Consider the following 55,177-nt stretch of genomic DNA (forward strand, 5'->3'; position numbering starts at 1 on the left):
GGCGCTGCGCCTGCGCGCCCCACAGCCGCCGTGCCTCGCGCATGGCGAACGACACCAGCGCGTTGAAAGGCAGCCCCGCCAGCATGCTGCTGAGCGCGAAGCCGGCCACCGTCGGCCAGACCACCGCGATGGCCACGCCGATCGCCTGCATGGCATAGGTAAAGGCCAGCAGCCGGCGATTGTCGCGCTCCGTGCTGACGCGCGAGGCCACGAAGGCGCCGATGATCACGCCCACGCCGAAGATGGGCCAGAACAGGTCGGCCCATAGCGAGCCCGGCATGGCCTGGCGCGCGATCACAGGCAGGAAGGTGGCGGTAATGATGTAGCCGAATCCGGCCAGGCCATAGGCCAGCGTGAGCAGCCAGGTCTCGCGGTTCAGCCGCGGCGCCGGTGGCGCCAGCGCGGCCGGTCCGCCGGCGTGCGCGCCGCGCGGCGCCGGCGTGAAGATGTGCCAGGTCGCACCAACCAGCAGCACCGCGAGCACGCTGAAGGCCAGCCAGCCCCAGCTGGCTCGCCAGCCGGCACTCACCATGGCGAAGGCCGAGACACCAGTAAAGACAATACCGATCCCCGGCCCGCAAAAGATCACGCCGCCCAGCGGTGCCCTGCCCAGTTCGGCCAGCCGGTGCATGCACCAGGCCGAGCCGTAGACCATGACCAGCGCGCTGGCCACGCCGGCCGCGGCGCGCCACAGCCCCCAGGCCGCCATGCCGCCGGGGGCGGCCATGCCGAGCGTCAGCAGCACAGTGGCAACCAGCCCGCAGCGGACCATGCGCGCCGGATCGGGACGGATGAACAGGCAGGCCGCGGCGCCGGCGAAGTATCCCAGGTAGTTCAGCGTGGCGAGCCAGCCGCCCTCTCCCAGCGTGACGCTGCCGTCGTGCAGCATCATGGGCAGTAGCGGCGTAAAGGCGAAGCGGCCGATGCCCATTGCCACGCCCAGCGCCGCCAGGCCCGCCAGCGCCACGGCCCAGACTCCGGGCTGCGTACTAACCGGCGCAATGGCGCTGACAAGCTGACGGTCGGCGCTGCTCATCTACGCGCGCGCCCGGTGGCGGGCGATGGAGAGTGTCGAGTTCATGGCAGCATGCTACGCTCGGATCGGCAAACCAAAAAATGAATAATTGAGAACACAATCATCTTCATTCAAGATGATTCCGCTGCGTATGCGGCAACCAGCCGCTACCACCCGTCACCACCCGCTTCCGCCTACCTGTCAATGGAGATCGCAATGGACCTGGCCTCCCTGGAGATCTTCCGCGCCGTGGTCGAGGAAGGCGGCGTCACGCGCGCCGCCGCCCGCCTGCACCGCGTGCAATCCAACGTCACCACCCGCATCCGGCAACTGGAAAGCTCGCTCGGCGTCGAGCTGTTCCTGCGCGACGGCAAGCGCATGGTGCTGACGCCCGCCGGAAAAACCTTGTTCGACTACGCCCGGCGCGTGCTGGACCTGGCCGAAGAAGCGCGCCAGGCTGTACTGCCAGCCAAGCCGCAAGGCCGCCTGCGCATCGCCTCGATGGAAAGCACGGCGGCCAGCCGCCTGCCCGCCGTGCTGGCTGCCTATCACCAGGCCTGGCCGGATGTGCAGCTCGAACTGGTGACCTGCACCACGCGCCAGGCCATGCAGGCGCTGGCGCGCTTCGAGGTGGACTGCGCCTTTGTGGCCGAGCCCCTGGATGACCCCGCGCTGGCGTGGCTGCCCGCGTACCAGGAGGAACTGGTCCTGGTCGCGCGCGAGCGCCACGCGCCCATCCACAGCGCCGCCGACCTGGAAACCCGCACCATGCTGGCCTTCGAATCCGGCTGCAACTACCGCGCGCGGCTGGAAGCCTGGTTTGGCGCCAGCGACAGCCTGCCGCGCCGGGTGCTGGAGCTCGGCTCCTACCACGCCATCATTGCCTGCGCCGCCGCTGGCATTGGCGTGGCCATTGTGCCGCGCTCGGTACTTGGCCTGTACCGCGACCTGCCCAAGATCAGCATCCACGGCCTCGGCCCGGCCGGCCAGGTCTGCACACTGCTGGCCTGGCATCCGGCCATGGCCAGCACCGCGCTGGGTGCGCTGGCCGACACGTTCCGCGCGTCGCAGCCTGGCCTCGCCGCGGCGGCCTGAGTCCATTCGCCACGCAACGCGGCTGGCGCACACCGGCAAGATGTGCCCGGTCGCCTACACTGGAAGTGGCGCCGCGTTTGCACCCCTCGTGCCGGCGTCACTGCCATGAAGCATGCCCAGATGCTCTTTCGATGGCTTGCCGCCGGCCTCTTGCTAGCCGTTGCCGCGGCCGTGGCCACGCCCGCCACGCCAGCCAACGCGCAGGCAAGCGCCCCTGAGCCGGCGTCCACGACCGCCCCCACGGCAGCCAGCATCGCCAATGCCACGGCGCCCGTCGTCGTGATCGCCCTGAAAGGCGCGGTCGGCCCGGCCAGCGCCAGCTTCATCCTGCGCGGCATGACGCGCGCGCGCGAGGCCGGCGCCCAGTTGATCGTGCTGGAGATGGACACGCCGGGCGGGCTGGACCTGTCGATGCGCGAGATCATCCAGGCCATCCTGGCCTCGCCGATACCGGTGGCAAGCTATGTCTATCCAGGCGGCGCGCGCGCGGCCAGCGCCGGCACCTACATCCTCTATGCCAGCCATATCGCGGCGATGGCGCCGGGCACCAATCTTGGCGCCGCCAGCCCGGTGCAGATCGGCATCGGCGGGCCGCAAAAGCCGGAAACCACACCGGCCTCGGCGCCCGCGAGCGCGCCGCCGCAAGACGTCATGGAGCGCAAGCAGATGCATGACGCCTCGGCCTATATCCGCGGCCTGGCGCAACTGCGCGGGCGCAATGCCGAGTGGGGCGAGCGCGCGGTCCGCGAGGCGGTCAGCCTGTCTGCGAATGAAGCCGTGACGCAGCATGTTGCCGATCTGATCGCACCCGACCTGCCCGCCCTGCTGCGCGCCGTGGATGGGCGCCGCATCCAGGCGGCCGGTGCGGAGCGCGTGCTGCGCACCGCGCAGGCGCCGGTGCAGGTGCTGGAACCGGACTGGCGCGACAACTTCCTGGGGGTCATCACGGATCCCAGCGTGGCGCTGATCCTGATGATGGCCGGCATCTACGGCCTGATCTTCGAGTTTTCCACCCCGGGCATGGTGGTGCCCGGCGTAGGCGGCGCGATCTGCCTGCTGCTGGCGCTGTTCGCGCTGCATATGCTGCCGGTCAGTTACGCGGGGCTGGGGCTGATTGCACTGGGCATCGGCTGCATGGTGGCCGAGTTGTACCTGCCGACCTTTGGAGCACTGGGCGTGGGCGGCATCATCGCCTTCATCTTCGGTGCGGTGATGCTGATCGACACCGACGTGCCCGGCTTCGGCATTCCGCTGTGGCTGATCGGCAGCCTGGCCCTGGCCAGCGCGCTGTTCCTGTTCGCGGTCTGGACGCTGCTCTGGCGCGCGCGCCGCATGCCTTCGATCAACGGCGGCGATGCCTTGATCGGTACGCCCGGCGTGGTGCTGGAAGACCTCTGGGACGATGGCTGGGCCGAAGTGCGCGGCGAACGCTGGCAGGTGCACAGCGCCATGCCGCTGGCGCGCGGCCAGCACGTGCTGGTCATCGGGCGCCACGGGCTGCTGCTCGAGGTACGGGCCACGGACGCGGCCCCGATTCAATCATCCACCCAAGGAGCTTGATCATGGCATTCGGATTCAGCGCAGGCGGTCTGGTCTTCCTGATAGCCCTGCTGATCGTTTCGTCCATCCGCGTGCTGCGCGAGTACGAGCGCGGCGTGGTGTTCATGCTGGGGCGCTTCTGGAAAGTCAAGGGGCCTGGGCTGGTGATCCTGATCCCGGCGGTGCAGCAGATGGTGCGTGTGGACTTGCGCACGGTGGTGATGGACGTGCCGCCGCAGGACGTGATCTCGCGCGACAACGTGTCGGTCAAGGTGAACGCGGTGGTGTACTTCCGCGTGATCGACCCGGAGCGGGCCATCATCCAGGTAGCGAATTTCCTCGAAGCCACCAGCCAGCTGGCGCAGACGACACTGCGCTCGGTGCTGGGCAAGCACGAACTCGACGAGATGCTGGCGGAGCGCGAGCAGCTCAATATCGATATCCAGAAAGCGCTGGATGCCCAGACCGATAGCTGGGGTATCAAGGTGTCCAACGTGGAGATCAAGCACGTCGACCTCAATGAATCCATGATCCGCGCCATCGCGCGCCAGGCCGAGGCCGAGCGCGAACGGCGCGCCAAGGTGATTCATGCGGAGGGGGAATTGCAGGCTTCGGTGAAGCTGCTCGAGGCGGCGCAGATGCTGGCGAAGGAGCCGCAGGCAATGCAGTTGCGCTACCTGCAGACGCTGACGCAGATCGCGGGGGACAAGAGTTCGACGATCGTGTTTCCGCTGCCGATCGACATCCTGACGCTCGTGGGGAAGCTGAGCCGCGAGTCGACGTAAAAAAAGGCGCCGGGGGCGCCTTTTCGATGCTGCGGGGATTCAGACTCCTGCCGGTTTGCTCCCTCTCCCCCTGAGGGGAGAGGGAGAGACAGCCGTCGTCATGGCAGATGGTTTTGGCCCAGCCAGTCGGCTTCGTTTCAAGCCTCGGCGTTGCCTCAGACCTTGGCCGCCACCCACTCGCCGACGCCAGCCAGCGCCTTGGGCAGATTGGCCGGCTCCGTGCCGCCGGCCTGCGCCATGTCCGGACGGCCGCCGCCCTTGCCGCCGACCTGCTGCGCGACAAAGTTGACCAGCTCGCCGGCCTTGACCCTGCCAGTGGCATCGGCGGTAACACCGGCGATCAGGCTGACCTTGCCGTCGGCCACGGCGCCCAGCACGATGGCCGCGGTGCCCAGCTTGTCCTTGAGCTTGTCCATGGTCTCGCGCAGCGTCTTGACGTCGGCGCCGTCAAGCTGGGCTGCCAGCACCTTGATGCCCTTGACGTCGATGGCCTGCGCCGCCAGCTCGTCGCCCTGCGAGGCGGCCAGCTTGCTCTTGAGGCGTTCCAGCTCCTTCTCCAGCGCGCGCACCTGTTCCTGCACCTGGCCGATACGCGGCACCAGCTCGGACGGTTGCGCCTTGAGCGCGGCGGCGGCTTCGTTCAGCTTGGCGTCCAGCGCCTGCAGGTAGTGCAGCGCGTTATCGCCGGTGATGGCTTCGACGCGGCGGATACCCGCTGCCACGCCGCCTTCCATCACGATCTTGAACACGCCGATATCGCCGGTGCGGGTCACGTGGGTGCCGCCGCAAAGTTCCTTGGAGCTGCCGATCGACAGCACCCGCACGTCGTCGGCGTACTTCTCGCCGAACAGCGCCATGGCGCCGCTCTTGACGGCGTCGTCGAAGGGCATGACTTCGGCGCCGGTGGCCGCGTTCTGCAGGATCTCGGCGTTGACGATTTCCTCCACGCGGCGGATCTGCTCGTCGGTCATCGCGGCATTGTGCGAGAAGTCGAAGCGGGTCTTGTCGGCATCGACCAGCGAGCCCTTCTGCTGCACGTGGCTGCCCAGCACTTCACGCAAGGCCTTGTGCATCAGGTGGGTGGCCGAGTGGTTGCGCACGGTGCGCGCGCGGCGCTGCGCATCGACCTGCGCGGTGACGCTGTCGCCCACCTTGAGCGCGCCGCCCGCCAGGATGCCCTGGTGGCCGAACACGTCGGCCTGCACCTTGGTGGTGTCGGCCACGGTGAAGACGGCATCGCCGTTCTTCAGTTCGCCCTGGTCGCCGGCCTGGCCGCCGGACTCGGCGTAGAACGGCGTGTTGTCGAGCACCACCACGCCGGTCTGGCCGGGCTGCATGGTGTCCACGGCGGCGCCATCCACATACAGCGCGGTGATCTTCGCGCCGTCCACGCCCAGCTTCTCGTAGCCGTGGAAGGTGGTCTTGTCGCCCTTGTACTCCAGGCCGGCCGCCATCTTGAACTTGCCGGCCGCACGGGCCTGCTCGCGCTGGCGGTTCATGGCCGCGTCGAAGGCGGCTTCGTCCACCGTCAGTTCCTGCTCGCGGCACACGTCCTGCGTCAGGTCCAGCGGGAAGCCAAAGGTATCGTGCAGCTTGAAGGCGAGTTCGCCGTCGAGCACCTTGCCACCCTTGAGCTTGATATCGGCCAGTGCGGCATCGAGGATGGACATGCCGTTCTCGATGGTCTCGAAGAAGCGCTCTTCCTCGGCCTTGAGCACTTCCACCACACGCGATTCGGCCTCGGCCAGCTCCGGATAGGCTTCGCCCATCTGCGCCACCAGGTCGGCTACCAGCTTGTGGAAGAACGGCGTCTTCTGGCCCAGCTTGTAGCCGTGGCGGATGGCGCGGCGGATGATACGGCGCAGCACGTAGCCGCGGCCTTCATTGCCGGGGATCACGCCGTCGACGATCAGGAAGGCGCAGGCACGGATGTGGTCGGCGATGACTTTGAGCGAGTTCTGGTTGAGGTTGTCGGTATGGGTCTCGCGCGCGGCACCCTTGATCAGCGCCTGGAACAGGTCGATCTCATAGTTGCTGTGCACGTGCTGCAGCACCGCGGCGATACGCTCCAGGCCCATGCCGGTGTCGACGCAGGGCTTGGGCAGGCGCGGCATATTGCCTTGCTCGTCCCGGTTGAACTGCATGAACACCAGGTTCCAGATCTCGATGTAGCGGTCGCCGTCTTCCTCCGGCGATCCCGGCGGGCCGCCCCACACTTCCGGGCCGTGGTCGTAGAAGATTTCCGAGCAGGGGCCGCAGGGGCCGGTGTCCGCCATCTGCCAGAAGTTGTCCGAGGCATAGCGCGCGCCCTTGTTGTCGCCGATGCGCACGATGCGCTCCGCCGGCACGCCGACTTCCTTGGCCCAGATGTCGTAGGCTTCGTCGTCTTCCGCGTACACCGTGACCCACAGCTTCTCGGCCGGCAGCTGGTAGACCTTGGTCAGCAGCTCCCATGCGTACTGGATGGCCTCGCGCTTGAAATAATCGCCAAACGAGAAGTTGCCGAGCATTTCAAAGAAGGTGTGGTGACGCGCGGTGTAACCCACGTTCTCCAGGTCGTTGTGCTTGCCGCCGGCGCGCACCGAACGCTGCGACGAGGTCGCGCGGGTGTAGGGGCGCTTGTCGGTGCCCAGGAACACGTCCTTGAACTGCACCATGCCGGAATTGGTGAACAGCAACGTCGGATCGTTCCCCGGCACCAGGCTGGACGAGCGGACCACGGTATGGCCCTTCGATTCGAAGTACTGCAGGAACTTGCTGCGGATGTCGGAGACTTTCATGTTCTGGGCAGGGCGTCCGGCGGCGTGGCAGGGCGCTGTCGGTCAAGATGGAGGATTTGCAAACCATTGATTATACGGGGAAGCCCCGCCGCGCGGCAGCCCGCCGGGGATTCGTCGCGCGCGGCCCGCGGCGCCCCGCCCCGGCACACTCCCCGCATGGCGCGATGTGCTCCCGGCGGCGTGCCGGTGGTAAAGTGCTGGCTGTCCCTGCCGGACGCCCCCGGGCCGGTTTCACGCCTGCCCCGACTGCCCCGCAAGCCGCCGCCCAGACAGACGGCGGGGCCGCCCGGCCTTCCCTTTGCCACTCTTGCCGGATCCGCATCACACCCCATGGGAGCTTTAAGCCACCTCCGCGTCCTCGACCTGACCCGTGTTCTCGCCGGGCCCTGGTGCGCCCAGAACCTAGCCGACTTCGGCGCCGACGTGATCAAGATCGAGCGCCCCGGCGCCGGCGACGACACCCGCACCTGGGGCCCGCCCTGGCTGCAGGACGGCGCGGGCCGCGATACCGCGGAGGCCGCCTACTACCTGGCGGCCAACCGCAACAAGCGCTCGGTCACCTGCGACATCAGCACGCCCGAAGGCCAGGAACTGGTGCGCGCGCTGGCCGCCCAGAGCGATGTGGTGCTGGAGAACTACAAGGTCGGCCAACTGAAGAAGTACGGCCTGGACTACGACTCGCTCAAGGCGATCAAGCCGGACCTGATCTATTGCTCGGTGACGGGCTTCGGCCAGACCGGTCCCTACGCGGCCCGCCCCGGTTACGACTTCATCATCCAGGGCATGGGCGGCTTCATGAGCCTGACCGGCGAGCGCGACGACCTGCCCGGCGGCGGCCCGCAGAAGGCCGGCGTGGCCATCTCCGACCTGATGACCGGCCAGTACGCCACCATCGCCGTGCTGGCCGCGCTGGCCCACCGCGAGCGTACGGGCGAAGGCCAGTACATCGACATGGCCCTGCTCGACGTGCAGGTGGCCATGCTGGCCAACATGAATACCAATTACCTGGCCAGCGGCGTGGCGCCCAGGCGCTGGGGCAACGCGCACCCCAACATCGTCCCCTACCAGACCTTCCAGGCCGCCGATGGCTGGATCATCGTCGCGGTGGGCAATGACGGGCAGTTCCGCAAGTTCGTCGCCGCCGGCGGGCGCCCCGAGCTGGCCGACGATCCGCGCTTCGCCACCAACCCGCAGCGCGTGGCGCACCGCGACGTGCTGGTGCCGATCATCGCCGAGATGGTCAGACCGCGCACCCGCGCCCAGTGGATCCTCGACCTGGAAGCCGCCGGCGTCCCCTGCGGCCCGATCAATACCCTGGACGACGTGTTCGACGATGCCCAGGTCAAGGCGCGCGGCCTGCGCGTGGACCTGCCGCACCCCAGCGCCGGCGAAGTCAAGCTGGTGGGCAGCCCGATCAAGATGAGCGCGACGCCACCCGAAGCCGTGCGCCACCCGCCGCTGCTGGGCGAACACACGGATGCCGTGCTCGGCGACATGCTGGGCTATACGCCGGAGCAGATTGCCGCACTGCGCGCCAAGGGCGTGCTGTAAGTCAGGCATGGCCGCCTGCGCCGCTCCGGCGGCGCGGGCGGAAAGTTGCAGTAGCCGTAGCGAAACAAGCAGAGAACCTTACCCTGTGCGCGCCGGCGTCCGGCGCGTGCCCCACCAAGAGAGGAGTTTGGATGCTGACCGACGCCCTGCTGGCCTTCCTGCACTTTACTTTCATCTTCCTGCTGATCGCCCTGATGACCGCCGAGGCCGTCGTGCTGCGGCCCGGCATGACCCCGGCCACGCTCAGGCGGCTCTCGGTCTACGACCTGATCTACTTCCTGTCCGCCATGGCGGTGCTGGCGACCGGCCTGCTGCGGCTGTTCTACGGCGCCAAGGGCGCGCAGTTCTACCTGCACAACCCGTGGTTCCACGCCAAGATCACTGTGTTCGTAGTGATTGCGCTGTGCTCGCTGCCGCCCACCTTCGCCATCCAGCGCTGGCGCCGTCAGGCGCGCAGCCTGCCGGACTTCGTGCCGATGCCGGCCGAGCTGAAATCCGCCCGGCGCTGGGTCATGATCGAGGCCCACCTGCTGATCCTGCTGCCGCTATGCGCGGTGATGATGGCGCGCGGCATCGGCATGAAGTAGGCTCCGCCAGCTTGTAAACGAGATTCCCAGCCGCCAGGCCCAGGCCGCCTCGCGCGCCCAGATTCCCAATCCCTACCGACGCATCCCCATGTTCAAGCAAAAACTTGCCGCGGCGCTGTTCGCCGCAGCCCTGCCCGCCATTGGCATCCTTGGCGCCATCGGCGCGGCGCCAGCCGCCGCCGCGGCCGCCTACCCGGTCAAGCCCCTCAAGTTCGTGGTGCCCTACCCGGCCGGCGGCCCGCTCGACACCGTGGCGCGCGCCATCGGCGACAAACTCAAGGACAGCCTTGGCCAGCCCGTCGTGGTGGAAAACCGCCCCGGCGCCGGCGGCAATATCGGTGCCGACTACGTGGCCAAGCAGCCCGCCGACGGCTACACGATCGTGATGGGCGCGGTAGCCACCCACGCCATCAACCCGACGTTGTTCGCCAGGATGCCTTACGACCCGGTTAAGGACTTCAGCCCGATCACGCTGGTGGCCGACGTGCCCAACGTGCTGGTCATGCATCCCGGCAAGGCCGCCGAGCTGCATATCGGCAATGTGCGCGAGCTGGTGGAGTACGCGCGCAAGAACCCCGGCAAACTGGACTATGCCTCGGGCGGCAACGGCAGCGCCGGCCACCTGTCCGGCGAGTTGTTCAAGAGCCTGGCCAGGGTGAGCATGGTTCACATTCCCTATAACGGCGCGTCGCCCGCGCAGTTGTCGGTGCTGTCCGGGCAGACCGACATGATCTTCGACAACCTCGCCTCGGCCTCGGCCAATATCAAGGCCGGCAAGCTCAAGGCGTTTGCCGTCACCACCGCCACGCGTGCCGCCGCCTTCCCCGAGTTGCCGACCATTGCGGAGGCTGGCAAAGGCTTGGGGCTGGAGGGCTTTGACATCTCCACGTGGTTCGGCGTGTTCGCGCCGGCCAATACGCCGAAGGAGATCGTCGACCGTCTCAACCACGAGATCGTGGCCATCCTCAAGACCGACGACATGAAGGCCAGGCTGGCCCGGATTGGCGCCCAGCCGGCGCCGACCACGCCGGAGCAGTTCGGGGCGCTGGTGCAGCGTGAGTTGAAGAAGTATGGGCAGATCGTCAAGGTGTCTGGTGCCAAGGTGGACTGATCCGCCAGGCAAAACGCCGCCCCTTGAATGAAAAACGGCCCGCGCGGGCCGTTTTTCATTCCTGTTCGGGGCGTCCCCGCCAGCCGTCAGGACACCTCCGGACTGGTCGCGCCGGACTCCGCGCGCGGCAGCAGCAAGCCCACCTGGATGATGCGTGGCCCGTCCATGCGCGTCACGGTCAGCTTCAATCCAGCGATCTCCACCGCGTCGCCCTCCACCGGCGGCGACGTAAATGCCTTCTGCATGGCAGCTTCCAGCGTCCGGGCGGCTTCGTCGGCGCTCAGCTCCCGCGTACCGTAAAGCCCCGCCACATCCCGCAGCATGGCCTCCCCGGACAAGAGGAAATCATGGCTTGCCTTGCCCCAGGCCGGCGCCGGCCCGGGGCGGTGGAACAGCAGCGCCAGCATCGGCACGCTGGTGGCAGGCGCCAGGATGGCAACCACGTCGCCGGCCGCCAGCATGGTCTGCTCGGGTGCTACCAGGGCCTTGTCGCGCACCACCGTCAGCAAGCGGCAGCGCGGCGGCAACTCAAGCTGGTCGCCGCGCAGGTTCTCGGTGGGGGAATCCGCCCCGACCCTGAACTGCATCACCTCCAGCGCCGGCCCATGGGTGCCGTGCAGGCGCGCGCGGGCCAGCGGCTCGGGATAGGCGGGCCGCAACACACGCGCCAGCCGTGCCGCCAGCGGCACGGTGGTGCCCTGCAGCAGCAGGCTGGCCAGCACCACCGCAAACGCAATGCGAAACAGCAGCCCGGAGTCCGGCATGCCCTGCAGCATCGGGAACAGCGCCAGCACGATGGGCACGGCCCCGCGCAAGCCCATCCACGCCACGAAGCCTTTCTCGCGCGCGCTGAAACGGAACGGCAGCAGCGCCAGCCAGACTGCCGCCGGGCGCGCCACCAGCATGAGGAAGGCCGCCACCGCCACCGCCGGCAGCGCCACTTCCCAGATCCGGTGGGGCGCCACCAGCAGGCCAAGCAGCAGGAACATCGCGGACTGCGACAGCCAGGCCATGCCATCCATCGCCCGCATGGTGTCGGCGCTGACCGCACGGTCGCGGTTGCCCACCAGGATGCCGGTCAGGTAGACCGCCAGGAAGCCGCTGCCGCCCGCGGTCTGCACGATCGCGAACACCATGGCACCGCCAGAGCACAGCAGGATGGCCTGCAAGCCTTCGGCCACGCGCATGCGCTCCATCACATTGGCCAGGCAGTAGCCCAACCCGAGCCCGAGCAAGCCGCCCACCCCAAACTGCACCAGCAGGCGCCACACCAGCGCGCCGGGGCTCAGGCCGGCGGGCGCGGCGATCCAGTCGATCAGCGTCAGGGTCAGGAAGATGGCCATCGGGTCGTTGATGCCGGACTCGATCTCCAGCACGCTGGCGACCCGCTCCTTGAGCCGGATGCCGCTGGTATTGAGCAGCGAGAACACCGCCGCGGCATCGGTCGAGCCCACGATGGCGCCCAGCAGCAGGCCGAGCTTCCAGTCGATCTCCAGCACCCAGGCGGCGAACAGGCCCACCAGCCCGGTCGTGACCAGGACCCCGACGGTGGCCAGCGACAGGGACGGCCGCAACGCAACCCGGAAAGTCGCCAGCCGGGTACGCAGGCCGCCATCGAGCAGGATCACCGCCAACGCCAGGTTGCCGACCAGGAAGCTCAGCCAGGTGTTGGCAAAGCGGATGCCGCCGGGGCCATCCACGCCAGCCAGCATGCCGACCGACAAGAAGACAAGCAGGAAAGGCACGCCCAGGCGCGCCGAGAAGGCGCCCACCACAATGCCCAGGGACATCACGATGGCGCCGATCAGGATGACATGGTCAATGCTTTCCAAGACGGCTTTCCCTTTCAGTACCAATGCCGCGCCGCATCGGCCGCGGGCTGCGTACGCGGCGGCAACGGCAGCGCAGCCGACGATGATAACGCAGCGCCATGTCAGCACTGCCGCGCCCCCGTTGCGAGGCGCAATCCGGCGCCGGCGCCATGCCGTCCGGCCCGCCTTCATATGTCGCCTAGGGAGATACCCGGAGATTGACCATTTTTGCAGACATCTGAAAGGTAGCTGAAAGGTCCCCCCCTTAATTTCCACCCTGCCAGCGGCAGGACGAATGCAAGCGTCATTTTTGCGCACTGCAACATCGACGGCCGCACGGATTTCAAGCAGTTTTTTCGAGGAGAATCATTTTGCGCATTCGTAGCCAAAAGGACTTTGCCTCCGGCCTGATGTTCATCCTGGTCGGATTCGGCTTTTCCTGGGTCGCACGTGGTTATTCCATGGGCACCGCCGCCAAGATGGGCCCGGGATATTTCCCGTTCTGGCTCGGCATCGTGCTCGCCCTGCTGGGCGCGCTGGTGCTGTGGGGTTCCCTGTCCGCCAAGAAGGAAGAAGATCAGCTGGCGCGCTGGGACATCAAGACGCTGTTGTGGATCCTGGGTTCGGTGGTGCTGTTCGGCCTCATGCTCAAGCCGCTGGGCATGGTGTTGTCCGTGCTGGTCCTGGTACTGGTGTCCTCGATGGCCAGCCATGAATTCAGCTGGAAAGGCGCTGTCGCAAACGCGGTCATCCTGGTGCTGATCAGCATGGGTGCGTTCGTGTATGGCATCAATCTGCAGATGCCGGTGTGGCCTGCATTCTTGGCAGGTTAAGGAGACGGCCATATGGAACTACTAGCCAACCTGGGCCTCGGCTTCTCGACCGCCCTGACGCTGCAAAACCTGGCATACGCCTTCCTGGGCTGCGTGCTGGGTACCCTGATCGGCGTGCTGCCGGGCCTGGGGCCTCTGGCCACCATCGCCATGCTGCTGCCGGTGACCTACACGCTGCCGCCGGTGGCCGCGCTCATCATGCTGGCCGGTATTTACTACGGCGCCCAGTACGGTGGCTCCACCACCGCCATTCTGGTCAACCTGCCGGGTGAATCGTCGTCGGTGGTGACTACCATCGATGGCTACCAGATGGCCAGGCGAGGACGAGCGGGGGTGGCGTTAGCCACCGCCGGCCTGGGCTCGTTCTTCGCCGGCTGCGTGGCTACCCTGATCCTGGCGGCATTTGCTGCGCCGCTGTCGGAACTGGCGTTCAAGTTCGGTCCCGCCGAATACTTCTCGCTGATGGTGCTGGGCCTGATCGGCGCCGTGGTGCTGGCTTCCGGTTCGCTGGTCAAGGCCATTGCGATGATCGTGCTGGGCCTGCTGCTGGGCCTGGTCGGTACCGACGTGAACTCGGGCGCGGCGCGCTTCTCCTTCGACGTGCCTGAACTCACCGACGGCCTGAACTTCGTCTCGGTGGCGATGGGTGTGTTCGGTTTCGCGGAAATCATCGCGAACCTGGAACAGAAGGATGCCCGCGAGACCTTCACCGACCACATCACCAACCTGTTCCCGACCAAGGAAGACTTCAAGCGCATGATCCCCGCGGTGCTGCGTGGCACGGTGCTGGGTTCGGCGCTGGGCATCCTGCCGGGTGGCGGTGCTGCGCTGGCTTCGTTTGCGGCCTACTCGCTGGAAAAGAAGACCTCGAAGTACGCGCATGAGTTCGGCAAGGGTGCCATCGAAGGCGTGGCAGGCCCGGAATCGGCCAACAACGCCGCTGCGCAAACCTCCTTCATCCCGCTGCTGACGCTGGGCATTCCGCCCAACGCGGTGATGGCGCTGATGGTGGGTGCGATGACCATCCACAACATCCAGCCGGGCCCGCAGGTCATGACCAGCAACCCCGCGCTGTTCTGGGGCCTGATCGCCTCGATGTGGATCGGCAACTTCATGCTGATCATCCTGAACCTGCCGCTGATCGGGATCTGGGTCAAGCTGCTCAAGGTGCCTTACCGCTACCTGTACCCGGCCATCCTGACCTTCTGCTGCATCGGCGTGTATTCGGTCCAGAACACCACCTTCGACGTGTTCCAGACCGCGGCCTTCGGCGTGATCGGCTACCTGTTCATCAAGCTGAAATGCGAGCCGGCTCCGCTGCTGCTGGGCTTCGTGCTGGGACCGATGATGGAAGAGAACTTCCGCCGCTCCCTGCTGCTGTCGCGTGGCGAGTTCACGGTGTTCGTGACCCGTCCGCTGTCGCTCGGCCTGCTGATCGCCGCCGCCGTGCTGGTGCTGATCGTGGCGCTGCCGTCGATCAAGAACAAGCGCGAAGAAGCGTTCCAGGAAGAATAATCCAGCAAGTCCCGCGGCCAGCCAACGTGCCGGCCGCGAGCGACCGTGCCAGCAAGACCCTCAAGGTGCCGCCAGGCACCTTTTTTTATGCCTGCTTCGCTTCCATGGCCACGAGAAGTGCGCTGCTTCGCCTCACGGCTGCGCCGCCACGCCATCGCCGCCCGGGGCATCGAACAATCCCGCGCAAGCCTCCCGCACCGCCGCCGCGACATGCCGGCGCGCATGGTCGCGCCGCTCCAGCATGCCGATGGTACGCATCACCGGGGCGCCGCCCACTTCCAGGGGCAGGATGCGCAAGGCCTCGTCCTCCCGCCAGCGCGCGCGCTGCAAGAGCGGCACCACGGTCACGCCCACCTGCTGGCGCACCAGTTCGACCAGCGCCTCGATCGAGTTCAGTTCCAGGAACTCGTTGACGCGCAGGTGCGCGCGCCGCAGCGCCCGCTCCACCAGCAAGCCGGTGCGCTGGCCGCGGTCGAATCGCAGGAAGGGGTTGGCCGCCAGCGCCTCGCGCGCGTTCGCCCCCGGGCTGTCACGCCCTGCAATCGCCACCAGCGGCTCCTGGTAGAGCGGCGTCCACGCCAGGGTGCCGGCCAGCCGGCCAGTCCCCTCCACCAGCATTGCCGCGTCAAGCTCGCCCGCTTCCACCTGGGCCGCCAGTTCGATCGACTTGGCGCCAACCAGGCGCACGTCCAGCGCCGGATGTTCGCGCTTCATGCGCGCCACCACATGCGACAGCCCGCCCATCACCGAGACCACCGCCCCCACCGCCACCGCGCCGGCCATCGCGTCCGGCGCTTCAGGCGGCAAGCGCATCTCGTCATAGAGCGCGAGCATGCGCCGCGCCTGCGGCAACAGCTCGCGGCCGCCGGCATTGAGCGCCACCACCCTGCCACCCCGGTCGAACAGCTCGCGGCGCAGCTCAATCTCCAGCGCGCGCATCTGCAAGCTGACCGCGGCCTGCGTCAGCGCCACCCGCTCGGAGGCAGCGGCAAAGGAACCGTGGTCGGCCACGGCAACGAAAGTGCGCAGGAAACGGATGGTGCTCATGGGAAGGGCTCGCGAAATGAGGCAGACCGGCCATGCCGATACTTAAGAAAACATTGAGACACAAGAAAGAAATATTAGCTTTCATTATGATGCCCTGCACGGAATAATGATGCGCAGCACCATCAACGCGGGCCTGGCGCCACCAGCCTCGGCCTGCGCGCGGTGCGTTGCCCGAAGGCCGGCACCGGCCCGCACTGCCTTGCTTCCAGATCCGGAGATCACCATGAAACACTGGCTGCGCCTGTTTGGCACGAGCCTCGCCACCGGCCTCGCGCTGAGCGCCGTCCCGGCACTCGCCGACACCTATCCGAACAAGCCGATCCGCCTGATCGTGCCGTTCCCGGCCAGCGGCGCCACCGATCTGCTGGCCCGCGCCATCGCGCAGAAAGTGGGCACCAACATGGGCCAGCAGATCGTGGTCGACAACCGTCCCGGCGCGGGTGGCGCGATCGGCTCGGACATGGCCGCCAAGGCCCCGGCCGACGGCTACACGCTGCTGATCGCCACCACCAGCACGCACTCGATCGGGCCGTACATCAACCCCCGCCTGCCGTACAACACCGAGACCGACTTCACGCCGATCAGCCAGGTGGCCATCGCCACCAACGTGCTGGTGGTGCCGAACAGCCTGCCGGTAAAGAACGTCAAGGAACTGATCGACTACGCCAAGAAGCATCCAGGTGAACTGAACTACGCGTCCAGCGGCAACGGCACCGTGGTGCACCTGACCGCCGAGGCCTTCAAGGCGCAGGCCGGCGTATTCATCACGCACATCCCGTATCGCGGTACCGCGCTGGCCGTGCCCGACCTGATCTCCAACAAGGTGCAGATCCTGTTCGACAGCATCGTCTCCGGCCTGCCGCATGTGAAGGACGGCAAGCTCAAGGCACTGGCCGTGACCAGCCTGAAGCGCTCGCCGCTGGCACCCGAGATCCCCACCGTCAGCGAGTCCGGCCTGCCGGGCTTCGAGTCCGATACCTGGTTCGGCATCTACGGCCCCAAGCAAATGCCGGCCGAACTGGTGAACCGCCTCAATGCGGAATTCAACAAGGCGATCCAGTCGCCGGACGTGAAGGAACGCCTCGGCAAGCTGGGCGCCGAACCCGTCGGCGGCACGCCGGCGCAGTTCGCCGCCATGGTGAAGAAGGACAGCGCGCGCTGGGGTAAGCTGATCAAGGACCGCAAGATCACCGTGGAATAACGGCGCCGGAGTCACAGCGACTTCCGCCGTACGCCCCGTCCCCGCCGATGCGGGAGGCGGGCGCCAATACAAGCGCGAATCCTGGCGAGCCGACAGGCACGGCCCCCCCGCCAGGACAGCGAACCGAACCGAGGCAAGCATGCAGAACTTCAACTGGACCAATCCCTACCCTTCCGTGCGCATTCCGCTGTTCGCGCGCAACGTGGTATCCACCTCCCACCCGCTGGCAGCGCAGGCCGGCCTGCGCATGCTGCTCAAGGGCGGCAACGCGGTGGACGCGGCCATCGCGGCAGCGGCGGCGATCACCATTGTCGAACCGGTCTCGTGCGGCCTGGGCAGCGACGCCTTCGCCATCCTGTGGGACGGCAAGGAAATGCATGGCCTGAACGCCTCGGGCGTAGCCCCGGCGGCGTGGAGCCCCGAGTATTTCAAGAACAAGTACGGCACGGACGCCAATGGCATCGCCAACCGCCCCGTGCGCGGCTGGGACGCCGTCACCGTGCCCGGCGTGATCGCCGGCTGGGCCGCGCTGCATGAGCGCTTCGGCAAGCTGCCCTTCGCCGAACTGATGGAACCCGCCATCGAGATCGCCGAGCGCGGCTACGCCGTGCCACCGGTGGTGGCGCACAAGTGGGCCGCCGCCGTGCCCGAACTGAAGGACCAGCCCGGCTATGCCGAGGCCTTCATGCCGAATGGCCGCGCCCCCAAGGTGGGCGAGAAATTCACGCTCAAGGCCGCCGCCGAGACACTGCGCAAGATTGGCGACACCAATGGCCGCGATTACTACGAAGGCGAGATCGCCGCGAAGATCGCTGCCTTCAGCAAGGAATGCGGCGGCGCCATGACGGCCGACGACCTGCGCAACTACAAGCCGGAATGGGTCAAGCCGATCAGCAAGTCCTACCGCGGCTATGAACTGCACGAGATTCCGCCGAATGGACAGGGCATTGCCGCGCTGGTGGCGCTCGGCATCCTCAACCAGTTCGACATGGCCTCGCTGCCGGTGGATTCGGTCGAGTCCCAGCATCTGCAGATCGAGGCGATGAAGCTGGCCTTTGCCGACCTCTACCGCTATGTGGCCGACCCGGCCAGCATGGAAGTCACGCCCGAGGCAATGCTCGACGACGACTACCTGAAGTCGCGCGCCAGGCTGATCGACATGGATCGCGCCACGCATTTCGATTTCGGCATGCCCAAGGTCGGCGGCACCATCTACCTGACCGCAGCCGACGAGAACGGCATGATGATCTCGTTCATCCAGTCGAACTACATGGGCTTCGGCTCAGGCGTGGTCGTGCCCGGCACCGGCATCAGCCTGCAGAACCGCGGCGTGGGCTTCTCGATGGACCCGAAGTCCGCCAACGTGGTGGCTGGCGGCAAGCGCCCCTTCCACACCATCATCCCTGCCTTCCTCACCAGGGACGGCCAGCCGGTGATGAGCTTCGGCGTGATGGGCGGCGACATGCAGCCGCAGGGCCACCTGCAGACCGTGGTGCGGATGGTGGACTACAACCAGCAGCCGCAGGCCGCCTGCTGCGCGCCGCGCTGGAAGGTCAACCGGGATTTCACGCTGGACATCGAATCCACCATGGATCCGGCCGTGGTGGCGGGCCTCAAGGCACGCGGCCACCAGCTCAAGTCGGTCGACGATCCCTACATGGATTTCGGCTCGGGACAGTTCATCTGGCGCCTGTCGGAAGACGCCGAGCATGGCTACGTGGCCGCCAGCGACAGCCGGCGCGATGGACAGGCAGTAGGTTTCTGACTTCCCGATAGCAGTACTGGGAGAGCGCCCGCGGCAACGTGGGCGCTTTTTTTTTGGCGGTTGGCGTCCCGGGGCACGCCATCGGCCTCAAGGCATCCGGCGCAGGCGAATCACACCGCTCTCGTAGAGGACAACGCCCGTGACCTGCCCCGCCGCATCGCGCTCGAACTGGAGTTGGGCAAGTCCGTTCTCGTAGACGAAGCGGTCGGCCTGCGCTGCCACCGGGAACACCGGCCTGCGCAGCCAGTTTCCGGATCGCACACCGAGCTGCCCGTTTTCGGCCCGGATATCAAAGATCAGGTCCGTGCGAATCAGCCGCTGGCTACGATAGCGGCCGACGTATTCCTGTTGCCTGTCGAGCGGCACGACGGCAATCGCCGGCGCGGCCGCTTTCGTGCGCAGCGCGGAATAGCCGGCGCCGCCTAGCGAATAGTCCAACCCAACGATCTCGCCGGCTTCGCGCCGGAACACATACTGCACGCCGACCTCGGTGTCGACAAAGGTGTCGTGCCCGGCCGGCGATAGCGGGCGGAACCCCCCGCCCGTGGCGCGCCGGTACAGCGTGCCATCCTGCGGCACCATAGTGACGTAATTGCTCTTGTCGACCTGGTAGATCCCGCCGTACTCCGCCAGCACGCCAGGCGCGAGCGCGGGCGCCGCCGGCATGGTGGGGTAGCGGCTGGCGGTGATGCCCAGCAGGACCTTGTATGAAGGCGCATGGGTATTGCTCACCAGCACGGCGGCCGCTTCCTGCGTGTCCGGCGCGAAGGCCAGCAAGGCGCGATAGCCCCCTGTCAGTCCGTCGTGGTAATACGTGCGATGGCCGGCCGGCCCGCGGATCAGCACAGCGTAGCCGATCTCCTCGCCACGGTAGCGGGCCAGCGGCGTGAGCGCCCGTTCCGCCGCCGGACCGAGCGGCCCGGCGCTGCCTGCCATCATGGCGCGCGCGAAGATGAGCAGGTCCGGGGCCGTCGAGCGCAGCGCGCCGGCGCCCGACAATGCATCGAAGTCCCATGGCGCCCGGGTCTCTTCGTGGCTATAGGCGGGCGCGAGCGCCTTGGCCTGCGGCCCCGGGAACTGGAACGTGCTGCGCATGCCCAGCGGTCCGGTGATGTTCTCGCGCACAAGCACATCCCAAGGCTTGCCGTACCGGTCGGCAAGCAGTTGCCCGAGCAAGCCCATCCCCAGATTGCTGTACGCCGCGCCGCAGGGCGGCGCGTGTTCCAGCGTCAGCCCGGAAAGACCGGCAAGCAGCTTCCGGCGGTCATGCCGGGAGAACGGGTTTTCGGTCCCGTAGCCGGGAAAATCCTGCGGCTCGCGGGGCAGACAGGCGCTGTGCGTCACGAGCTGGCGCAGCGTGATGGCGGCGGTCTCCGGCTTCAGCGCAGCGTGGCCCTGCAGAAGTTTGCCGAGGTTGTCGTCCAGCGACAGGTCGCCGCGCTCGACCGCCTGTGCGAGCAGCAGGCCCGTGAACAACTTGCTGATGGAGCCGATCTCGAATAACGGCTGTGCTTCCGGATCGCCGCCCTCCACGATCTCACTGGCCGCGCCCACGCGACGACGTTGTACGGCGTAGCGATCCTGTTTGTCCCGCCAGATGCCCACCGCCACGGTACCGGGTTCATCCTCGAGCACGGTCGTTGCGATTTCGGCGGGAGACGATGCGAAGGAGAGAGGGGCCGCGACCGCCGATGAGAGACAGGCAAGCCCGGCCGCCGCCGCGATCCATACGCTCAACGTCGTGGCCAAGCCACCAAACAAGTCCGTCTTGCTCGCCATGGGCATCCTCCGGTGGCCTTCATGCTGGATTGGCCGGACCGAGACAAGCCACCGGCGCCGCTACTATACCGTCAGCCAGTATTCGCATTTAGCAGCGAATACCCCTAGGTTCTTCCGGATTCGCCGGAAATCCGGTCATGCCGGAACCGGCCGCACGGACGCCGGCCTCGCATGGATCGGGCCCTGCCGGTCCCGCACCCAGGCCAACTGTCAGCAACTGGCCTGCCAGCCATCCCTTCGACTGTGCATGGCGTACGCCGGGTGGCGATTTACACTGGCCCCTTCCACTTCCAGCCCGAACAGCCATGACCGCCTACGCTTACCGCCTGCTCAACGTCTTCGCCGAATCCACTTTCGGCGGCAATCCCCTGTGCGTATTCGAGGATGCGCGCGGGCTCGACGACGCCACCATGCAAGCCCTGGCGCTGCAGTTCAACTTGTCCGAGACCACCTTCATCCTGCCCTCCGGGCAAGCCAGCGCCCAGGTCCGGATTTTCACGCCGGGCTATGAGATGCGCTTTGCCGGCCATCCCACGCTGGGCACGGCACATGTGGTGCGCGACCTGGCCGCTACCGGCGACGCGCTCACGCTCGAATTCAAGGCGGGCGTGGTTCCGGTGACCGCGCAGGGCGATGTGTGGACCTTCACTGCGCCGCATGCGGGCCAGCCGAAGACGGCACCGGCCGGCCTGCCGGATGCGGAAATGGCCTCCCTGCTCGGCCTTGCCGAGTCCGACCTGCTGGCTTCGCCGATGTGGGTCGACACCGGCGCCGACCAGTTGCTGGTACCTGTGAAGCATGTCGACGCCGTGCGCCGCGCGCAGCCCGACAGCGCGCGGCTGGCGTCCTGGCCGCAGAGCAGCCTGGGCCGCAAGACCGCCTACGTCTTTGCCTTCGATCCGACGCGGCCGGAACAGGTGGTGGCGCGCTATTTCTTCACCAAGCAGGGCGGTGGCGTGGCCGAGGACCCGGGTACCGGATCGGCCTGCGCCAACCTGGGCGGCTGGCTGATCGCCAGCGGCCACGCGCTACCGGCCGGATACCAGATCGCGCAGGGCGAGGCGGTCGACCGGCCGTGCACGCTGCGGCTGGAAGTGACCGCCGGGCAGGCCATCCGCGTGGGCGGACGCGTGATCGAACTGGGCCGCGGCACCATCAACCTGTAACACGCAGCCCAATCGTGCATGGTGGCGCGGGGCGGGCAAGCGCGACAAACCACGCGCAGCTGCGTTACAGTGAGATCCGCCCCGCCCATCAGCCCTGACGCGCAACCCGCACGCGCCCACCGACATGACCACGCCGCACGCCCTGACCACGCTGGCCGAACTGGAAGCCCACTACGCCCAGGCCAGCGAGGCCTCGCTCGCCAAGGAAGTCGATTACCTGCATCCGCACTACCGCGCCTTTGTCGAGGCCGCCCCGCTCTGCCTGCTCTCCACGGTGGGCGGGGAGTATGCCGAGTGCTCGCCGCGCGGCGACGCGCCCGGCTTTGTCCAGGTGCTCGACGAGCGCACCTTGCTGCTGCCGGACCGGCGCGGCAACAACCGCCTCGACAGCCTGCGCAACATCATCGCGGACCCGCGCGTGGGCCTGCTGTTCCTGATTCCCGGCGTGGACGAGACCATCCGGGTGGCCGGCACCGCCCATGTCTCGGTCGACCCGGCGCTGATCGCGCGCTGCATGGTGGATGGCAAGGCGCCGGCTACCGTGCTGGTGATCTCGATCCAGTCGGTGTTCTTCCAGTGCGCCCGCGCGCTGGTGCGATCCAGGTTGTGGGACCCGCAGACACAGGTGGCGCGCAGCAGCCTGCCGAGCAACGGCACCATCCTGGCCGCCGTGAGCCGGAATCCCTTCGACGGCGTCGCGTACGACGCGTCGCAGCCCGCCCGGATGAAGCAAACCCTGTATTGAGTCGAGCCCATGTACACGCCAGCCCACTTTGCCAGCACCGAAAGCGACGCCATCGACGAAGTCATGCGCCGCTACCCTTTCGCCACCCTGATCGGCAATGACGCCGACGGGCTGCCGTTCGCCACCCATCTGCCGGTGGTGGCGGAACGCAGCGGCGACGCCTGGCGGATCGAAGGCCATATGGCGCGCGCCAACCCGCACTGGCGCTGGCTGGAGCAGACGCCGCGCGCGCTCCTGGTGTTCCAGGGCCCGCACGGCTATGTCTCGCCGGCGCTGTACGAGCAGAAGCTGTCGGTGCCGACCTGGAACTACGTCGCCGTGCATGTGTACGCGGAAATCGCCACGCTTCACGACGCCGATGCCAAGGATGCGCTGCTCAAGCGCCTGATCGCGCAGAACGAGCCCGGCTACGCCGCGCAATGGCGGGAGCTGCCGGAGGATTTCCAGCAGAAGATGCTGGGTGCGATTGTCGGCCTGCGCATCGTGCCGACGCGAGTCGAAGCCAAGTTCAAGCTCAGCCAGAACCGCCCCGCGGCCGACCGCGCCCGCATTCTCGCCGCCCAGCAGGAAGGCAGCCCGATCGAGCGCGACATGGCAGCGTGGATGGCGCGCATGACGGGCGCCTGAAACGCTAAAGCCGGCTGCAACGCAACAGCTGCCCCCCCCGCCCGCGCGCCGCTCAGGCGCGCGGCAGCCACTCCGGCGCATGCGTGCCCAGCGGCACCGAAGGCAGCGCCCAGTACGCGGGGGTCTCCGACAGGCGGCCCGCATGCGACACCACGCTCAGTTCGCCGAAGCCCGACGGCAATGTCGCCATCAGGTCGGCCACATCCTCAAGCCGCTGGTCCGGCACCTGCAATCCCCCTTCCACCCGCCCCAGGCCACGCAGCCACTGGCCAACCTGCGCCAGCGATACCCGCACATGCCAGCTGCCGCCCTCGACGGCGCGCCGGTGCAGCGCAGCCATGGCGCCGAGCGCCATCAGGTAGCCGGCGGCATGATCCAGCACCTGGGCCGGCAGCGGACGCGGTTCGTCGCTGCCGGCTGCCTGCGCTTCCGCATGGTTGAAGCCGGTGGCGGTCTGCACCAGGGAATCGAAGCCGCGCTTGCCGGCCCACGGCCCGACGTGCCCGTAGGCACTCAACGTCACATAGACAATGCCCGGCCGCGCCCGGGCCGCCGCCTCCGGCCCCACGCCCAGTTCGGCGAGGCCATGCGGCCGGTAGCCCTGGACCAGCACATCGGTGCCGTGCAACAGTTTGTGCAAGGCACGCTTATCGTCGGCATCGCGCAGGTCTAGCTGGCAGGCACGCTTGCCGCGCCCGGTGTCGATCACCAACGGTTCGATGGCAGGCAGGTGGGCGGAGGTGACCAGCAGTACGTCCGCGCCATGCGCGGCCAGGGTACGCCCGGCCACCGGGCCGGCGATGATGCGCGTGAAATCGAGCGCGCGGACACCCGACAGCGGGCGCGCGCCGGCAGCGGGCAGCGTCGGCAGCGGCTCCGGGAGCGCCTCGCCGATCCGCTCCAGGGTAAACGGCGGCAGGCCGCGCAGCGCCTGCCCCTGCGGATGCTGGTCCCACTCCTCGAAGCTGCGCATGGCGGCCACCACCAGGCCGGCTTCGGAGGCGGCAGCCTCGAAGGCCTCGGCCTCCCACCGTTGCAGGGCGGCTTCCACGGCGGCCCGCTCATGGGCGCAGCCCAAGATGCGCAGCACGCCGTCGCGGTGATGCGGGAAGTTGGTGTGCAGGCGCACCCAGCGCCCGTCGCCGCAACGGTAGGCGCCGGCGATCTTGTTCCACATCTCCGCCGCCGGGCCGCCCTCCACGCGCAGGTAGCGCTCGCTGCGGAATTCGGCCAGGGCGTGACGCATGTCGATGGCAACATCCTGCCAGCGTCCGCTGCGCTGTTGCCACAGCGTGGCGGCGGCGAGCGCCGCGGCGCCCAGGCTGGCCTGAGCGGCGGTGCCCACGGCAAAGGACGACGGCAGCACCGGGTCGGTGCCGGTGAGTTGCAGCCGGCCCAGCGCTGCGGCGGGCATCCCGGCGGCCTGCCAGAGTCCGGCCACGGCTTCGGCCGGGGTCGGGCGGGAGGCAGGGGCAAGGGTTGGAGTCGGGGTTGAAGTCGGCATGGCGGCGATGCTCCAGGGGACGGATGCGCTCCCTCCATCCTAGGCCGCGGCGGCTGTTTTTGCGCTGCCGCGCGGAGATTGCACGACTCTGGCCGCCGGCACGGTAAAATCACCCGATCCGGCATTCCGCCATGCAATCGAGCAGCGCGGCGGGCTGCGCGCCAGACGCCGGCCGCCGCCCCGCCCCTGACTTAACCGCCCACCGGCGCCACCATGAGCAACGACCCCAAAGCCAACGACAACACGCCCGCCGCATCCAATTTCCTGCGCAGCATCATCGACCAGGACCTCACCGCCGGCACCTACGCCGGCCGCCAGGATGCCCAGGGCGAGCCGTTGCCCCCCGTCATCACCCGCTTCCCGCCGGAGCCCAACGGCTACCTGCACATCGGCCACGCCAAGAGCATCTGCGTGAACTTCGGCATGGCGCGCGACTACGGTGGCCGCTGCCACTTGCGCTTCGACGACACCAACCCGGTCAAGGAAGATACCGAATACGTCGACTCCATCATCGACGCGGTGCACTGGCTCGGCTTCAGCTGGGACAGCACCGCCAAGGACGGCAGCCAGCAGCCCCACCTGTATTACGCCAGCGACTACTTCGACCAGCTCTACGCCTTCGCCGAAAAGCTGATCGAGCGCGGCGTGGCCTACGTGGACAGCCAGAGCGCCGAGCAGATCGCCGCCAACCGCGGCGACTTCTCCCGCCCGGGCACGCCCTCGCCGTTCCGCGACCGCAGCGTCGAGGAAAACCTGCGGCTGTTCCGCGACATGCGCGACGACAAGTACGCCGACGGCGAGCACGTGCTGCGCGCCAAGATCGACATGAACGCGCCCAATATCGTGATGCGCGACCCGGTGATCTACCGGATCCGCCACGCGCATCACCACCGCACGGGCGACAAGTGGTGCATCTACCCGATGTACGACTTCACGCACTGCATCTCGGACGCGCTGGAGAACATCACGCACTCGCTGTGCACGCTGGAGTTCGAGAACAACCGCCCGCTGTATGACTGGGTGCTGGCCCAGCTGCGCGAATGCGGCGTGTTCAGCGATCCGCTGCCGCACCAGTATGAATTCGCCCGCCTGAACCTGACCTACGCCATCACCAGCAAGCGCAAGCTGCTGCAACTGGTCGTTGAAAACCGCGTGGACGGCTGGGACGATCCGCGCATGCCCACCATCGTGGGCGTGCGCCGGCGCGGCTTTACGCCGGAATCGATCCAGTTGTTCTGCGATCGCATCGGCGTGGCCAAGTCCGATAGCTGGATCGACATGAGCACGCTGGAAGGCGCCGTGCGCGACGACCTCGATGCGCGCGCGGCGCGTGGCGCGGCGGTGCTGGACCCGCTCAAGCTGATCATCGACAACTACCCCGAAGGCCAGAGCGAAGACTGCTCGGCGCCCGTGCATCCCAAGAAGCCGGAGCTGGGCCTGCGCGTGTTCCCGCTGTCGCGCGAACTGTGGATCGAGCGCGACGATTTCAGCGAAGCGCCGCCCAAGGGCTACTTCCGCCTGTTCGCGCCCAAGGACGGCACCCCCGGCAGCAAGGTGCGCCTGCGCTACGGCTATGTGATCGAATGCACGGGCGTGGACCGCGACGCCGACGGCAAGGTGATCGCCGTGCACGCCAACTACCTGCCCGAGACCAAGAGCGGCACGCCGGGCGCGGACAGCGTCAAGGTCAAGGGCAATATCCACTGGGTCAGCGTGGCGCATGCCTATGAAACCGAGGTGCGGCTGTACGACCGTCTCTTCAACGACCCCAACCCGGATGCCGGCGGCAAGAACTTCCTCGACGCGCTGAACCCGGACTCCAAGAAGATCGTCACCGCCTACCTGGAACCCGGCCTGCAGCAAGCCGCCGCGGAAGACCGCTTCCAGTTCGAGCGCCAGGGCTACTTCGTGGCCGACCGGGTCGATTCGACGCCGGGCAAGCCGGTCTTCAACCGCATCGTCGGCCTGCGCGACAGCTGGGGGAAGTAAGCCCATGCAAACCGTAACCTTCCCGCTCGAGGGCGAGCATATCGCCCTGAACGACCTGCTCAAGGTGGCCGGCGTGTGCGACAGCGGCGGCGCCGGCAAGGCGCTGGTGGCGGCCGGCGAAGTGTCGGTCGACGGCGCGGTGGAATCGCGCAAGACCGCCAAGATCCGCGCCGGCCAGGTGGTCAGCGTGGCCGGCGTGAAGATCCGGGTAGTGGCGGCCTGACCGCCCCGGCCGCCGGTATGCCCGGCGGCCGGCCAGCCGGCCATCGGGCGCGTGCTTCCAAGCAAAGGAAATGACAATGCCGATCGCATTCTGGTGTGTGCTGGTGGCAGGCATCCTGCCCGTGGTGACGGTTGGCATCGCCAAGGCGAGCGGAAACGCCTTCGACAACCACGATCCGCGCGGCTGGCTGGAAAAACAGGCCGGACGCGCCCGGCGCGCCGACATGGCGCACCGCAACCATTTCGAGGCCTTCCCCTTATTCGCCGCGGCGGTGCTGTGCGCCACCCACCTGCAGGCGCCTGCCGCGCGCATCGACGAGCTGGCGCTGGTCTTTGTCGCCGCGCGCATCCTGTACACGGTGTGCTACCTGGCTGATCGCGCCACCTTGCGCACGCTGTGCTGGACCATCGGCTTCCTGTCGGCGATTGGCATCTTCCTGCTGCCGGTGCTGGTGCACTGAGAACACCGGGGAGAGCGATCATGCGCTACCTGCCTGCCATCCTTTGCGCGCTCTGCCTGCTGGCGCCGGCCCTGGCCGGCACGGCGCGGGCCGAGCCGGCCAGCTACGCGGTGGACCCGACCCATACCGCGGTGTACTTCGCCGCCAGCCATTTCGAGCGGACCTCGGTACGCGGGCGATTCGGCAAGATCGATGGCCGCATCAGCTATGACGAAACCAGCGGCAGCGGCGCCATCGATTTTACGGTCGACGCCGACTCCGTCGATTCCGGCAACCGCACGCTGGACGGCATCCTGCGCTCGGCCCAGTTCCTCGATGCGCAGAACTTCCCGGTGGTCCGGCTGCGCGCCAACCGCTTCGTGCAGGACGGCGGCCGGCTGGTGGCCGTGGAGGGCGAACTGAGCCTGCACGGCGTCACGCAACCGCTGCGGCTGGAAGCCGAGCGCTTCAGCTGTGGCGACATCTCGCTGTTTGGCATCAAGCGCCACGTTTGCGGCGGCGACTTCCGCGCGGTACTGTCGCGCAGCGCCTTTGGCATGACGCGCTTCCTGCCCGACGTGAGCGATAGTGTGGTCCTGACGATTTCGGTGGAAGCCATGCCGGCCGCGTCGGCACCTAAGTAACACAAGCATCACATATAGTTTTCCACAACACCGCCAGATGTCGACCCGGCGACGCCTGAAGAGCCGGTTTCTTCTGTAAAATCAGCGGTTTGCATTTTTCCGGCGGGGCCATTTTTCCCGGTTTCCGCCTGAACGGGAAACCCGAAAACAATGATCACGATTCAAGTTGGGGATGTGGTGGCGGCGTCGTTGGCGGCTGCGGGCGCCTGCCTGATGTGCAGCATCCCGATGGCATTCCTGCGCCGCTTTCCCGCCTGGGCGTTGCGCACTTATGGCCGCCGCGCGCTGCTGGTGCCGTTGCTGATCCTGCCGGTGGGAGGCTGGCTGGCAGGGCTCGCGCTGTCGGGGCAGATCGACAGTCCCGCCGGCCACGCCATGGTGGTGGCAATCGCCTTTCTCTGCCTGAACCTGGCCTCGGCGCTGCTGCGCTACTACCTGAGCGATTACCGAAAGTCCCGCTAAAGCGAGCGGCGCCCATCGCGGCGCCAATGTTCGCGCCAGGCCATCCATGAGCACACCCCAGCGCTTTGACATCGAAACCGGCACCGAGACACTGGCCGCCGACCGCATCGACACCGGCAACGGCGCGAACTGCCTGCTGCTGCACGGCGCCGGCACCAGCCACCGCGCGCGCTGGCTGGCGTTGCGGCAAGCGCTCGCCGCCCAGGGCGTGGGCAGCATCGCCTTCGATTTTTCCGGCCACGGCGAAAGCTCGGCGCGCACGCCCAACTCGCTGGCCAAGCGCCAGCGCGAAGCCGAGGCGGCGCTGGCCCATCTGGATGGCGCTGGTCCCCGCGCCTTGATCGGCATCAGCATGAGCGGCGAAATCGCCGTGCGGCTGGCCGCCGATCCGCGCAACCGGATCGACCGGCTGCTGACACTGGTGGGCGCCGCCTATGACCCCGCCGCTTTCGAACTGCCCTTCGGCCCAGCCTTTACCACCGTACTGCGCACGCCCGGCAGCTGGCGCGCCTCGCTCGCCTTTGAACGGATCGCGCAATTCCGCGGCCGCCTGACCCTGGTACGCGGTGCCGAAGACAAAGTCATCCCCGCGGGCATTGCCGACGCGCTTGCCGCCCGTGCCGGCCTGGCCGAACGGGTGGAGGTGATCGACCTGCCCGGCACCGGCCACTTGCTGGGCGAAGCCTGGCAAAACCAGCCCGGCTTCGCCGCCAGTCTGAGCGCGATCGCGCTGGGCGCCGTGGGCGCCTGAGCCCACTCCAGGCGGCATGGCAGGCACCCGGTACGGTGTCGTTGCGAACGCCGCGTCCGATTCACGTATGATGCGGCCTTTCGCTTCTCGCAGCATTTGCCGCTCCCGCTTCCTTCATGGCACTTAAATCCACCATCTACAAGGCCGAACTGTCCGTCTCCGACATGGACCGGCCCTACTACGGCAGCCACGCCCTGACCATCGCGAAGCATCCGTCCGAGAACGATGCGCGCATGATGGTGCGGCTGCTGGCCTTTGCCTGCGAAGCCAGCGAGACGTTGATCTTCACCCGCGGCCTGGACGAGCCCGACGAGCCGGACCTGTGGGAAAAGACCCTGACCGGCGAGATCGCGCATTGGATCGAGCTGGGCCAGCCGGACGAGTCGCGCCTGAAGCGCGCCGCCGCGCGCGCCGATCGCGTCACCGTGTTCACCTACAATGGCGCGAGCGCGCGCGAATGGTGGAAAGGCATGGCCGGCAAGGCCGGCAAGCTGCGCAACGTGACCATCTACAATGTGCCGGCCGAGGCGGTGGAAGCACTCGCCGCCCTGGCCCAGCGCGCCATGCGGTTGTCCGTAACGATCCAGGACAGCGAGATCTGGGTCAGCGACGACGACCACAACGTCCGCATTACGCTCGAGGTCCTGCAACAGCCCCAGGGCTAAGCCCGGCTCCCGAGCGGTTTTCGCGTTACCAGCATTACCAGGTTCAGAATTACCCATCCGCCCGGTGCGGCCGGCATGCCGCCGGCCTCACCGAACCCGTGACCCTCGCTGATACAGCACAAGGAAGCCATCCATGAATACCACTCCCTCCGGCCTGCAATATGAAGACACCGTCACCGGCGAAGGCGCCGAAGCCACGGCAGGCAAGCATGTCACGGTGCATTACACCGGCTGGCTCTATGAGAACGGCCAGGCTGGCCGCAAGTTCGATTCGAGCAAGGACCGCAACGACCCGTTCGTGTTCCCGCTGGGCGCCGGCCACGTCATCCGCGGCTGGGATGAAGGCGTGCAAGGCATGAAGGTGGGCGGCACGCGCCGCCTGGTGATCCCGGCCGATCTGGGCTACGGCGCGCGCGGCGCGGGCGGCGTGATTCCGCCGAACGCCACGCTGCTGTTCGAAGTGGAACTGCTGGCGGTCTGATCGCCTTGGCGCCGCCCCGGCGGCGCTCACCGGCATCCCATCCCGCGCGGATGGGCACAAGCAAGAGGGGCGCCCGCGGGCGCCCCTCTTGCATTCCGGCCCGTGCGTTCAGAAACTGATCGCCGCGCTGCTCACGTCGACCCGCACCTTGTCACGGTCCAGCAGGCGCGCGGCATGGCGCGCATAGTCCTGGGCCCAGGCGGCATCGCTGGCGAAACGCTGCTCGCCGGAGAACTTGGCCACGCTCAGGATCTTGTCGATCACCAGCACCTTGCCCACCGGGCTGGAAGCCTGGCAATCGAGTTCGGCATATTCGCGGTCGAACCAGCGCCAGCCAGCGTCCTCGGTAACCGCCGCCAGCTCGGCGTCGCCAATCGTGAAGCCAAATTCCTTGCCGGTACCGAAAACTACCGTGAGCGTGCGCGCCATAGCCTGATCTCCTGGTTGATGCCACATTGTAAAGACATAGCGGCCGGTACCGCCACCTCGCCCTGGCAGATTGGCCGGCCAAGGGTACCTGCCGAATCTCGGCATGACCGTTGTCTATCGCATACAACCAGCCGGAGCTTGCAGAGATTTCTGCACGCCATGTGGTTTCCCTGCCGCCTGCCGCGCGGCTTTGGATTATGCTTGCACCATGGCCATCACCCGACAAGATCTCGAAACGGATCGGCTGCGTGATTCACTTTGCAGCACGCCGGTGGCTTCCTCGCTACTTCCCGAAGAAGCTTTCGAACGCTCGCTACGCGCTACGCTGGACCAGCGGCCGGATACGCCCGGGCTGGCAGGCGATGTCTGGGTGTTCGGCTACGGCTCGCTGATCTGGAACCCGATGGTGATTCACACGGACCGCCGGCTGGCCAGCGTGCACGGGTACCATCGCGGCTTCTACCTGTATTCGCGCATCAATCGCGGCACCTGGGACAACCCCGGCCTGGTGCTCGGCCTGGACCGTGGCGGTTCTTGCCAGGGCGTCGTCTTCCGCATCCCCCATCACATGATCGAGCAGGAGTTCCGCCTGCTGTGGCGCCGCGAGATGCTCACCGGCGCCTATCATCCGCGCTGGCTCAACATAAAGATGAACGGTTGCCCGCCGCAGCGCGCGCTGGCCTTCGTGATGAACCGCTCGCATGAGGCCTATGCCGGGCGCCTGCCCGACGACAGCGTGGTCGCGCGCCTGCGTCACGCCTGCGGCCTCTACGGGCCGGCGCGCGAATATCTGCAGCAGACGCTGCTGGGCCTTGCCACCAACGGCGTCGACGATCCCTACCTTGGCCGGTTATGGCGCCGGCTGCAGGATACGGATGCCACGGCCGCACAGGCTGTCAGCGAAACCGCCTGATCCGGGAGCCACCAGGATGCCGCGCACTTCCGCCCGCCCCCGCCGACTGGTGCTTGCCGAAGTGTTGGGACTGACCGGCCTGCTAATGGGCGGTGCGCTGCTGGCCGGCCCCGGCGGAACGAGCCTGGCGGCGCGCCCCGCCGGCGGCGGCCCGGCCCAGGCCTCGCCGCGCTCGCACGCGCAAGGCGCCGGCTCCGCCACCACCGCGCACGATAGCGTGGGCGGGCTCGACCGCAACCTGATCGCGGCAGCGACGCTGGGCGACCTCGAACTGGTCAAGCGCTTGCTGGCGGCCGGCGCTTCGGCCCAGGCCACCGACGAACGCGGCCGCAGCGCCCTGCTGGTGGCGGTCTATAGCCGGCACACCGAAGTGGCGAAGGCGCTGGTGGCGGCTGGCGCCGACGTCAACCGCAAGGACATCGAATCCAACAGCCCCTTCCTGCTGGCCGCGGCCACCGGGCAGCTTGAAATGGTACAGCTGGCGCTCACGCATGGCGCCGACCTCACCAGCACCGACATCAACGACAGCACCGCCCTGATCGTGGCCTGCGAGCATGGCAATACCGAAGTGGTGAAGGTGTTGCTGAAGGCTGGCGTCGCGGTCGACCATGTCAACCGCCAGGGCTGGACCGCCCTGCTGGAAACCATCGTCATGGGCGATGGCAGCGCGCGCTATGAAGACACGGTGCAGTTGCTGCTCGACGCTGGCGCGGACGCCAACCTTCCCGACCGCGACGGCACCTCGCCGACCCGCCACGCGCGCGAGCGCAGCTACAAGACCATGGTGAAGATGCTGGTGCGCGTGCGCGGGCACTGATGTACCCGCGCACGCCGCGCCGGTTTGCCCCCGGGGCGTGCCCGAGGCGTAGCGCCATGGGGTCAGGCCGCAGCCGGCTGGGATCCCGCGTTGCGAGCATTCTCGCTTTCCTGCAACGCGCGCCACATCACCTTGCCGGTGCCCGACTTGGGCAGCGCGTCGACGAACTCCACCACGCGCGGGTACTTGTAGGCCGCCATATTCTCCTTGGCCCACTCGATGATGTCCTCGGGCGTGGTCTTGCCCCTGGCATGCGTCTTTAGCACCACCACCGCCTTCACCGTTTCACCGCGGTAGGCGTCGCGCGTGCCGATGATGCAGGCCTCCTGCACATCGGGATGCTTGTACAGCAGGTTCTCGACCTCGGCCGGCCACACCTTGAAGCCCGACGCATTGATCATGCGCTTGAGCCGGTCGGTGAGGAAGTAGTAGCCCTCCTCGTCCATGCGGCCCAGGTCGCCGGTGCGGAAGAAGGTCTTGCCCTCGAATTCGATAAAGGCATCGCGCGTGGCATCCGGCTTGCGCCAGTAGCCCTTGAACACCTGCGGGCCGCACACGATGATCTCGCCGACCTCATTGACCGCCACCTCCTTGAGCGTGACCGGGTCGATCACGCGCGCGTCGGTATTGAAGCTTGGCACGCCGAGGCACTGCAGCTTGGGCCGGTCGCCCGGGTTGCTGTGGGTCGGGGCCATGGTCTCGGACAACCCGTAGCCTTCAATGTAGTTCAGGCCGAACTGCTGCTTCAGGCGCTCGGCCACCGCCTGCGGCATCGCCGCGCCGCCGCCGCCGATATAGCGCAGGCTCGACAGGTCGAACTGGTCGAGATTCGGGCTGCCCAGGAAGTCGATGACCATGGTCGGGATGTTGGTCCAGTGCGTGACCTGGTAGCGCGAGATCAGCCGGCCCGCGACTTCACGGTCCCAGCGCGGCAGCATGACCACGGTGGCGCCGCTATAGATCGGGCCGTTCATGCCGTACTGCATGCCGGTCACGTGGAACAGCGGCAGCACCGACAGGATCGTCGACTCCGCGCCGCTGCCGCTCCAGATGCCACCCCCGACCACGTTATGCATGACGGACCGGTGGGTATGGATGCAACCCTTGGGGAAACCGGTGGTGCCCGAGGTATAGGGCATCACCGCCATGTCGTCCGGGCCGGCGGTATGCGGTCCGGGCACCAGTTGCGCGGCGAGCGCTTCGGCCCACGGCGTAGCGCCGGCGGGCAGCGGATGCTGGGTGGTCAGCCAGGCCGCCGGGGCGTCTTCCGGGTTTTCGTAGCTGGCCGGCAGCGCATCGCTGTATTGCGTGACCAGCAGATGCTGCAGGCGCTCACCGGCCGGCAGCTCGGCGTTGGCCTGCTCGGCCCCGCCGGCGAGATCCGCGCTGCAGATCGCCACGGTAGCCTGCGCATCGCTGATGTAATGCTTGAATTCCTCGGTACGGTTCATCGGGTTCACCGGCACGACCACGGCGTCAGCGCGCAGGATCGCGTAGTAGGCAATGATGAATTGCGGACAGTTCTGCATGTAGAGCAGCACCCGGTCGCCCTTCTTCACGCCCGCCTTTTGCTGCAGCCAGCCCGCCACTGCGCTGGCCTGGGCTTCCAGCGCCCGGAACGTGATGGCGTTACCGAAATACCGGATGGCTGCCTTGTCGGGGTAGCGCTGCGCGGAGACCACCAGGTTGTACCAGAGCGAGGTCTCCGGCAGCACGATCTCGGTGGGCGCGCGCTTGGGCCAGAACTGGAAATGCGGGCGCGCGGGCTGGGTGGTCTGCATAAGGGTCTCCTGTGCGGTCTGTCCGACCTGGTCTTGGAATGCAAGTGAAGCAATGAATCAAGGAATATAACCGAACGACCGTTCTATTTTCAATCCATCGCTTACCCTTGCCCATCGTTGCTTCGATGGGCCACGGTTGCAATCGGCGAGTCCCGCCCCAAAATGCGGGAGGTCGGCGCGCAAGGCGCGTCATTGCGCGTTTTCCCTCGCGGCCCCGCCGCGGGTGTGCCACTTTCGAGACTAAGCCATGAGTGACGTAACCCTGCAGAATTTCGAGACGGACGTGATCGAGACGTCGCGCCACATCCCGGTGCTGGTGGATTTCTGGGCGCCCTGGTGCGGTCCTTGCCGCACCCTCGGGCCGATGCTGGAAAAGCTCGAAGGGGAAGCCGCCGGCAAATGGCGGCTGGCCAAGGTGAACGTGGATGAAAACCAGGAACTGGCGGCACATTTCGGCGTGCGCAGCATTCCACACGTGGTGGCATTTGCCGACGGCAAGGCGGCCGACCAGTTCACCGGCGTGCTGCCCGAGTCCGGCCTGCGTGAGTTTATTGCCCGCGTGATGCCCGATCCGGGCCAGGTGGCCCTGCGCGCAGCGCTCGACCATGCCGCCGTGGGCGACCGCGACGCCGCCAGGTCAGCCTTCCAGGCGGCGCTGGCATTCGATCCCGGCTTTGACGCGGCTCGCCTCGAGTACATCGGCTTCCTGCTTGACGAGGACGCCCTGGACCAGGCCCAGGCGGAGTTCGGCATGCTGTCGCCGGGCGCGGCCCAGGAGGACGGTTACGCGGCATTGCGCACCCGGATCGAGGCCATGCGCGGCGTCTCCGACCTGCCCGACGCAGCCACGCTGGAGGCCCGCGTCGCCGCCGCGCCCGGCGACCTGCGGGCGCGGCTGGACCTGGCCCGCGCGCTGATCGCACATCGGCAATACGAGAAAGCGCTGGAACAGCTGCTGGCCATCGTGCGGACGGACCGCACCTTCGAGGACGATATCGGGCGCACGGCAATGCTGTCGGTATTCACGCTGATGAGCGACCAGCCCGAAGCGGTTGCGCGCTGGCGCCGGCTGCTGGCCTCGGCGCTCAATTAAACTGCCGGGTGCGTGCGGCGGGCCGGGCCCGCCGCCTTACCTGGCCCTGCCGCCCCTGTTCGCCTTGATCCTGTTCTCGCCGTGACTGCTTCCCCGCCCCGCCTGACCGATTTCCAGACCGCCCCCGAACCGCTGCCCAGCCACGACCGGCCGCGCCCCGACCGGCTGGTCGCCGGCAACCCGGACCGCACCACCTGGACGCACTACAGCGCCAGCCAGGGGGATTTCGACTGCGGTATCTGGGCTTGCGAGCCAGGCGCCTGGCGCATTGCCTTCCCGGCGGGCAAAGAGGAATTCTTCCATGTCATCAGCGGACGCCTGCGCATCAGCGACGACGCGGGCAATGCCCGCGAATTCGGCCCCGGCGACGCCTGCGTGATCCCGGCAGGCTTCACCGGCCTGTTCGAGGTGCTGGAAGCGGTGCGCAAGCACTTTGTCGTGCTGGACCGCGCGGCTGCCAAGGCAGACTAGGCCACCTGCCCGGACGGTGCCTCGATCAGCGTGAAGCCGTTCTCGCGCATGTGGCTGACCATCATCGCGTCCATGCCCTTCACATGCTGGTCGAACCAGCCCGGTAGTTCCGACAGCAGGCGCCGGCCGAGCGCCAGGTCTCCCTGCGCCACTTTCTCGCGTACCGCGCCAGCCACCGCCAGCACCTGCTGGTGCTCGCCGCGATGGCAATGCTGCGGGCCGAAGGCCATCGCCTCCATCCACGCTTCCTCCTGTCCGAAATGATGGCGGGTGTGATCGATCCACTCGTCCAGCGCCGCCAGGAAACGGGCATCGTCCGCGCGCGTGGCGGCATCCAGCAGTTGCACGAATTCGGCGTGGGTGGCGTCGGTCACCGGCTCGCCCAGCAGCAGGTCGGAGGCCAGGGTGGCGGTGCTTGGGGAGGAGGAATCGGTCATATCGAGAGGACAAAAGCGCGCAAACCGCAAGGATACCGAATCCACGCAGGGCGGGGCTGATCCAGGACAAATCGCTGCGCGGCGGGGGCAGCACGCGCCCGCGGGTTATGCTGACGGCTGGTTCTTTCCTCTCACCAGGCTGCCCCCTGGCTTCCCATGCCCCGACTGCTCTTCTTCTGCGGCCATGCCGGCACCGGCAAGACCACACTGGCCCACCGCCTGATCGGCCCGCTGATGCAGGCCACCGGCGAGCCCTTCTGCCTGCTCGACAAGGACACGCTTTATGGCGCCTACAGCGCCGCGGCGATGGGCGCCTTGACCGGCGACCCGAACGACCGCGACAGCCCCACCTACCTCAAGCACCTGCGCAATGCCGAATACCACGGCCTGCTCGATACCGCGCGCGAGAATCTCGCGCTGGGCATCAGTGTGATCGTCGTGGGTCCGCTATCGCGCGAGGTGCGCGACCATCTGCTGCACGACGCCGACTGGCTGCGCGTGCCCGCCGGCACCAGGGTGCGCACGCTGTGGGTGCACCTGCCGGAAGACGAGGCCCGCGCCCGCATCGTGCGGCGCGGCAACCCCAACGACGCCTACAAGCTGGCGCACTGGGACGACTACCGCACGCGGCGCTTCATGCCCGCACCGGAGCAGTACCCCGAACTGACCTACTTCGACAACACCGCGCCTGGCGAGGCCGAACTGGCCGCCCTGCTGGCGCGCCTTGCGGCGTGACGCGAGACCTCAGTCAGGCGCCGTGAGGGCGGCCAGCACACTCGAAGCCGCCACCATCCCGAACACCGCGGTCACCGCCACCGAGGAGCCAAAGCCGGCGCAGGCCAGTCCCTGCGGGCCGGCTGGCGGCGCGGTTGGCGCGGCCGGCGCGCCTTCCGGGGCCTCGTCGATTTCGCAGGACTGCTGTTCGGGCTCGGGATAGCGCAAGGGCTCGTCCGAGTAGACCGCGTCGATGCCGAACTTTCTCTTGGGATTGCGCGGCCAGCCCCAGTCCTTGCGCAGGCTGGAACGCACCTTGGCCAGCAGCGGGTCCTGGACGGTGCGTGAGAAATCGACGACGCGGATACGGGTCGGGTCGAGCTGGCCGCCGGCACCGCCGCAGGTAATGATGCGCCGGCCCTCGCGGCGCGCCCAGCCCAGCATGGCAATCTTGACCTTGACCGAGTCGATCGCGTCGATGATGTAGTCGTACCCGCCAAGCAGTTCCACGACATTGTCCGGGGTAACGAAATCGTCAACCTGCATGACCTGGCAGCGCGGGTTGATCTGCACCATGCGCTCGGCCATGGCCTGCACCTTGGCGCGCCCATAGGCATCGCCCAGCGCGTGGATCTGGCGGTTGGTATTGGATAGCGCGATATGGTCGAGATCGATCAGCGTGACGCGGCCGACCGCGTTGCGCGCCAGCGCCTCGGCCGCCCAGCTGCCCACCCCGCCGATGCCGACCACGCAGACGTTCGCCGCCTCCAGCCGCGCCAGGCCCTCCGCGCCATACAGGCGCGCCACGCCGCCGAAACGGCGGTGGTAGTCGTCGTCCTCCGGGCTCTCGTGGGTAAGGGCCGGCGGCAGTTGCGCCAGTTCCGGCGGGACGGAGGTTTCCGGGACGAGGTTGCTCATTTCTTGCTCGAAGCTTGCTGGTTTTGAAGAGAGACTGGGGGGAAAAGCGCGCATTGAGGCACCTTGTCAGCCAAGCGCCGACAGGAGAACGGGGCGCGCAACTATACAATACCCACAGCCGTGGTTCGACCGCCGCATTGTCTCGCAGACAGCGCGCGGCTGCCCGCGCCAATCAGGAAACCGACCCCATGCCCGTGCGCCGCAAGGCCATTCTCTGGAGTGTACTGACACCGCTGGTGCTCATCGCTGCGCTCGTCGTGGTGATTCTGACCTTCGACTGGAACCGCCTCAAGCCATGGCTTAACCAGAAGGTCTCGGAGGCCATCGGCCGGCCTTTCGCCGTCAACGGCGACCTTACCCTGACCTGGCGTGGCGCCGAGGGCGAAACCGGCTGGCATACCTGGGTGCCCTGGCCGCGCCTTTCCGCGCGCGATATCACCATTGGCAATCCGGAGTGGGCCCGCGAGCCCAACTTCGCCACCGTGCGCGAACTGATCTTCGTGCTGCGCCCGGTGCCGCTGCTCTCCCATCAGATCGCGATTCCCACCATCGTCGTAGACAGTCCCGTAGTCTGGCTGGAGCGGCTGGCGGACCAGCGCAACAACTGGACCTTCGCCACCCCCGCAAGCAAAACGCCTTCGCAGTGGCGGCTGGATATCGGCGAAGTGGCGCTGGCGCGCGGCGATCTCGCCCTGACCGACAAGGCGATGAAGATCGAACTGCAGGCGCGCCTGGACACCATCGGCGACGCGGCCCTCTATGAGAAGACCCGCGACGGCGCGCTGATCGCGCCGCCGGCGTCCGGCGCGGCCGGCACGGGGGCCGCCAGTGCCATCGGCGCATCCGGCCACGCCGGCAGTGCAAGCAGCGCCGGCGGTCCGCGCTACGGCATCCGCTGGAAGGCCACGGGCCGCTACAACGAGACCACCATCAACGCCAGCGGCAAGGCCGGTACCGTACTGAGCCTGCGCGACGCCAACGTGCCCTTTCCCCTGCAGGCCGATGTCCGGGTCGGCAATACGCGCGCGGTGGTGGAGGGCACGCTGACCAACCCTGCCCACCTCGGTGCGCTGGACATGCACCTGCAACTGTCGGGCGACAATATGGCCAAGCTCTACCCGCTGACCGGCATCGTGCTGCCGAGCACCCCGCCCTACGAAACCCGCGGCCGGCTCGTTGCCACACTGCGCAAGGGCGCATCGGAATACCGCTACGACAAGTTCACCGGCCGCGTCGGCGGCAGCGACCTGAACGGCTCGCTCACGTACACCCAGCGCCAGCCGCGCGCCCTGCTATCCGGCGAGCTGGAATCGAACCAGTTGCGCTTCGAAGACCTGGCTCCGCTGATCGGCGCCGACGCCAAGCCCGGGCAGGCTGCCTCGGACAGCACGGTGCGCCAGCCGGCTGACAAGGCCCTGCCGGTAGCGCCATTCCGCACGGAGCGCTGGGACAGCATCGACGCCGACGTGAAGTTCACGGGCAACCGCATCATCCGCACCACCGACCTGCCGATCACCGACCTCGTCACCCATCTCAAGCTCGACGATGGCGTGCTCACGCTCGACCCGCTGAATTTCGGCGTGGCGGGCGGCAACCTGACGTCGTCGCTGCAACTCGACGGCAAGCGCGAGCCGCTGGCCGCCACCATCGACATGAAGGCGCGCCATCTCCAGCTCAAGCAACTGTTCCCGAAGTTCGAGACAATGCGCGCCAGCATCGGCGAGCTCAACGGCAGCGCCAGACTGAGCGCCACCGGCAACTCGGTGGCCACGCTGCTGGGCACGTCCAATGGCGAAGCCAAGCTGCTGGTGGAGAACGGCACCGTCAGCAAGTTCCTGCTGGAGGCAATGGGCCTGAACGTGGGCAGCGTGGTGATCCGCCAGCTGTTCGGCGACAAGCCGGTGCAGATCAACTGCGGCGTCAGCGATTTCACTTTCACCAAGGGGGTGGCCCGCGCGCGCACCTTCGTCCTCGACACCCAGGACGCGGTGATCGAGACCAGCGGCGCCGTCGACCTCGGCAGCGAGCGGCTTGCGCTCACCGTCCGGCCCGAGTCCAAGGGCCTGCGCATTTTTTCGCTGCGTTCGCCGCTCTACGTGGGCGGCACGCTGAAGAAGCCATCGGTCAGCCCGGACATCGGCGTGCTTGCCTTGCGCGCCGGCGGCGTGGTGGCGCTGGCGCTGGTGGCGCCGGTTGGCGCCGCCATCCTGCCGCTGATCGACCTTTCCACCGCCGACGAGAGCAGCCAATGCGGCAGGCTGCTGGCGGAAATCCGCAAGCGCCCCACCGCGCCGCCGCCCGGCCAGGCCTATCAGGAGCCGGGCACAGGCAGCACAGGCAAGACCGGCCAGAGCGCCGGGCCCCCGCCCTCGCCCGACGCACGGGCCGCGCCCGCCCGGCCAGCGGGTGCGGCGCGCCCCAGCCCACCTCAGCGCGCTACGCCAGAGACTTCCCTGTACCAGGGCGGCTAAGCCGTGCCGGGCTGCCGGCCCGGCGTTGCCTGTCGGCGACACGCGCCCACTGACGAGCATATTCCGCGACGCAATTTCGCAACACTTTGGTGCATAAGCACAGTCTGTCGTTGTATATCGCCCACGCCGCTCGCATAATTAAACAGCCATTTACAACAAAGTCTTCAATACATGGCACGAAGCGGATGTCCGGCGGCGGATTGATTCCGGCGTTGGAGTCCTTCTTGGGTGCGGTTTCGGCCGCACTTGTTTTTTCCGATTTCCTTCCAGCCCCCGCCCCAGCATGACGCCGCTACACGCCACCGTCCCGCCGATCAGTTGCCTGATCGCGCTAACGGTGTGCAACCACGTGGCCTTCAATGCCAGCCGCGTGGTGGTGTCGCTGTTCGCCCTCTCGCTCAAAGCCTCGACCGTCACGCTCGGCATCCTGATGTCGCTGTATGCGCTGCTGCCGATGCTGCTCGCCATCCACGCCGGCAAACGCATCGACGAGATCGGGCCGCGCAAGCCGATGACGGCGGGCTCGCTGATGGTGGCTGCGGGAACGCTGCTGCCGGCGGTGTGGCCGGACATTGCCGCGCTCTATCTCTCCTGCGCGCTGATCGGCGTTGGCTTCATGCTGGTGCAGGTTGCCATGCAGTTGCTGATCGGGCAGATTTCCACCGATGCCACTCGGCTGCGCAATTACACGCTGCACGCGCTGGGCTTGTCGTTCTCCGGCACGCTGGGCCCGGTCGTGATGGGCTACGTGATCGAACACGCAGGCTACCGCCCGGCCTTCTTCGTGCTGGTGGCGGTAGCGGCAATCGGCGTGCTTGGCTTGCACCTGGTGCGCGGACGGCTGCCGGCACAGGGCGGGCGGGCCGCGCAGGGCGCGATCGTGGACGGCACGCGCAACTCCACGCTGAGCCTGCTCGCGCATCCGGAACTGCGCGCGGTCTTTATCGCCAGCGCGGTCCTGTCCGCGGCCTGGGACCTGCACGCCTTCCTGATTCCCATCCAGGGCACCCGGGTCGGCCTCTCGCCCTCGTCGATCGGCTGGGTGCTGGGCGCCTTTGCTATTGCCACCTTTGCCATCCGCGTGGCGATGCCGCTGGTGTCGCGCCGGCTGTCCGAATGGAAGGTGATTCGCGTTGCATTGCTGGTCGGCGCGGTGGCCTACCTGATCTATCCCTTCGTCACCGCGTTCTGGCTGATGTGCTGCCTGGCCTTCCTGCTCGGGCTGGCGCTGGGCAGCGCCCAGCCCAACGTCATGAACATCCTGCATACGGCCTCGCCCACCGGGCGCGCCGGCGAGGCGCTGGGCCTGCGCTCGGCCGTGCTCAATACCAGCCAGGTAGTGTGGCCGCTGACGTTCGGCGTGGTCGGCACGGCGCTTGGCATGTTGCCGATCTTCCTGTCGATGGCCGGCGCGATGGGTGTGGCGGGCTACTACTCGCGCGGCCAGGCCCGCAAGCTGCCTCCGCCGCCGGCCTGAAGCGCAAGCGGCCTCGCCGGCGACTTGCGCGCGCGCAAATGCGGCTTGCTTCGCTTTCGCTATACTCAAAGCAGACAGGCCGCACGCGCAGGGCGCCTGCCCGCGCGCGGCCTGCTGACTCGATACCTGATCCGACATGACCCAACTCGCCGACCTCCGCCGCACCTACGTACTCGGATCGCTGTCCGAATCCGATGTGGCGTCCGATCCCATCAGCCAGTTCCAGCGCTGGTTCGATGAAGCCATCCACGCCAAACTCCCCGAGCCCAATGCCATGACGCTGGCCACCGTCGACGCCGACGGCCAGCCCTCGGCACGCATCGTGCTTCTCAAGGGCATGGACGCAATGGGCTTCACCTTCTTCACCAACTACGAAAGCCGCAAAGGCCTGGACATTGCCGCCAACCCACGCGCGGCGCTGCTGTTCCACTGGGTGCAACTGGAGCGCCAGGTACGCGTGGAAGGTCGCGTTGAAAAAGTTACCGAAACCGAGAGCGATGCCTATTACGCAACACGGCCACTTGGCTCGCGCCTCGGCGCGTGGGCCTCGGAGCAAAGCCGCGAGGTAGCGGACCGCACGATACTGGAGCAGCGCGAAGCGGATTTCCGCGCCAAGTTCGGCGATAACCCGCCGCGCCCGGCGCACTGGGGTGGCTATCGCGTGGTGCCGACCCGGATCGAGTTCTGGCAGGGGCGGCCTTCGCGCCTGCACGACCGGATCGCCTACCGGCTGCAGGCGGATGGTGCCTGGCAGATCGTGCGCCTGTCGCCCTGAACGCGGTGCCGGCCGCCAAGGCCGCGCACTGCACAATATTAAGATTTGTCGTAAAGTGGATAAAGGTCGCCACCGGGAGGCGGCGGCCGCCACGAGCAGGCCCCGCCTGCCCGCTGCTGTGAGTTCGAGGAGTGTGCCGCAACCTGTCAGGAGGGAGGCCGCATGTTTTTCAAGCAAGCACTGGACAAGCAACTGGACCACTGGATCGCCGATCTGCGCGATCGGGCCAATCTCCCTGTCAGGCTGCGCCTGTGGAACGGCAACGAGTATCCGCTCGGCCGCTTCGAGCAGCCGGCGGTGACGCTCACGGTACGCGAGGCGGGCGCGCTACCCCTGCTGCTGACGCCCAGCCTGGATAATCTCGGCGAAGCCTATGTGCAGGAGAAAATCGATCTCGACGGCAAGCTGAGCGACATCATCGCCGTGGCGTACCGTTTCTCGGCGGCCGCCAGCGCACAGGCCGGCGGCGCGCTGGCGCGGGTGGCACGGCACTTCGCGCACACCAAGGCAGCCGATAAAGCCTCCATCCAGTACCACTACGACGTTTCCAATGAGTTCTACCGGCTCTGGCTCGATCCGGGCATGGTCTATTCCTGCGCCTATTTCGAGCATGGCAACGAAGATCTCGCCACCGCGCAGCGCAAGAAGATCGACCACATCCTGACCAAGATCCGGCTGCAGCCAGGCCAGACGCTGCTCGACATCGGCTGCGGCTGGGGCGCGCTGGTGATGCGCGCGGCGGATAAGTTCGGCGCGCGCTGCGTGGGCATCACGCTGTCGCAGAACCAGTTCGACCTGGCCACCGAACGCGTCAGGCAGGCAGGGCTGTCGGACCGCATCGAGATCCGCCTGCAGGATTACCGCGATACCGCCGGCACCTTTGACCGCATCACCAGCGTCGGCATGTTCGAGCATGTGGGCAAGAACAACCTGACCGCTTACTTCAGCCGCATGCGCGATCTGCTGGCCGACGACGGCTACGCCATGAACCATGGCATCACGTCGCCCGATCCCGACAGCGGCGCCACGCCCATGGACGGCTCCGAGTTCATGGATCGCTACGTCTTCCCGCAGGGCGAGCTGCCGCACATCGGCATGGTGCTCAACACGCTGCAGCGCGGGGGCCTGGAGGCCACCGATGTCGAACTGATTCGCGGCCACTACACGCGCACGCTGCGCCACTGGGCGGATAACTTCGAAGCCCAGGGTGATACCATCCGCGCCATGGTGGGCGAAAAGAAGTACCGCATCTGGCGCATCTACCTGGCAGGATGCGGGCATGCCTTCGACACCGAGAAGATGTCGATCTACCAGGTGGTTTGCCACAAGGCCGGCCTGCCGTCGCAGAGCTTGCCCTGGTCGCGTCGCTATATCTACGACAAATCGCTTGACTGAAGCTACTTGACTGAAGACCTGTTCGGCGGCCTGCCGGAGCCAGCGGCGCCGCCCGCTCACGGCACTACCGCAACCAGTGCCAGGGCGAACCCGGCAACGCCTGCCACCAAACCCGCGCGCGGCAAGATCGTGCAGGCGCCGCAGCCGGACCCTGCCCTGCTGGCGCTGGCGGAGCGCCTGCCGGCCGGCCTGCATCTCGGCACGTCGTCATGGTCCTATGGGGGCTGGAACGGGCTGGTCTACCAGGGCGAATACAGCGACAGCCTGCTCTCGCGCAAGGGGCTGGCCGCCTACTCCCAGCATCCCTTGCTGCGGGCCGCCGGCATCGATCGCGGCTTCTATGCACCGATTCCGCTGGCCGACCACGTGGCCTACGCGGCCCAGGTGCCGGCACATTTCCGCTTCCTGGTCAAGGCTCCGGCGAGTGTCTGCGATCCGTGGCTGCGCACGTCCGAGGGTGCGGGCCGGCTCGCCAATGCCAGCTTCCTGGATGCCTCGATCGCCGCGCGGGATTTCGTGGCGCCCGCCACCGCGGGCCTCGGCACCAAATGCGGGCCTTTGCTGTTCCAGCTCTCGCCGCTGGGCGCGATGGCCGCGGACAGTGCCGGCTTCCTGTCGCGGCTCGACGCCTTCCTCGGCGCCCTGCCGCCACTCGACCCCGGCGCCACGCCGCACGCCTGCTACGCGGTGGAACTGCGCGACGCCAGCCTGCTCACGCCCCGCTTTATCAAGTTGCTGCGCGCACGCGGCGTACGTTTTTGCCTGTCGGCGCGCGAGCGCATGCCGCCCGCGGAACGGCAATTGCCGGCGCAGGCGCTGATGGACGAAGGTGAGCCCGGTCCCCTGGTGTTGCGCTGGATGCTGCATGCCGGCTTTGCCTACGAGCAGGCCGAATCCCGCTACGCGCCGTTCGACCGGCTGATCGACGAAGACCCGCATACCCGCGCGGTGATCGCGGAGCAGGTGGTACGCACGCTGCGGGCGGGCCAGCCCGCCTACGTGATCGTCAGCAACAAGGCCGAAGGCTCCGCGCCGCTGACCTGCCTGCGCCTGGCCGAAGCGATTGCCGAACGGCTGGCCGGCAGCTAGCCGCCGGCCAGCACCTCAGCGATTCAGGAGGTGGGCGAACTTTTGCCGGAACTTGGCCAGCTTGGGCGAGATCACGAAGGAGCAATAGCCCTGGTTCGGGTGATTCTGGTAGTAGTTCTGGTGACTTTCCTCGGCGCGCCAGTACGGCTGCGCGGGCTCGATCTGCGTCACCAGCGGCGCGTCGTAGAGCTTCTGCGCGGTCACCTCGCGCATCACGTACTCAGCCATGGCACGTTGCGGCTCGGTGTGGGTGAAGATGGCCGAGCGGTACTGCGTGCCCACGTCGTTGCCCTGCCGGTTCAGCGTGGTGGGATCGTGGATGGCAAAGAAGATCTCAAGGATCTCGCGATACTTGATCACCGAAGGGTCGAAGCTCACGCGCACCACTTCGGCGTGTCCCGTGTCGCCGTCGCAAACCTGCTCGTAGGTCGGATGGTTCACGTGCCCGCCGGTGTAACCCGACTCCACGGCGCGCACGCCCTTGACTTGCTGGTACACCGCCTCCAGGCACCAGAAGCAACCGCCCCCCAGGGTGGCAATTTCCCGCTCGTTGTCCATCTTGATTCTCCGGCTCGTGACAATAGCTAGCATACTCGTTCGGCTCCATGCCCGCCGCCGAAGTATGGCTCGCCGGACCGGGTGACCGCGCCGGAGTCTTGCCGACGCTATTTGATGGGCAAGGCGACCGGCCGGATGGGCGCGGCATCGGCGCCGCGGAACTTCAGCGATGCGCCGATAAAGGCGAACTGGTAGACGCGGTCGCGCGACAACGCCTCCAGGTTCACCAGTTCGATAATCGGTGCGCCCTGCTGCGCCAGCAGATAGGTGTGCACCGGGATGTAGTTGTCGGGCACTTCCGCCGGGAAGGTCTCGAAGCTCAGGTTATCGGCGCCGACCACCATGGCGCCGCCCTCTTCCACGAGAAACCTGGCCGCATCCAGGCCAAGGCCCGGCGGGTTGGCCATGTACGCCTGGGCATTTTCATAATGTTGCATGCGCCCCGTGCGGATCAGCACCACGTCGCCTTTCTGCAGCCCTGTGCCTTGCATGGCCAGCGCGTCGCGCAGGTCCTGCCGGGTCACCCGGTAGTTGTCGGGCAGCATATCCAGTCCCTTGGCCGCGGCTACGTCGATCAGCACGCCGCGGGCGACGATCGGCGGCAGCTTCTCCGCGCCGGTGACTTTCCAGCCGCGATCGCCCAGGTGCTCGGCGGCGGAATAGCCGTTCCAGATCTTGCCGTTCAGGCCGAAGTGATTGAGCGCGTCGATATGCGTGCCCATGTGCGCGTACATGGAAACTGCCGACCCGCTGTAGCTGACATGCCGGTTCATCGCCTCGCCCACCTGCATGGAGTCGGCCACCAGGTTGCCGTGCGGGGTATGGGTCATCCACATCTGGTACGGCGGGTCGCCGGCCGCCTGCCAGCTCGGCATGCCGATGAAGTAGTCGACCGCCAGATCGTAGGCCTGCGCGCCCGAGACGCGCGCCATGATGGCCGCGTGCGAGGCCGGGGTGATCAGGTTGAGCCGGCCTATCTCATCCTTGGGGCCCCAGGGGCTGACGCCTACCTGAGGCGCCGCGGCGGCGGCACCGCTCAGCACGGCTAACAACATCGACAGGGAAAACCTGGCGAACCGGCGCCCGGCGGCGCGGGCGGGATGGGACGGGATGGATTGCGACATGGGAACTCCTGAAAGGTTGGCGCTTTCCACGGCCACGTGGAAGCCATGTCGCCATCCTATTAGGCATCCTTCGGTAGATAATCTGCGCATTCAGACAAACATATTCAACCCAAGGGAAAATATATGGATTTGCTTGCGGCCATGCGCACCTTCCGCCGGGTCGTGGAGCGCGACAGCTTCAGCCAGGCCGCCGCCGATCTCGGGCAATCGACCGCGGCGGTCAGCAAGCAGGTGCGTCAACTGGAGGCGCGCCTGGGCGCGCTGCTGATCCTGCGCACCACGCGGCGCATGAGCCTGTCGGAAACCGGCCGCGCCTACTTTGCCGAATGCTGCCGCCTGCTCGACGAGCTGGATGCGCTGGAGCGGGCCACGGCGGCGGGCAAGGAGGAGATCAGCGGCCGCCTGCGCGTGAATGCGCCGCTCTCATTCGGCCTCAAGGTGCTTTCGCCAATCCTGGTGGCATTCATGACGCGCTACCCGCAGCTGCAGGTCGAGCTGACCCTGGACGACCGGCTGCTGGACGTGGTGTCGGAGGGTTTCGACGTGTCGCTGCGCATCCGCTCCGCGTTGACGGACTCGTCCCTGATCGCAAGGCGGCTGGGCGAGGTCGAGCAGTTCATCTGCGCCGCACCCGGCTACCTGGCAGCCCGCGGCACGCCGCGCAGCGTCGAGGACCTGCGCGGCCACGATTGCCTTGCCTACCAGTTGGCCGACTATCCGGGCAGCTGGCACCTGGAGGGGCCGCTGGGAACCACCAGCATCGAAGTACCGGCCCGCTTCTCGGCGAACAACAGCCTGCTGCTCAGCGACATGCTGCTGGCCGGGATGGGCATCGGCGCGCTGCCTTCGTTCATCGCGCTGCCGTTGCTGGCGCGCGGCGAGCTGATCAGGGTGCTGCCTGAGCATGCGCTGGCCGGACGCAGCATCTACGCGCTTTATGCGAGCCATCGCCATCTGCAACGCAAGGTCGGCATATTCATGGACTTCCTGGCGGAGGCCTTGCGGGGTCAATAGCAGGCGCGCGCGGCCTGGCGCGCGTCAGCCAGACGGCATGGCCAGCATGGCCCGCAATTGCGGCTTGAGTACCTTGCCTAGCGCGCTCTTGGGCAGGCTGTCGAGCAGCACCACCCGCCGCGGCAGCTTGAAGCGCGCAATGGACAAGGCCAGCGTTTCGCGCAGCGCCTCTTGCGCCAGCGCGGCGCGGTCCGCCCCCGCGGCCGGCACCACGACCGCGACCGGCACTTCGCCCCAGCGCGGATCGGGCAGGCCAACCACCGCGCAGTCCTGCACGCCGGGCAGGCCCAGCAGCACATTCTCGATCTCGGCCGGATAGATGTTCTCGCCGCCGGAGATGATCATGTCCTTGCTGCGCCCGACCACTTCGATACAGCCGTCGGCATTTCGATGGGCTAGATCGCCGGAGTGGAACCAGCCGTCATGGAAGTCCGGATGGTCCGGCTGCCGCCAGTAGCCCTGCATCAGGTTGGCGCCGGCCAGCCAGAGTTCGCCGACTTCGCCATCGGCCACCTCGGTGCCATCCGCGCCGGCCAGCCGCACCCGCACCTCCGGCTGCGGCCAGCCTGCGTAGCCCGGCCGCGCCATGGCCTGGTCCAGGCGCAGGACGACCGATACCGGTCCCGTTTCAGTAGCGCCGTAGACCTGCCCCAGCGGAACGCCGCGCGCGTGAAAGGCATCGATGTACGCGCGGGGAATGGGCGAAGAGCCCGCCATCACGCCGCGCAGCGAGGATAGATCCGCCCGCGGCCAGCCGGGATGCTCGAGCACCGCGCGCAGCGTGGCCGGCACCATCAGCGCCAACGTGGCTCGCGTCTGCGCCAGTGCAGCGAGCCAGGCACCCGGCGCGAAGCGCTGGTGCAGCGTCACCTGCGCCCCGGCCAGCAGCGCCGGCAAGGTCTGGATGCAAAGGCCGCCAACATGGAACAGCGGCAGCGCCGACAAGATATGGTCGTCCTGCGTCATGCCGTGCGCCCACCAGCTCGCGCGGGCGTTGGCCAGCAGGCCAGCCTGCGTATGCAGCGCGCCCTTGGGCTGGCCCGTGGAGCCGGAGGTGTAGACCAGCAGCAGCGGTGCCTGCCCGGGCGGCTGCGATGGCTGCGGCAGCCGCGTGTCCAGCGCTGCCGGCCGGTCGATCAGGCTGTCGATGGGCGCGTGCATGGCAGCTGCCGCCACCTCCGCCGCGGTCTGCGCGTGCGGAGCGTCGTGGAACAGCATGCGAATGCCCGCATGCGCGGCGATAGCGCTCAACTCCGGCACTGCCAGGCGAAAATTCAGCGGCACGAAGATGGCCCCGAGCCTGGCGCACGCGAACAGCAGCGCGAGTTGCAGATCGTGGTTCAGGCACAGCGTGGCCACACGATCGCCCGGCCGCACGCCCCAGGTGCCGGCCAGGTGGGCGCATGCGCGCTCCACGCGCCGCCACAGCCTGCCATAGCTGATGGTGCGGCCCTGGCTATGCAGCGCCGGACGCTGCGGTGCGACGCTCACGTGCGCATGCAGCGCGCGCAGCAAGGCGCCCGGATCCGGGGTGCCGGCGAAGAGCCGGTCGGCACGCTCGCTCATTCGTCGCGCTCACCCGCTTCGTAGAGCGCCTCGCGGCCCATGCGGTCCATGATCAACTCCGCGGTCCAGGGCAGCATCAGCGCGCCGCAGCGCGAATCGCGATAGAGGCGCTCCAGCGGCAGGTCCTTAAGCATGGACTGGCCGCCGCAGGTGCGGATCGCCAGCCGGGCGATATCGTTGGCGCCTTCCATCACCGTGTAGTGGGCGGCGTACAGGCGCATGCGCGCATCCTTGGACGGACTGGCGCAGGCTTCGTGAATCACGCGCCAGAAGATCGAGCGCATGCTCTCTAGCTGGATACGCATCTGCGCCACCGCGATCTGCTTGGTGGGATACATGCGGCGCTTCACCGGCGGCTGGCCCGGCACTTCGCCGCGCAGGTACTGCACGGTGAAATCGTAGGCGGCCTGCGCCACGCCGAGATAGGTGGGCGAGAGCGTGAAGAACATCGCCGGCCAGGTCTGCGCAGCCTTGTAGTAGACGCCGCGCGGCATCAGCTGCTCCTGGTCGGCGACGAACACATCCTTGAGCAGCAGCGTGCGCGACACCGTGCCGCGCATGCCCATCGGGTCCCACTCGCCGGTCACGGTAAGGCCTTCGGCATTGCCCGGCACCGCGATATAGAGCGTGTCGCGCATATCGGGCGAATGGTCCGCGCACTCCTCCGTGCAGAGGATGCCGTAGTAGTCGGCCGCGCCCGACAGCGAGGCGAAGATCTTGCGGCCGTTGAGCACCCAGCCGCCTTCCACCTTGCGCGCGCTGGTGCCGAACGGCGCGCGCCCGGCGGCAGCCGCCGAGCCTTCGGAGAAGGGCTGGGCATAGATCGCGCCGTCCCTGACCACGCGGGCGAAATGCAGTTCCCGCCGCGCCTCATGTTCGGCACGCTGCTCAGGCGTCATGGCGATGCCGTCGGCCAACATGCCGGTCCACATGGTGGAGCAGATATGCATGTTGTAGGTCAGCGCGGTGGCGCCGCAGAAGCGGCCGATCTCTGCGCCCACCATGCAATAGGTGGCAAAGTCCGCGCCCTCGCCGCCGAACTCGCGCGGCACGCACAAGGCCAGCAGCCCGGCTTCGCGCAGGTCGTCGTAGTTGGCAAAGGGGAAGCTGGCCTCGCGGTCCCACTGCGCCGCGCGCGGGGCAAAGCGTTCGCGGCCCAGCCGGTTGGCCAGTGTCAGCAGGCGCGCCTGCGTTTCGGTGAAATCGGCGCTGCCGACGGCAGGGATGAAGTCCAGTGGCATGTCTGTTGTCTCCCGGGGCGCCGCTTGCACGCGGCGATGCCTCGTTGGTATTTTTCTGTGCTCGCTGACTGGCGGCGCCGTATTCAGCGCGCGGGGAAATGCCGGCCGAGGAAGCCCAGCACGGCGGCATTGAAATCCACCGGCCGCTCCATGCAGGCCAGGTGCCCCACGCCCGGCAGGCATAGGTACTCGGCGCCGGCGATCTTCTGCGCCATGCGCTCCATCACGGCCGGTGCCGCATTGGCATCGTGCTCGCCCGCCAGCGCCAGCACCGGCACGCCGATGCGCGCGAGCATTTCGCGCCGGTCGAAACGCACCAGCGCCTGCAGCGCGGCGCGATAGGTGTCTGGCGGCACCGCTGCCATCACGCTGGCCGCGAACGCCACCGCTTGCGCATCGGCATCCGGCGCGACCATGGCGCGCACCAGTCCGGCCGCCATCTGCGCCATCGTCTTGCCGGCATCGAGCGGTGCCGTGCGCGCTGCAACGAAATCGCGCTGCCACTGCCCGTCGGCCTTGCCGAACGCGGGCGAGGTACCGGACAGCACCATGCCGTCGATCAGGCCGGGCATGGCTGCGTAAGCTTCCTGCGCCACCATGCCGCCCATGCTGTGGCCCAGCAGCACGACGCGCCTGCCGGCATCGCGCTCGGCCTGGAGTACCGGCTGCAAGGCTTGCGCCAGCCCGGCAAAATCGTAAGGCGCGATCAGGGCGCTATCGCCATAGCCTGGCATGTCCCACGCTACCGCGCGATAACCCGCCTGCGACAGCGCATCGAGTTGTGCCGGCCACGCTGCCTTGCCGCCGCCGATGCCATGCAGCATCAAGACGGCTACCGGCCCTGTGCCCTGTGCGACCACGGCAACGCCATTGGGGAGAATCTGGAGATTCGTGTTTGCGTTCATGCTCAGGCATCCGCCTTGGTGGATGGGCTTGGACCGGCAAGCCGGCCCTCGTCGACCTCGCCCGCGCCGTCGAGCGTGATCGTGCAGTTGCGCAGCGGCAGGTCGAAGTGGCCCAGCGTATGGCGGCCGGCCACCTCGTTGGCGCCGGTGGAATAGAGGAAGTTGCCGGCGAAGGCGCGCAACTCTGTCCCGTTGCAGTCGCGCTTGTCATAGAAGGTCATGGCATCCCAGCGGGCCTGCGGGTTCAGGCCCCAGCCCACATGCGAGACCGCATAGGCATCGCGCGTGCCTTCGCGGTCAGCCCAGGCTGCGTAGTAGCCGCGCATCATGTCGGCGTCCATGCCCTGCCCTTCGATGCCGACCATGTAGTCATCCTCGATATGGCAGACGATGGTGTCGCGCAGGTAGGTCTTGAAGGTCAGGTTGACATCGCCTGGCGCCAGCACCAGGGTGCCGTTGACCTGCCCGCCGGCGGGGAATGCCAGGCAAAGGCCGCCCGGCCAGTGCGCGACCTGGCCCGGCTTGTTGCAGTAGCCCCAGACACCGCCCACGCGCGCGCTTGCCAGGCCGACGCGCAACTCGGTGCCTGCCGCCGAGTGCACGCGCATCTCGCGCGCGCCGCGCAGCCGCTTCATCGCGGCGCGCACGCTGCCCTCCAGCGCGGGATCGGGCAGGCAGCGCTCCAGGATTTCGGGGTGTTCGTTGCTGACCATCAACAGGCGCGGCATGATGCCGTCGGCGCCTTTCAGGATCAGGGGCAGTTCGGGCGCATGGAGCAGGCCCTCCACGGTGCAATCGATCACCAGGTGGCAGCGCTGCAAGGCGGCTACCACGGGTGCCAACTGCTGCAGGGCATCGCTGGCCCCGGTGGAACGCACCGGCGCTGGCGCCTGAAGCGCCGGGGACGGTACCCGGAGGCGCACCGGCGTGGCGCCGAGCGATTGCACGGCCAGTTCAGCCAACTCCACATTGACGCGTCGGGATTGGGACTCCGTTACAATCCCAACCACTTCCTGGGCGGTCAGGGCGCACAGTTCAAGGGTGCGCCGAAAAGCCGCCAGCCAGCGGTGCTCGATTTGCTCGATGAGCATTTGTCTCCTCCTGGTGCGATCCTGCCGTGGTCTTGGCATGGTCCCGGCGGCAGTCTTGGTGGGTCTGCCCACCGATGCCGCCGCCGGGCGCATTAGCTTGTGCTTGTGATTCTTGTCGCTGGCGCAAATAATATATGAAATTTCATGGATCCCAGTGGAGCCCGCACGATGGGCATGCCTGAGGCCTCCGGCAAGGCCGCCTCTCCCGATTTCGATACGCTGCACTTCCGGCGCGCGCTGTCCCAGTTCGCCACCGGCGTGACGGTCATCACCACCCGCGCGGGCCCTGGCTCGCCGCCGAGTGCGCCGTTCGTGGGCATCACCGCCAGTTCGTTCAACTCGGTCTCGCTCGATCCGCCGCTGGTACTGTGGAGCATGGCCACGCGCGCCAACAGCCTGCCGATGTTCCGCGACGGTTCGCACTACATCATCAATGTGCTGTCGGCATCGCAACTTGATCTGTGCCAGCGCTTCGCCACGCTCAAGGGCGACCGCTTCGCCGGTGTCGACTACCGCCTCTCCGAGACCGGCCTGCCGATCCTGGCCAATGCGCTGGCCTGGTTCGAATGCCACAACCGCAGCCGCTACGACGAGGGCGACCACGTCATCTTCGTGGGCGAGGTGGAACGTTGCGGCGTGCACGACAACGCGGGCAACCCGCTGGTGTTCCACGACGGCCGCTTTGCCACCACCCGCCCGCTGACGGACTGAAACGCAGGCGCACAAGGCCATCGCAGCCATGACGGATTCGCCCAAGCCCGCTTTTGTCGACGGCTACCTGCCTTATCTGCTGGCGCGGGCCAGCTACCTTGTGTCCGGAGAATTCCACCGGCAGGTGGAAGCGGCGGGCTTCTCCGTGCCCGAATGGCGCGTGCTCGCCACGCTGGCCGACCGGCCGGATTGCACCATCGGCACCCTGGCCGACATCACGCTGACCAAGCAACCCACCCTGACCAAGCTGATCGACCGCATGGCCGCCAGCGGCCTTGTCGCGCGCCGCAACGGCGCGGACGACCGCCGGCATGCGCTGGTCTCGATCACCCCGCGCGGCCGCGCCCGCGCCCGCGCACTGCTCGAGCAAGCCGCCGCGCACGAGCAGCAGGTGCTGGACGACTTCGGCCCGCAGCAAGGCGATCAGCTCAAGGACACCCTGCGCCGGCTGATCGCGCTGCGCACGCCGCGCTGATTGGCGCCAGGGCGGCGGCTCAGGACGACGGATCGCCCTTGATCACCGCCAGCGGCGACCCGTCGGTCTTGATCCTCTGCAGCACGATGTTCGAACGGATATCCATCACGCCGGGCGTGCGATAGAGCCGGTTGACGATGAAATCCGAGTAATGCTTGAGATTGCGCGCCTGCACCTTCAGGATGTAATTGCTGTCGCCGGTGATGATGTAGGCCGACACCACTTCGGGCCAGGCCTGCACCGCCGCGTTGAACGTGTCGTGCCATCCCTCCGTTTCGGGGCGCATGGACACCTGCACGATCGCTTCCAGCTCCAGGCCGAGCATTTCGGCATCGAACCAGGCACGGTAGCCGCCGATCACCCCGCTCTCCTCCAGCAGCCGGACCCGCCGCAAGCAGGCTGAGGGTGACAGCGCCACGCGGTCGGCCAGGTCCTGGTTGCTGATGCGCCCGTTCTCCTGCAGGCAGGTCAGGATGCGCAAATCGATGGGATCGAGGTTCATTTCGCAGATTCTTCCATGGCTTTATTCATTCATGAAATTCTATGCGAAATATGCACCGCCAACCCGGTCAATAAGCAAGCCTCTTGCCCGGAATATTGACTATCATGCCGTCATCCGCTCCACGTAGAGCACCGGAACGCCGGCCCCCGGCATCAGCCACCCAATGACAAACCGCCCCGCCCCCGACATCCAGCGCCAGCTGTGGGACATCAGCCCGCCGCTCTCGCCCGACACGCCTGTGTGGCCCGGAGACACGCCTTTCCAGCAGCAAGCCGCCTGGCAGATGGACGCGCACTGCCCGGTCAATGTCGGGCGCATCACGCTGTCGCCGCACACCGGCGCGCATGCCGACGCACCGCTGCACTACGCCGCGGACGGCGCGCCCATCGGTGAAGTGGACCTGGCGCCCTATCTCGGTCTTTGCCGGGTGATCCATTGCATCGGCGCCAGCCCGCTGGTCGAACCGCACCATATCGGGCATGCCCTCGCGGGCGTGCCGCCGCGTGTGCTGCTGCGCACTTACCGGCAAGCTCCGCTGGCGCAGTGGGATCCCGGCTTCTGCGCGGTGGCGCCAGAGACCATCGCGCTGCTGGCCGCGCATGGCGTCACGCTGGTCGGCATCGATACGCCTTCGCTGGACCCGCAGGAATCCAAGACCATGGACGCGCACAACATGGTGCGCCGCCATCGTCTCGCCATCCTTGAAGGACTGGTGCTCGACGCGGTGCCGGAAGCCGACTACGAACTGATCGCGCTGCCCCTGCGCTTTGCCGGACTCGATGCGAGCCCGGTACGCGCCGTGCTGCGCAGCCTGACCTGAACCCACCGAACCGCCCCCTCCAGGAAACCTCTCACCCATGACTGCAATGACCCGCGAGCAATGCCTCGCCCTTGACCAGCAGGACCCGCTGCGCAGCCTGCGCGAACAGTTCGCACTGCCGGACGGCGTGATCTACCTCGACGGCAACTCGCTGGGCGCCCGCCCGCGCAGCGCCGCGGCACGTGCCGCCGAAGTGGTAAGCGAGGAGTGGGGCACGGGCCTGATCCGCAGCTGGAACACCGCCGGCTGGTTCGAGCTGCCGCAACGCCTGGGCAATATG

General features: G+C 67.5%; 54 protein-coding genes (2 of these 54 only partly in view). 36 read left to right on the top strand and 18 right to left on the bottom strand.

Translation table 11 applies throughout. The features are described 5' to 3' along the window. Positions 1-1,036 carry the 5' portion of a YbfB/YjiJ family MFS transporter gene (locus tag AC1DS6_RS06540; protein ID WP_477102298.1) on the bottom strand. The gene continues 185 nt to the left of window position 1, outside the view, so 1,036 of the gene's 1,221 nt are visible here — the first part of the coding sequence; it begins with the start codon at positions 1,034-1,036; its stop codon lies beyond the left edge, outside the window. A 195-nt stretch (positions 1,037-1,231) separates the two neighbouring features. On the opposite strand from AC1DS6_RS06540, the gene AC1DS6_RS06545 reads away from it, so the two are divergent. From AC1DS6_RS06545 to AC1DS6_RS06555, 3 genes are all read left to right on the top strand, one after another. After that, positions 1,232-2,110: a LysR family transcriptional regulator gene (locus AC1DS6_RS06545; RefSeq protein ID WP_477102299.1), complete on the top strand. Its 879-nt coding sequence runs from the start codon at positions 1,232-1,234 to the stop codon at positions 2,108-2,110. Positions 2,111-2,215: 105 nt separating this feature from the next. Beyond that, the gene (locus AC1DS6_RS06550; RefSeq protein WP_477102300.1) at positions 2,216-3,670 is read left to right on the top strand and encodes an NfeD family protein; all 1,455 of its coding nucleotides are present in this window, start codon (positions 2,216-2,218) and stop codon (positions 3,668-3,670) included. Between the two features lie 2 nt (positions 3,671-3,672). Then, positions 3,673-4,434: a slipin family protein gene (locus AC1DS6_RS06555; RefSeq protein ID WP_035866496.1), complete on the top strand. Its 762-nt coding sequence runs from the start codon at positions 3,673-3,675 to the stop codon at positions 4,432-4,434. Positions 4,435-4,589: 155 nt separating this feature from the next. Here AC1DS6_RS06555 and alaS read toward each other — a convergent pair whose 3' ends face one another. Beyond that, a complete protein-coding gene (gene alaS / locus AC1DS6_RS06560; protein ID WP_477102301.1) occupies positions 4,590-7,214 on the bottom strand; it encodes an alanine--tRNA ligase in 2,625 nt (874 codons plus the stop codon). A 330-nt stretch (positions 7,215-7,544) separates the two neighbouring features. Here alaS and AC1DS6_RS06565 point away from each other — a divergent pair, with 330 nt between their 5' ends. From AC1DS6_RS06565 to AC1DS6_RS06575, 3 genes are all read left to right on the top strand, one after another. Further along, positions 7,545-8,765, top strand: a complete 1,221-nt coding sequence (locus AC1DS6_RS06565) for a CaiB/BaiF CoA transferase family protein (RefSeq protein ID WP_441636565.1) — start codon at positions 7,545-7,547, stop codon at positions 8,763-8,765. Positions 8,766-8,896: 131 nt separating this feature from the next. Next, positions 8,897-9,352 carry a DUF2214 family protein gene (locus AC1DS6_RS06570; protein WP_441636563.1) on the top strand — a complete coding sequence of 152 codons (456 nt, stop codon included), beginning with the start codon at positions 8,897-8,899 and terminating at the stop codon, positions 9,350-9,352. An 88-nt stretch (positions 9,353-9,440) separates the two neighbouring features. Further along, positions 9,441-10,463, top strand: a complete 1,023-nt coding sequence (locus AC1DS6_RS06575) for a tripartite tricarboxylate transporter substrate binding protein (RefSeq protein ID WP_477102302.1) — start codon at positions 9,441-9,443, stop codon at positions 10,461-10,463. 86 nt (positions 10,464-10,549) lie between these two features. On the opposite strand, the gene AC1DS6_RS06580 is transcribed toward AC1DS6_RS06575, so the two are convergent. After that, complete coding sequence (locus AC1DS6_RS06580) at positions 10,550-12,295, bottom strand: potassium/proton antiporter (RefSeq protein ID WP_477102303.1); 1,746 nt, start codon at positions 12,293-12,295, stop codon at positions 10,550-10,552. 350 nt (positions 12,296-12,645) lie between these two features. Between AC1DS6_RS06580 and AC1DS6_RS06585 the strand changes: the two genes are divergently transcribed. After that, entirely contained in the window at positions 12,646-13,107 is a 462-nt protein-coding gene (locus AC1DS6_RS06585; RefSeq protein WP_035866512.1) for a tripartite tricarboxylate transporter TctB family protein, read from the top strand. 12 nt (positions 13,108-13,119) lie between these two features. Further along, the gene (locus tag AC1DS6_RS06590; RefSeq protein WP_045236067.1) at positions 13,120-14,622 is read left to right on the top strand and encodes a tripartite tricarboxylate transporter permease; all 1,503 of its coding nucleotides are present in this window, start codon (positions 13,120-13,122) and stop codon (positions 14,620-14,622) included. 132 nt (positions 14,623-14,754) lie between these two features. Here AC1DS6_RS06590 and AC1DS6_RS06595 read toward each other — a convergent pair whose 3' ends face one another. Next, entirely contained in the window at positions 14,755-15,669 is a 915-nt protein-coding gene (locus AC1DS6_RS06595; protein ID WP_441624739.1) for a LysR substrate-binding domain-containing protein, read from the bottom strand. Between the two features lie 223 nt (positions 15,670-15,892). On the opposite strand from AC1DS6_RS06595, the gene AC1DS6_RS06600 reads away from it, so the two are divergent. Both AC1DS6_RS06600 and ggt read left to right on the top strand, forming a co-directional pair. After that, positions 15,893-16,870, top strand: coding sequence for a Bug family tripartite tricarboxylate transporter substrate binding protein (locus tag AC1DS6_RS06600; RefSeq protein ID WP_441624740.1), 978 nt, complete (start codon positions 15,893-15,895; stop codon positions 16,868-16,870). A gap of 139 nt (positions 16,871-17,009) precedes the next feature. Further along, the gene (ggt, locus tag AC1DS6_RS06605; protein WP_477102304.1) at positions 17,010-18,635 is read left to right on the top strand and encodes a gamma-glutamyltransferase; all 1,626 of its coding nucleotides are present in this window, start codon (positions 17,010-17,012) and stop codon (positions 18,633-18,635) included. Positions 18,636-18,722: 87 nt separating this feature from the next. On the opposite strand, the gene AC1DS6_RS06610 is transcribed toward ggt, so the two are convergent. Next, positions 18,723-20,414 (bottom strand): serine hydrolase domain-containing protein, encoded by a 1,692-nt coding sequence (locus AC1DS6_RS06610; RefSeq protein ID WP_477102305.1) that lies wholly within the window; start codon positions 20,412-20,414, stop codon positions 18,723-18,725. 305 nt (positions 20,415-20,719) lie between these two features. Between AC1DS6_RS06610 and AC1DS6_RS06615 the strand changes: the two genes are divergently transcribed. The 3 genes from AC1DS6_RS06615 to AC1DS6_RS06625 all read left to right on the top strand — a co-directional run bounded on the left by AC1DS6_RS06615 (position 20,720) and on the right by AC1DS6_RS06625 (position 22,952). After that, positions 20,720-21,580 carry a PhzF family phenazine biosynthesis protein gene (locus AC1DS6_RS06615; RefSeq protein ID WP_441624748.1) on the top strand — a complete coding sequence of 287 codons (861 nt, stop codon included), beginning with the start codon at positions 20,720-20,722 and terminating at the stop codon, positions 21,578-21,580. A gap of 124 nt (positions 21,581-21,704) precedes the next feature. Then, positions 21,705-22,325: a pyridoxamine 5'-phosphate oxidase family protein gene (locus tag AC1DS6_RS06620; protein WP_477102306.1), complete on the top strand. Its 621-nt coding sequence runs from the start codon at positions 21,705-21,707 to the stop codon at positions 22,323-22,325. Between the two features lie 9 nt (positions 22,326-22,334). Next, a complete protein-coding gene (locus tag AC1DS6_RS06625) occupies positions 22,335-22,952 on the top strand; it encodes an FMN-binding negative transcriptional regulator (protein WP_441624752.1) in 618 nt (205 codons plus the stop codon). Positions 22,953-23,004: 52 nt separating this feature from the next. Here AC1DS6_RS06625 and AC1DS6_RS06630 read toward each other — a convergent pair whose 3' ends face one another. After that, positions 23,005-24,456 carry a CoA transferase gene (locus AC1DS6_RS06630; RefSeq protein WP_477102307.1) on the bottom strand — a complete coding sequence of 484 codons (1,452 nt, stop codon included), beginning with the start codon at positions 24,454-24,456 and terminating at the stop codon, positions 23,005-23,007. 213 nt (positions 24,457-24,669) lie between these two features. Between AC1DS6_RS06630 and AC1DS6_RS06635 the strand changes: the two genes are divergently transcribed. The 4 genes from AC1DS6_RS06635 to AC1DS6_RS06650 all read left to right on the top strand — a co-directional run bounded on the left by AC1DS6_RS06635 (position 24,670) and on the right by AC1DS6_RS06650 (position 27,751). Further along, a complete protein-coding gene (locus AC1DS6_RS06635) occupies positions 24,670-26,445 on the top strand; it encodes a glutamine--tRNA ligase/YqeY domain fusion protein (protein WP_441624756.1) in 1,776 nt (591 codons plus the stop codon). Between the two features lie 4 nt (positions 26,446-26,449). After that, positions 26,450-26,668: an RNA-binding S4 domain-containing protein gene (locus tag AC1DS6_RS06640; RefSeq protein ID WP_043348411.1), complete on the top strand. Its 219-nt coding sequence runs from the start codon at positions 26,450-26,452 to the stop codon at positions 26,666-26,668. 76 nt (positions 26,669-26,744) lie between these two features. Beyond that, positions 26,745-27,128 (top strand): MAPEG family protein, encoded by a 384-nt coding sequence (locus AC1DS6_RS06645; RefSeq protein WP_441624759.1) that lies wholly within the window; start codon positions 26,745-26,747, stop codon positions 27,126-27,128. Between the two features lie 20 nt (positions 27,129-27,148). Then, positions 27,149-27,751 carry a YceI family protein gene (locus tag AC1DS6_RS06650; protein ID WP_441624761.1) on the top strand — a complete coding sequence of 201 codons (603 nt, stop codon included), beginning with the start codon at positions 27,149-27,151 and terminating at the stop codon, positions 27,749-27,751. Between the two features lie 8 nt (positions 27,752-27,759). Here the strand turns inward: AC1DS6_RS06650 and AC1DS6_RS06655 are convergent, their stop codons facing one another. Beyond that, entirely contained in the window at positions 27,760-27,909 is a 150-nt protein-coding gene (locus AC1DS6_RS06655; protein ID WP_441624763.1) for a hypothetical protein, read from the bottom strand. On the opposite strand from AC1DS6_RS06655, the gene AC1DS6_RS06660 reads away from it, so the two are divergent. The 4 genes from AC1DS6_RS06660 to AC1DS6_RS06675 all read left to right on the top strand — a co-directional run bounded on the left by AC1DS6_RS06660 (position 27,902) and on the right by AC1DS6_RS06675 (position 30,110). Then, positions 27,902-28,213, top strand: coding sequence for a hypothetical protein (locus AC1DS6_RS06660; RefSeq protein WP_441624765.1), 312 nt, complete (start codon positions 27,902-27,904; stop codon positions 28,211-28,213). The two genes, AC1DS6_RS06655 and AC1DS6_RS06660, sit on opposite strands and share 8 nt — an antisense overlap. 46 nt (positions 28,214-28,259) lie before the next feature. Further along, positions 28,260-28,964 (top strand): alpha/beta hydrolase, encoded by a 705-nt coding sequence (locus AC1DS6_RS06665; RefSeq protein ID WP_441624767.1) that lies wholly within the window; start codon positions 28,260-28,262, stop codon positions 28,962-28,964. A 116-nt stretch (positions 28,965-29,080) separates the two neighbouring features. Next, positions 29,081-29,629, top strand: coding sequence for a YaeQ family protein (locus AC1DS6_RS06670; RefSeq protein WP_441624769.1), 549 nt, complete (start codon positions 29,081-29,083; stop codon positions 29,627-29,629). 133 nt (positions 29,630-29,762) lie between these two features. Beyond that, positions 29,763-30,110, top strand: coding sequence for an FKBP-type peptidyl-prolyl cis-trans isomerase (locus tag AC1DS6_RS06675; protein ID WP_035864016.1), 348 nt, complete (start codon positions 29,763-29,765; stop codon positions 30,108-30,110). A gap of 108 nt (positions 30,111-30,218) precedes the next feature. Here AC1DS6_RS06675 and AC1DS6_RS06680 read toward each other — a convergent pair whose 3' ends face one another. After that, the gene (locus tag AC1DS6_RS06680; protein ID WP_035864014.1) at positions 30,219-30,539 is read right to left on the bottom strand and encodes a hypothetical protein; all 321 of its coding nucleotides are present in this window, start codon (positions 30,537-30,539) and stop codon (positions 30,219-30,221) included. Positions 30,540-30,747: 208 nt separating this feature from the next. Between AC1DS6_RS06680 and AC1DS6_RS06685 the strand changes: the two genes are divergently transcribed. Both AC1DS6_RS06685 and AC1DS6_RS06690 read left to right on the top strand, forming a co-directional pair. Beyond that, complete coding sequence (locus tag AC1DS6_RS06685; protein WP_441624772.1) at positions 30,748-31,452, top strand: gamma-glutamylcyclotransferase; 705 nt, start codon at positions 30,748-30,750, stop codon at positions 31,450-31,452. A gap of 16 nt (positions 31,453-31,468) precedes the next feature. Then, a complete protein-coding gene (locus tag AC1DS6_RS06690; protein WP_477102308.1) occupies positions 31,469-32,269 on the top strand; it encodes an ankyrin repeat domain-containing protein in 801 nt (266 codons plus the stop codon). A gap of 62 nt (positions 32,270-32,331) precedes the next feature. Here AC1DS6_RS06690 and AC1DS6_RS06695 read toward each other — a convergent pair whose 3' ends face one another. Further along, positions 32,332-34,050: a long-chain fatty acid--CoA ligase gene (locus AC1DS6_RS06695; protein ID WP_441624776.1), complete on the bottom strand. Its 1,719-nt coding sequence runs from the start codon at positions 34,048-34,050 to the stop codon at positions 32,332-32,334. Between the two features lie 247 nt (positions 34,051-34,297). Here AC1DS6_RS06695 and trxA point away from each other — a divergent pair, with 247 nt between their 5' ends. Beyond that, positions 34,298-35,143 (top strand): thioredoxin, encoded by an 846-nt coding sequence (gene trxA, locus AC1DS6_RS06700; RefSeq protein ID WP_441624778.1) that lies wholly within the window; start codon positions 34,298-34,300, stop codon positions 35,141-35,143. 81 nt (positions 35,144-35,224) lie between these two features. Beyond that, positions 35,225-35,614, top strand: coding sequence for a cupin domain-containing protein (locus tag AC1DS6_RS06705; protein ID WP_045236051.1), 390 nt, complete (start codon positions 35,225-35,227; stop codon positions 35,612-35,614). Here the strand turns inward: AC1DS6_RS06705 and AC1DS6_RS06710 are convergent. Further along, entirely contained in the window at positions 35,611-36,051 is a 441-nt protein-coding gene (locus AC1DS6_RS06710; RefSeq protein WP_441624780.1) for a bacteriohemerythrin, read from the bottom strand. The genes AC1DS6_RS06705 and AC1DS6_RS06710 overlap by 4 nt on opposite strands. 156 nt (positions 36,052-36,207) lie before the next feature. On the opposite strand from AC1DS6_RS06710, the gene AC1DS6_RS06715 reads away from it, so the two are divergent. Continuing rightward, a complete protein-coding gene (locus AC1DS6_RS06715) occupies positions 36,208-36,786 on the top strand; it encodes a P-loop nucleotide/nucleoside kinase family protein (RefSeq protein ID WP_441624782.1) in 579 nt (192 codons plus the stop codon). 9 nt (positions 36,787-36,795) lie between these two features. On the opposite strand, the gene tcdA is transcribed toward AC1DS6_RS06715, so the two are convergent. Next, positions 36,796-37,683, bottom strand: coding sequence for a tRNA cyclic N6-threonylcarbamoyladenosine(37) synthase TcdA (gene tcdA, locus AC1DS6_RS06720; RefSeq protein ID WP_441624784.1), 888 nt, complete (start codon positions 37,681-37,683; stop codon positions 36,796-36,798). Between the two features lie 188 nt (positions 37,684-37,871). Here tcdA and AC1DS6_RS06725 point away from each other — a divergent pair, with 188 nt between their 5' ends. From AC1DS6_RS06725 to AC1DS6_RS06745, 5 genes are all read left to right on the top strand, one after another. Further along, on the top strand, positions 37,872-40,154 hold the full coding sequence (locus AC1DS6_RS06725; RefSeq protein ID WP_477102309.1) for an AsmA family protein: 2,283 nt from the start codon (positions 37,872-37,874) through the stop codon (positions 40,152-40,154). 283 nt (positions 40,155-40,437) lie between these two features. Beyond that, the gene (locus tag AC1DS6_RS06730) at positions 40,438-41,631 is read left to right on the top strand and encodes an MFS transporter (RefSeq protein ID WP_477102310.1); all 1,194 of its coding nucleotides are present in this window, start codon (positions 40,438-40,440) and stop codon (positions 41,629-41,631) included. A 136-nt stretch (positions 41,632-41,767) separates the two neighbouring features. Further along, positions 41,768-42,406, top strand: a complete 639-nt coding sequence (gene pdxH, locus AC1DS6_RS06735) for a pyridoxamine 5'-phosphate oxidase (protein WP_441624790.1) — start codon at positions 41,768-41,770, stop codon at positions 42,404-42,406. Between the two features lie 162 nt (positions 42,407-42,568). Beyond that, on the top strand, positions 42,569-43,801 hold the full coding sequence (locus AC1DS6_RS06740; protein ID WP_441624792.1) for a class I SAM-dependent methyltransferase: 1,233 nt from the start codon (positions 42,569-42,571) through the stop codon (positions 43,799-43,801). Positions 43,802-43,807: 6 nt separating this feature from the next. Continuing rightward, the gene (locus tag AC1DS6_RS06745; RefSeq protein WP_441624793.1) at positions 43,808-44,890 is read left to right on the top strand and encodes a DUF72 domain-containing protein; all 1,083 of its coding nucleotides are present in this window, start codon (positions 43,808-43,810) and stop codon (positions 44,888-44,890) included. Between the two features lie 15 nt (positions 44,891-44,905). Here AC1DS6_RS06745 and msrA read toward each other — a convergent pair whose 3' ends face one another. Next, positions 44,906-45,448, bottom strand: coding sequence for a peptide-methionine (S)-S-oxide reductase MsrA (msrA, locus tag AC1DS6_RS06750; protein WP_045236043.1), 543 nt, complete (start codon positions 45,446-45,448; stop codon positions 44,906-44,908). A gap of 107 nt (positions 45,449-45,555) precedes the next feature. Then, a complete protein-coding gene (locus AC1DS6_RS06755; protein ID WP_441625006.1) occupies positions 45,556-46,503 on the bottom strand; it encodes a cyclase family protein in 948 nt (315 codons plus the stop codon). A gap of 192 nt (positions 46,504-46,695) precedes the next feature. Here AC1DS6_RS06755 and AC1DS6_RS06760 point away from each other — a divergent pair, with 192 nt between their 5' ends. Then, positions 46,696-47,586, top strand: a complete 891-nt coding sequence (locus AC1DS6_RS06760) for a LysR family transcriptional regulator (RefSeq protein ID WP_441624794.1) — start codon at positions 46,696-46,698, stop codon at positions 47,584-47,586. A gap of 24 nt (positions 47,587-47,610) precedes the next feature. On the opposite strand, the gene AC1DS6_RS06765 is transcribed toward AC1DS6_RS06760, so the two are convergent. The 4 genes from AC1DS6_RS06765 to AC1DS6_RS06780 form a co-directional block, all read right to left on the bottom strand. Beyond that, positions 47,611-49,152: a class I adenylate-forming enzyme family protein gene (locus AC1DS6_RS06765; protein ID WP_477102311.1), complete on the bottom strand. Its 1,542-nt coding sequence runs from the start codon at positions 49,150-49,152 to the stop codon at positions 47,611-47,613. Then, a complete protein-coding gene (locus AC1DS6_RS06770; protein WP_441624797.1) occupies positions 49,149-50,393 on the bottom strand; it encodes an acyl-CoA dehydrogenase family protein in 1,245 nt (414 codons plus the stop codon). Before AC1DS6_RS06770 ends, AC1DS6_RS06765 begins: the two co-directional genes overlap by 4 nt. Before the next feature lie 83 nt (positions 50,394-50,476). Beyond that, positions 50,477-51,298 (bottom strand): alpha/beta fold hydrolase, encoded by an 822-nt coding sequence (locus AC1DS6_RS06775; RefSeq protein WP_441624799.1) that lies wholly within the window; start codon positions 51,296-51,298, stop codon positions 50,477-50,479. A gap of 2 nt (positions 51,299-51,300) precedes the next feature. Beyond that, entirely contained in the window at positions 51,301-52,389 is a 1,089-nt protein-coding gene (locus AC1DS6_RS06780; RefSeq protein ID WP_441624801.1) for a 2,5-dihydroxypyridine 5,6-dioxygenase NicX family protein, read from the bottom strand. Between the two features lie 168 nt (positions 52,390-52,557). Here AC1DS6_RS06780 and AC1DS6_RS06785 point away from each other — a divergent pair, with 168 nt between their 5' ends. Continuing rightward, on the top strand, positions 52,558-53,100 hold the full coding sequence (locus AC1DS6_RS06785) for a flavin reductase family protein (protein ID WP_441625008.1): 543 nt from the start codon (positions 52,558-52,560) through the stop codon (positions 53,098-53,100). A 28-nt stretch (positions 53,101-53,128) separates the two neighbouring features. Next, positions 53,129-53,575 carry a MarR family winged helix-turn-helix transcriptional regulator gene (locus tag AC1DS6_RS06790; RefSeq protein ID WP_441624803.1) on the top strand — a complete coding sequence of 149 codons (447 nt, stop codon included), beginning with the start codon at positions 53,129-53,131 and terminating at the stop codon, positions 53,573-53,575. Between the two features lie 19 nt (positions 53,576-53,594). Here AC1DS6_RS06790 and AC1DS6_RS06795 read toward each other — a convergent pair whose 3' ends face one another. Then, positions 53,595-54,077, bottom strand: coding sequence for an Lrp/AsnC family transcriptional regulator (locus AC1DS6_RS06795; protein ID WP_035863970.1), 483 nt, complete (start codon positions 54,075-54,077; stop codon positions 53,595-53,597). A gap of 163 nt (positions 54,078-54,240) precedes the next feature. Between AC1DS6_RS06795 and kynB the strand changes: the two genes are divergently transcribed. Next, entirely contained in the window at positions 54,241-54,897 is a 657-nt protein-coding gene (gene kynB / locus AC1DS6_RS06800; protein ID WP_477102312.1) for an arylformamidase, read from the top strand. A gap of 37 nt (positions 54,898-54,934) precedes the next feature. Further along, on the top strand, positions 54,935-55,177 hold the beginning of the coding sequence (gene kynU / locus AC1DS6_RS06805; RefSeq protein ID WP_441624807.1) for a kynureninase. Its footprint extends 1,014 nt past the window's final position; only the first 243 of its 1,257 coding nucleotides appear in the window; its start codon is at positions 54,935-54,937; its stop codon lies beyond the right edge, outside the window.

It is taken from the genome of Cupriavidus sp. 05L310 (assembly GCF_056398185.1).

Bases quoted from the DNA above. Each gene is read 5' to 3' on its own strand.
- AC1DS6_RS06545 (WP_477102299.1), top strand. From the start codon at position 1,232: ATGGACCTGGCCTCCCTGGAGATCTTCCGCGCCGTGGTCGAGGAAGGC.
- AC1DS6_RS06550 (WP_477102300.1), top strand. From the start codon at position 2,216: ATGAAGCATGCCCAGATGCTCTTTCGATGGCTTGCCGCCGGCCTCTTG.
- AC1DS6_RS06555 (WP_035866496.1), top strand. From the start codon at position 3,673: ATGGCATTCGGATTCAGCGCAGGCGGTCTGGTCTTCCTGATAGCCCTG.
- alaS (WP_477102301.1), bottom strand. From the start codon at position 7,214: ATGAAAGTCTCCGACATCCGCAGCAAGTTCCTGCAGTACTTCGAATCG.
- AC1DS6_RS06565 (WP_441636565.1), top strand. From the start codon at position 7,545: ATGGGAGCTTTAAGCCACCTCCGCGTCCTCGACCTGACCCGTGTTCTC.
- AC1DS6_RS06570 (WP_441636563.1), top strand. From the start codon at position 8,897: ATGCTGACCGACGCCCTGCTGGCCTTCCTGCACTTTACTTTCATCTTC.
- AC1DS6_RS06575 (WP_477102302.1), top strand. From the start codon at position 9,441: ATGTTCAAGCAAAAACTTGCCGCGGCGCTGTTCGCCGCAGCCCTGCCC.
- AC1DS6_RS06590 (WP_045236067.1), top strand. From the start codon at position 13,120: ATGGAACTACTAGCCAACCTGGGCCTCGGCTTCTCGACCGCCCTGACG.
- AC1DS6_RS06595 (WP_441624739.1), bottom strand. From the start codon at position 15,669: ATGAGCACCATCCGTTTCCTGCGCACTTTCGTTGCCGTGGCCGACCAC.
- AC1DS6_RS06600 (WP_441624740.1), top strand. From the start codon at position 15,893: ATGAAACACTGGCTGCGCCTGTTTGGCACGAGCCTCGCCACCGGCCTC.
- ggt (WP_477102304.1), top strand. From the start codon at position 17,010: ATGCAGAACTTCAACTGGACCAATCCCTACCCTTCCGTGCGCATTCCG.
- AC1DS6_RS06610 (WP_477102305.1), bottom strand. From the start codon at position 20,414: ATGGCGAGCAAGACGGACTTGTTTGGTGGCTTGGCCACGACGTTGAGC.
- AC1DS6_RS06615 (WP_441624748.1), top strand. From the start codon at position 20,720: ATGACCGCCTACGCTTACCGCCTGCTCAACGTCTTCGCCGAATCCACT.
- AC1DS6_RS06620 (WP_477102306.1), top strand. From the start codon at position 21,705: ATGACCACGCCGCACGCCCTGACCACGCTGGCCGAACTGGAAGCCCAC.
- AC1DS6_RS06625 (WP_441624752.1), top strand. From the start codon at position 22,335: ATGTACACGCCAGCCCACTTTGCCAGCACCGAAAGCGACGCCATCGAC.
- AC1DS6_RS06630 (WP_477102307.1), bottom strand. From the start codon at position 24,456: ATGCCGACTTCAACCCCGACTCCAACCCTTGCCCCTGCCTCCCGCCCG.
- AC1DS6_RS06635 (WP_441624756.1), top strand. From the start codon at position 24,670: ATGAGCAACGACCCCAAAGCCAACGACAACACGCCCGCCGCATCCAAT.
- AC1DS6_RS06640 (WP_043348411.1), top strand. From the start codon at position 26,450: ATGCAAACCGTAACCTTCCCGCTCGAGGGCGAGCATATCGCCCTGAAC.
- AC1DS6_RS06645 (WP_441624759.1), top strand. From the start codon at position 26,745: ATGCCGATCGCATTCTGGTGTGTGCTGGTGGCAGGCATCCTGCCCGTG.
- AC1DS6_RS06650 (WP_441624761.1), top strand. From the start codon at position 27,149: ATGCGCTACCTGCCTGCCATCCTTTGCGCGCTCTGCCTGCTGGCGCCG.
- AC1DS6_RS06660 (WP_441624765.1), top strand. From the start codon at position 27,902: ATGATCACGATTCAAGTTGGGGATGTGGTGGCGGCGTCGTTGGCGGCT.
- AC1DS6_RS06665 (WP_441624767.1), top strand. From the start codon at position 28,260: ATGAGCACACCCCAGCGCTTTGACATCGAAACCGGCACCGAGACACTG.
- AC1DS6_RS06670 (WP_441624769.1), top strand. From the start codon at position 29,081: ATGGCACTTAAATCCACCATCTACAAGGCCGAACTGTCCGTCTCCGAC.
- AC1DS6_RS06675 (WP_035864016.1), top strand. From the start codon at position 29,763: ATGAATACCACTCCCTCCGGCCTGCAATATGAAGACACCGTCACCGGC.
- AC1DS6_RS06680 (WP_035864014.1), bottom strand. From the start codon at position 30,539: ATGGCGCGCACGCTCACGGTAGTTTTCGGTACCGGCAAGGAATTTGGC.
- AC1DS6_RS06685 (WP_441624772.1), top strand. From the start codon at position 30,748: ATGGCCATCACCCGACAAGATCTCGAAACGGATCGGCTGCGTGATTCA.
- AC1DS6_RS06690 (WP_477102308.1), top strand. From the start codon at position 31,469: ATGCCGCGCACTTCCGCCCGCCCCCGCCGACTGGTGCTTGCCGAAGTG.
- AC1DS6_RS06695 (WP_441624776.1), bottom strand. From the start codon at position 34,050: ATGCAGACCACCCAGCCCGCGCGCCCGCATTTCCAGTTCTGGCCCAAG.
- trxA (WP_441624778.1), top strand. From the start codon at position 34,298: ATGAGTGACGTAACCCTGCAGAATTTCGAGACGGACGTGATCGAGACG.
- AC1DS6_RS06710 (WP_441624780.1), bottom strand. From the start codon at position 36,051: ATGACCGATTCCTCCTCCCCAAGCACCGCCACCCTGGCCTCCGACCTG.
- AC1DS6_RS06715 (WP_441624782.1), top strand. From the start codon at position 36,208: ATGCCCCGACTGCTCTTCTTCTGCGGCCATGCCGGCACCGGCAAGACC.
- tcdA (WP_441624784.1), bottom strand. From the start codon at position 37,683: ATGAGCAACCTCGTCCCGGAAACCTCCGTCCCGCCGGAACTGGCGCAA.
- AC1DS6_RS06725 (WP_477102309.1), top strand. From the start codon at position 37,872: ATGCCCGTGCGCCGCAAGGCCATTCTCTGGAGTGTACTGACACCGCTG.
- AC1DS6_RS06730 (WP_477102310.1), top strand. From the start codon at position 40,438: ATGACGCCGCTACACGCCACCGTCCCGCCGATCAGTTGCCTGATCGCG.
- pdxH (WP_441624790.1), top strand. From the start codon at position 41,768: ATGACCCAACTCGCCGACCTCCGCCGCACCTACGTACTCGGATCGCTG.
- AC1DS6_RS06740 (WP_441624792.1), top strand. From the start codon at position 42,569: ATGTTTTTCAAGCAAGCACTGGACAAGCAACTGGACCACTGGATCGCC.
- msrA (WP_045236043.1), bottom strand. From the start codon at position 45,448: ATGGACAACGAGCGGGAAATTGCCACCCTGGGGGGCGGTTGCTTCTGG.
- AC1DS6_RS06755 (WP_441625006.1), bottom strand. From the start codon at position 46,503: ATGTTGTTAGCCGTGCTGAGCGGTGCCGCCGCCGCGGCGCCTCAGGTA.
- AC1DS6_RS06760 (WP_441624794.1), top strand. From the start codon at position 46,696: ATGGATTTGCTTGCGGCCATGCGCACCTTCCGCCGGGTCGTGGAGCGC.
- AC1DS6_RS06765 (WP_477102311.1), bottom strand. From the start codon at position 49,152: ATGAGCGAGCGTGCCGACCGGCTCTTCGCCGGCACCCCGGATCCGGGC.
- AC1DS6_RS06770 (WP_441624797.1), bottom strand. From the start codon at position 50,393: ATGCCACTGGACTTCATCCCTGCCGTCGGCAGCGCCGATTTCACCGAA.
- AC1DS6_RS06775 (WP_441624799.1), bottom strand. From the start codon at position 51,298: ATGAACGCAAACACGAATCTCCAGATTCTCCCCAATGGCGTTGCCGTG.
- AC1DS6_RS06780 (WP_441624801.1), bottom strand. From the start codon at position 52,389: ATGCTCATCGAGCAAATCGAGCACCGCTGGCTGGCGGCTTTTCGGCGC.
- AC1DS6_RS06785 (WP_441625008.1), top strand. From the start codon at position 52,558: ATGGGCATGCCTGAGGCCTCCGGCAAGGCCGCCTCTCCCGATTTCGAT.
- AC1DS6_RS06790 (WP_441624803.1), top strand. From the start codon at position 53,129: ATGACGGATTCGCCCAAGCCCGCTTTTGTCGACGGCTACCTGCCTTAT.
- AC1DS6_RS06795 (WP_035863970.1), bottom strand. From the start codon at position 54,077: ATGAACCTCGATCCCATCGATTTGCGCATCCTGACCTGCCTGCAGGAG.
- kynB (WP_477102312.1), top strand. From the start codon at position 54,241: ATGACAAACCGCCCCGCCCCCGACATCCAGCGCCAGCTGTGGGACATC.